Raw genomic sequence first — 57,671 nt, 5'->3', positions numbered from 1 at the left:
CTCATCCTTGGGAATACCGGGCCCCTGATCGGCAACGCGTATGCGAAGCTCGTTCTCATCGACATCGACCCTGACTTCCATTCGGCCCTTGGAAGGGGAGAAGCGCGCGGCATTTTCCAGCACGTTGACCAGAGCCTGCTCGATCAATGCCGCATGCACGTAAAGCAATGGCAACTCCTCGGGCACCTTAACGTCGACCTGCAGTGGCGCCAATACTGGTCGTAGGCGCTGCAATGCGCCGGCCACGATGTCCACTGGCGCCACCCAGTCGCGGGCAAGCTTCAGACCGCCATGACCGAGGCGAGTCATGTCGAGCAGATTCTGGATATAGCGATCAAGCCGTTCGGCCTCATCGCGCGTGCCTTCCAGCAGTTCGCGGCGGTCGGTCGGTGGGATCTGGTCTCCGAGCATCAACAGACTGTCGATTGAGCCTCGCATCGCGGTCAGTGGCGTACGCAGGTCGTGAGACACCGATGCCAACAGTGCGGAGCGCAACTCCTCGGTCCTACCATGTAGGCGCGCCGCCTCGAGCGCCTGTGCCAGTTGCGAACGCGTCAGGGCTTGCGCAACGGGTTGGCCGAGAGCAGCAATCAATCGGCGCATTTCCGGCGGCAGCGGACGCCCGTTCCGGGGTGTCACGCCGAGGAGTACTAGTGGCCCATCACCATTGGACAACGGCCACCACCACCAACGCCCGTGCGGCAGGGTTTCGGTGCCCAGCCCCGAAGGCTGATCGTGCTGCCACGACCAGTCGGCCGCAGCGCGCTCCTGCTCGGACAACGGTCGGTCCAGGCCGGCTTCGACTTGCCAGATGCCGTGAGCTCCGGGCGCCTGCAGGCTGACCTCGACATCTGGCCAGTGGGAGAAGTGCTGAGAGGTGACATCGAGCACTGCCTGGCGATCACTGGCAGCGGTGAGTTTGCGAGACAGGTCCAGCAGCGCCGCCGTTTCGGACTGTGTCTGACGCAAAGCCTGCAATTGTGTGCGCTGGCGACTCGCCAGATTTCCCGTGAGCGCAGCCATCAAGAGAAAGAACAATAGGGTCAGCACGTCTTGCTGGCGATGAATCTTGAGCGACATCAGCGGCTCGAGGAACAGCAGGTTGTACGCCAGGAACGATAAACCGGCACAAGCCAGGGCTGGTCCTAGGCTGCTGCGCACCGCCACGACCAGAACGGCGGCAAGGAAGATCAACGAGATATTCGGAAGTTCGAGCAGCCGGGACAATGCCAGCGCTATCGGTGCAGCCAAGGCCACCGCAATCGGTGCCAGCAGGTATTCGCGCCAGCGTATGGCCGTTGGCAGCTGGCGGGGGGATGCGGCACGCTCGGTGGGAGCATCCAGCACGCAGATTTCCAGCCCGGTGCCTGAGGCGAGCAGGCGCTGCGCAACGCTACGGCCCAGGTGCAAGCGTCGGCGTAGGCCGGTTCGGCTGCACCCGACCAGCAGCATGCTCGCCCGCCGCGCGTGTGCGTGCTCAATCAGGGTCTCGGCCACCGAACCGCCACGCAGTGAGACGACTTCGCCTCCGAGGCGCTCGGCAAGGCGTTGCGCGGCCTGCAACCTGCCTAGGCGCTCTTCGTCCCGCTCACTTCCTATATCTACATGCACCACAGACCAAGGCATGTTGCGCCTATCGGCTACTCGACAGGCATGCCTGACCAGGCGTTCGGCCTGGATATCACCATCAATACCCAGTACCAAGCGGCCACGCACCGTGGGAGCATCCATCCCCTGTTGGCGGTAGCGCTTGTTGAGATCTGCATCGATCTGCGCGGCGGCGGTTCGCATTGCCAGTTCGCGCAGTACGGTTAGATTGGTTGGGCTGAAAAACGCGTCGAATACGATGCCCGTGCGGTCCGGCACAAACGACATTGCGTCGCGGAGTCGCTCGGCCAACTCGCGCACCGGAAGATCGACCAACACGATTTCGTCGGACTCTTGCAGAATCCAATCCGGCACGGTGTCCCGTACCCGCACTCCGGTGATCTCACGGACCTGATCGTTCAAGCTTTCCAGGTGGTACACGTTGACCGTCGCGAAGACATCGATGCCGGCCGACAGCAATTCCTGCACATCCTGCCAGCGTTTGGCATGTCGGCTGCCCGGGGCATTTTCGTGTGCCAGATCATCCACGAGCACGAGACGCGGGGGGCGCTCCAGGATGCCACCCAGATCCATTTCAAAAAGCGTTGTGCCGGCGCTGTCGAATCGTTTGAGAGGCTGCTGGGCCAGGCCCACCAGAAGGGCGTCGGTCTGAGTGCGGTTATGGGTTTCCACGACGCCAACGCGCACGTCCAGGGCTTGCTGCAGTTGTGCGTGAGCGGCCTGCAGCATGGCGAAGGTTTTTCCCACCCCCGGCGCCGCCCCCAAGAAGATCCTCAGTTGACCGCGTTCCGCGGCGCGCGGCGCGTCTGCCAGCGGGACGCGGGTATGTGCACTCATGAATTGACTCAGCGTTGATAGTCGTAGCGATTGTCTGCCAGGACGTGGGGCACCGTCACTTGTGTCCTTTGCGTCATCGTGATGGTCCCAAGTGGGGCGCAGATCAGGCCAGGCGCTGGGCCTGGTCGGCAATGATCACCTTGGTGATCGCACGCAAACAGCGCAGCTCTCCGGCAAGCGTTGGTTTGAGCGCTGGCTGCTCGCTACCCAGTTGTTGGTGCGCTCGTTCGGTCGCTTCATAGAGACTCGACGCTTCCTTCATTACCGCGTTGCGAAGCCGATCGACCATGGCACTGGCCGTCGCGGCCTTGATTCCCATCGTCAGGCCTGCCTCCACCAGATGAGCACGTGTGATCTCCTGCAGTCGCGCTACCTGGCCGATCGGCCAGGCCAGCGCGCAGCCCTGGGGCCAGCCATCCCGATCGAATGCGCGTGTCTCGTAAACGGCCGTGCTGAGCAGGTCATAGAAGGGGGCCAGACGGATACCGCCATGGTCGACCAGGAAACTCAGGTTCTTGAGATGTGCGTCCGTGTTGCCGACCAGTACGTTGAAGACCAGCCACTGGAAAAGCTGCGCACGGGCGATCGCGGATGCGGTACACAGATTGGCCAGTCGAGCCAGTTGCTCGATGCTGCCGGCGCTGTACTTGTAGGTTCGATCCAGACCGAGCAGTTGGCAGGCGTCGATGCTGTGCAGGCGACGCCAGTCCTGGCCATCGTTGCGCCGGTCAAAGCGCTGGATCAGGTACACCGGTTGCGGAACGTAGCGGCACGCAACGGCGGGTACGTGCAGTTTTGCCCTCGCTGCCAAGGTCATCACGAACCATTCGTTTATCACGGAGTGGGCGTACGACAGGTCGGGATGATCGGGTTTTAGGATGTGCGTGGAGGCTGTACCGCCCTCGGGTTCCTGAAGCCCATCGGGTCCCAGGATGACGGCGAGCTTGTGTTGTGCACCGGCAAGCGACATCCGCTTCCTGGCTTCATGGGTCAGTGGAATGCTGGGCATCTGCCGGATCCGTCGCGACAACGCTTCGTCGGGCAGGGGATGCGTTGCGTGAAGTACCTGGGAGGCGCCTTGCGCCAGCAGCGTCACCGAGCCCGCAGACTCGGCACCGTAGTACGCCAGCAGCGCGAAGGCGTCATGGGCGTCGAGGCGAGCCGAACCGGCCAGCAGCGTTCGCTGGCCTTCCTCGGGCAGCAGGTTGTCGAAGTACCATTGCACCGGCCGGTTCGTGGCGCCGTCGCGTTGTAGCCCTTCGACCAGCGGAATGCCAGGGCACAGCGCATAGGCATCCGGATGAGCCAGCCATTGCGAGGAATACTCGAAGGCCCACAAGCCGTTCGCCTCGTGCAGAGTGCCGACACGCTGCTCGTTGATCCAGGCCTCAAGCACGCGCGTCATCAACGCTGCTCACTCTGGCGCGCCATAAGCTTCTTCATTTCGGCCTCGTGCAGGGCCATCGCTTCGTCCGGAATCTCGGCGGTGAGGCGAATGCCCAACTGGTCCAGGACCTGGAATAGCTTGCTCCATTGCACGGAGTCGTCACCACGCTCGACCTTGCCAAGGAAGTTTTCGCTGACACCTATGGTGCCTGCGGTGTCGTCCTGGCGCAGTCCAAGTGCCTTGCGTGTGGCGCGTACGAGCGGGCCCACCTCTGATGCAGCGTCCAGCATAACTTTCATCATTTAATCCTCATGATCGCGAGGATAATAGCTGAGTCGTCGGGATCCGCAATAAAATCCTCATGATCGTTAGGATAATGAGGGAAAGCTTGGACCTGCAGGCAAGGTCCTCATGATCGTGAGGTTTGAAGCGCACAAGCGTGGAATCGATTTCGGTTCCCGCCAGGTCGCGGGTTAAGCAAGTGCGAGTAGCCGTGAGCCGAATAGGTTACGTAATCGGCTCATTTAATGAGCCGATTGTTCCAGGGCTCGCCTGAAACACAAAGGCCTGCTGCAACGCTTTTCCAGCACGACTGCCGTGGTGACTTTTGCGGGAACCGGTGAGAAAGCGTTGGGCATCGTAGGGCGTTTGGTGCAGCAAGCGCCAAGAAAAAACGCTTTAAAATCAATTACATGTTTGCCAAATAACCCGCATGGGGTGCAAGGGGTCGAGTGTTCGAATCACTCCGTCCCGACCAAATAACTCCACGATCTAGGCCAGTTCAGACATGAACTGGCCTAGATCGTTTTGGGCATGGAATATTGCAGCGCCGTTGCTGCGATCTGATCTACGGACTTCGTTGGCGAAAGATCAGAGCGACCGCGGTATTGAGGAATAGCGGGCAGGAGCGAATATCAGAGGATGCGCCGGTTCAAAATGGATTTTCAGATTCAGACGCCAGACGCCAGACGACAATCGCCACTGGGCTGATGACGATATGCGGCTGCTGAACCCGCCTCGGCCGCATTCTACCGGGCCTTGATCGGTTCAATGATGAATTCGACCGAATTTTCCGCGCTGTAAGGGAAGAGCTCCAATCGGTAGTCCGTCCATGAACGGATCATGTTGATCGAGCGGATGCGATATGCGCGGGCGTGCGCTACTTGGGGTGCGATTCCGACAAGTTTCGGCCCGTACCACGCCGAAGGAATGACCGCGTTGTCTGCCTCGTTGCATCGCAGGGCAAGTGCTTCTACGCCATCCGCCTCAGCCATTCAAGCAATGCGGCCTGTGGGCTATCGTCACGCAAACGATGCGGCGAGAAGAGGCAGTAGTGTGAACCGTCCTCTACAAAGCCGAATGGTGCCGCCAGCAAGCCATTGTCAAGATCGTCGCGAACGAGGTGCCAAGGGCCGATTGCGATTCCAAGGCCTGCAACGCTTGCCTGCAAGCTGAAGTAGAAGTGCTCGAATGTTTGTTCAGTGCCGATGGTTAGGGTTTGGCCTGTCGCCGTTGCCCAGTCCTGCCATGCGCTCGGGCGCGTGCGCGTGAGCAACCGAGGTGCCTCGGGGCTTAATGTTGTCATCCCCTTTTGCATACACCAGGCCGCTACCTTGTCGGGGCGGCAGACCGGGCCAGTTTTCTCGGCGAAAAGTGGTTCGGCGTGATAGCTCGCAGGCCAAGTAAAGTCGTCCCGCCGTATGGCGAGGTCGATGCCGTCGCCGAATGAAAACGCTCCCCCTCCCGCAACGAGTTGGACGTCTATTGTGGGATGGCGTGATTGGAAATCCGGCCAGCGTGGAATGAGCCACCGCATTAGCAAGGTAGGCTCGCAAGAAAGCACCCAGCGTCTTCTGCGGCGTGCGCTGACGCGCAACTCGCTGACAGCTTCCCGCATGAGATCCAATCCACCGGAGACAGCTTGGGCGAGGGTTCGTCCAGCATCGGTCAAGTACACTCGTCGACTACGCCGTTCAAAAAGCGCAATGCCAAGCTCGTCCTCGAGCAGGCGTACAGCACGACTGACGGCTCCGTGGGTTAAATGCAGTTCATCGGCAGCACGGCTGAAATTCTCCAGACGCGCCGCGGCCTCAAAGCAGCGCAGTGCGAGTAGCGAAGGCAGGCGCCTATCCTTGTACTGTGATTCTTGCTCACCACTTATGTCAGAAAGCATCGTTATTCATCTGCAGCAAACGTCCATAGTATTGGTTGTACCTAAGCCTACGACTGTATTTCAATGACTGAACTGATAGCTGTCATCACAATAACTTTGCTTGCGGTAATCAGCCCCGGGCCGGATTTCGCGATCGTGTCGCGCAATAGTCTTATGCTCTCGCGGCGCGCTGGGGTGCTGACGGCATTAGGCATCGGGGCGGGTGTGCTTATACATGTCGCCTACACCCTGGTCGGTGTCGGGCTTTTGATCCAGTCATCTCTCTGGCTCTTCAATACGATCAAGCTGATCGGGGCTGTATATCTAATATACCTGGGCGTAAAAATGCTCCGTTCTAAGCCCGGTCGGATGCCAGCCGATCATCTGGTGGCATCGCTTTCTGATGCAGCTGCACTGCGCGCTGGGTTTCTGACCAACGCGCTGAACCCCAAGGCCACTATGTTCATCGTCAGCCTGTTCATGCAGGTGGTTCAACCTGAGACGCCAATGGCGGTGCAGCTTGGCTATGGAGCTTTTATCTCAGCGGCGCATATGGCGTGGTTCAGTCTTGTGGCGCTCTGCTTCACCACAGGGCCCGTGCGCTCTCGATTACTGGCTGTGCGTCATTGGATCGACCGGGGTTTTGGCGGGCTTTTGGTTGTATTCGGTATCCTGCTGGCGGCCGAAAACGGGCCGTCGCATCCGAGCGAATAGCATCGGATGAATTCATTCACTCATATAGCTTTTAGGTGGAAGCGCCCGAGGGCTGTCCGGTGCTGGCAAGGGCGTACTCAGCAATGATAGTCCGCGGTCGGTTACCAGCTTCTGATGCCGGTGGTACGGACGGTTGCTGACGCCGGGGATTGCACGGTGCCGGCAAGTGAGCGCGACGGCAAAAGCAGAAAAGGGACTTAGCCCCCCCCTTAGGCTAGGCGAGTCCGTACTCAATCATCGAGACCATCGCGCGGCCGAACACGACGACGTGGTCCATAGTACGCACGCCAATCAACGCTAGCGCCCGCTTCAGGCATTCTGGTCAATGCCTTGTCCGCTTCGCGCGGCTCCGGATGCTCGCTCGGGTGGTGGTGAGCGAATACGGTTGCCGAATGAGTCGCAGGGCTGCCGTGACTACTCCTCGCCGATTCACCGATGTGCTGTCGATGGTCCCGCGAAACAGCACGGCCAGCACGCCGTTGCAGATGAAGGGAAACAGCAAGATCGCCTCTTTATCCTTGGCACGTGGCATCGCACTAACAGGCGCTTATGCTTGGAGATACACAACCATCCTCAGGTGCCGATACTCATCCACGATCAGAGTTTCGTGATGAAACCTGTGCAGTGTGCCCCCTACGTCCACAAGGGAACTAAGGCCACGCTGCGCGACCGCCCCGCGGGGTTCGGCCCATTCGCGGCGAAAGCTCGGTGCCAGCGATTGAAGCGTTTCGATAAGCTCGAGCATCGTTGGATCTTCGGGCGCGGTGGCTACGTCATATTTGAACTGGGCCATGAGTCCTGGAGCGTCGCTTTCCCAGTCTGGCAATCGTCGACGCATGTCGGGGGCGGCAAAGGCCAGATACAGCAGGTTGCGATCCCGCAAATCTCTAGAACCGAACTGAAAAAGATCATCCGCGGCCGCGTTCCACGCAATGACATCCCATCGAAGGTTCTGCACATAGGCCGGCCTAGGCAGTTCGTCCAACAACTGCTGTATCCCCGTCGATACTGATGCGGGCTGGCGAGCTTCGGGTGATGGTGGTCTGCGGTGTGCAAGAAGAAACAAATGATTGCATTCGGCGTCGTCCAGTTTTAGGGCATAGGCAATGCCCAAGAGGAAATTCTCCGATACCTGGATCTCACGCCCCTGTTCAAACCACGTGTACCAAGACAAACCGACACCTGCGAGCGCCGCGACTTCCTCCCGGCGCAGTCCTGGCGTACGGCGGCGTCCGGTGGACGGTAGCCCGACGTCCGCTGGAGTCAGCTTCTGTCGATGGTGCAGGAGAAACGCTGATAGCTCCTTGCGTGTGCGCCTAAGGCTTCGATCAGACACGGCGGTTGTTCCTGACAATAGGATAACTAGCAAAATTGTAATGGGCTAATCGTGCCGCGATGATGTCGCTTCCGCAACTTGATACGTGAGGGCACGATGAGTATTTCCTTGGAATCCAGGTCTTCTGGAACTCGAACCGTTGTTTCCTCAGCCGTGGGCGGCAAACGAGCCGGGCCTCGGGCCTGGGCCGGGCTGGCATTGCTGTCGCTGCCTACGATCATGCTGGGTCTAGACTTGACGCTGTTGCATCTGGCACTACCGGCGCTTGCACTTGACCTCAAACCGACCAGCGTGCAGGCGCTTTGGATCATGGATGCGTACGGCTTCTTCATCGCGGGCTTCCTGATCACGATGGGAACGTTGGGTGATCGTATCGGACGGCGCAAGATGCTGTTGATCGGTTCGGTAGCCTTCGCCCTGGCTTCCGTGGTCGCCGCGTTTTCAACCAGTGCCAACATGCTGATAGTGGCGCGTGCTGCTCTCGGGATAGCAGGGGCAACGCTGATGCCCTCGACGCTTGCGCTGATCAGCAATCTGTTCTCGGATCCTCGTCAACGGGCGCTTGGCATAGGCATCTGGGCAACGATGTGGGGTGTTGGGTCAGCATTGGGACCGGTAGTCGGCGGGCTTATGCTCGAATGGTTCTGGTGGGGGGCTGCGTTTCTGCTGGTGGTACCCGCTGTGATATTGCTGGTGCTGCTCGGGCCGTTTGTCTTGCCTGAATATCGTTCGGCCGAGGCCGAGCGACTGGATTTTGTGAGCGTCCTGCTGTCCCTGGCTGCGACGTTGCCATTCGTCTATGGCGTCAAGCAGATCGCCAAGGAAGGCCTTGTTCTGGATGCCGGTTCGGCCATCATCGTCGGGTTACTGTTTGCGTGGCTCTTTGTGAGACGTCAGCACCTACTGTCAGACCCTCTGCTTGATCTGTCTCTGTTTTCCAATCGGGCGTTCTCCGTTGCGCTTGCTGTGCTGCTGTTCGGTCTGGTCGCGGTTGGCGGCACCATGCTGCTTGTTGCCCAGTATCTGCAGCTTGTCGCCGGATACTCGCCGTCGGATGCCGGACTGTGGATGGGACTGGCCGCACTGGCGATGATCTTCGGTGGCATCGGCGCTCCGCTATTGGCCAGGGTGATACGCCCAGGCTTTGTTGTTGCTGGAGCCTTGGCGTTGTCCGCGGCGGGTTATCTGCTGCTCGTGCAGGTAACGGACGTGAGCACGGGCGTTCTATTGGCTGTTGTTTCGCTTGCCTTGGCTTACTTGGGTAATGGAACGATCGCGGCGCTGGGCACCGATCTGGCGGTTGGTGCCGCACCAGCAGGGAAAGCTGGGTCGGCCTCGGCGATGACCGAGATGGTGCAGGACCTCGGAATATCGTTCGGCATCGCGTTGCTCGGCAGTATCGCCGGGGCCATTTATCAACGCACCATCACCCCTTTGCTTGCCGGCGATCTGTCGGCAGGTGCACGGGAGGCGGTGGCAGACAGCCTTTGGGCTGCTTCTGCGAGCGCCTCGGAGTTGCCGCCTGACCTGATTGCTCATGCGCAAGCTGCTTTCGTGGCCGGTCTTCAGGGCGCTGCCTTATTCAGTGCCGCGAGCGTTGGCGTGTTGGCGGTGATTTCAGCAGTTGCGCTGCGGCATCTGCGCTCAAATGGCGTAGATGTCGAGCGTTAGCCGTTCGGCGCTTGCGCCGCCGGTACGATCGGTACTCAAGGGAATATCGATACGACAATGTTGAGGTAGATGCCATGAATGACAAGGCTAGGCTTATTGAACGGTCGCCGGCTGCCTGGAGGAGCCTGTTAGCTGGTTACCAATGGGCTTTGCAGAAGCAGGGGTGTTCAGGCGCTGCGGTGTTTCGGCTCACCGCGTCCGGCCAGCCCTCACTGTTTGTAAAATCCGAGCCAAGTGATCCGCTCTGTGAGCTGCTGGGCGAAGCGGCGCGCCTACGCTGGTTGGAACGCACTGGTATCCCTTGTGCGCGCGTCATCGATGTACTTAGCGAGGGTGGAAGAGATTGGCTACTTATGGGTGAGGTACCAGGAGTGGATCTGCTGTCGTCATCACTCGACCCTGAAAAGAAGGTGGCGATTATGGCCGACGCCGTTCGCATGCTCCACGAGCTCGATTCGTCCACATGCCCATTCGATCATCGGGCAGAACTCCGGATCCACCGCGCGCAGGCCCGAATGGATGCCGGACTTGTGGATGACGACGATATCGATGATGACCATCGTGGCCTTTCTTCAAACGAATTGCTCGCCAGGCTTCATGAGCAAAGGCCAGCGGTCGAGGATCTGGTTGTCACCCATGGCGATGCATGTCTACCCAACATCATGGTTGAAGGGGGCCGTTTCTCGGGCTTGATCGACTGTGGCCGACTAGGTGTAGCTGACCGATACCAGGACCTGGCGCTGACCTGCCGCGATATCGGCGAGGAGCTGGGAGAGGAGTGGGTTCCGCCGTTTCTGGAGCGCTACGGGATCGAAGTCTTCGATTCGGCTCGTGCGCGGTTCTATCGGCTGCTGGATGAATTCTTCTAAGGGTGGTTCGGCGGTGCGCATCCAATCATGCTCGCGCCGCCGCTCAAACCAAAGGAAGTAGCGCAGGCAATCGGGAGAAGGGGATGCTCCTCGCTGAATACCCCATAAGCAGTCCGGCTTCACTGCACTTCCGCGAGAAACCTCTCAAGCACCTTTCGGCTTTGCATGAGCGTTTCGGTTTTCTGATCGATCAGTGCGATCTGCTCGACCAGCGTGGAGCGGAGCTCGTCGCACGGCTCCAACAGATGACCTTCGCCTCGGATGCACGGCAGAAAATGCTTGATCGTCGCGAGCGTCATGCCTGCGGAGCCGAGGAGTTTGATTCGCTCGACCGTTTGCTCTTCGCGAGGCCCATACTCCCGGAAGCCGCTTTGAGTGCGTCGCGGCTTGAGGAGTCCTTCCTCTTCGTAGTAGCGCAGCATGCGAATGCTCACCGCGCATCGCCTGGATAGTTCACCGATCTTCATGTTGAGGCTTGACTCTGACAGCGCTGTCATAATTTACATTCGATGCTCCCAATCGCAAACCGAGGAGCATCTCCTATGAAATCACATTCGGAAACCTACCCGATTCTGCTCAACGACGGACCTGCACGCGGGCGCGACCTGGCGCCGCTCGCGTTTGCAGGGTTTGCTCACTTCACTGCTTTGCAGGTGCGGGCGCGTCGGATCAAGGGTCTGGATTTGCATCTGGCACGCTTGCGCAATGCCTCGATCGACCTGTTCGGTCGGGCGCCATCCAACGATAGCGTGACGCGCAACATCCGACGGGCGATTGAAGATGGACCTCAGGACCAATCGCTCACCGTAACGGTGTTCTCTCCGGAGGGCGAATTCTCCGTGGGGAGCAGCGACACCGAGCCGAGCATCCTGGTTCGTACTGGGCCGCCGTCAGATGGTCCCAAGGGGCCGCTTCGGTTGAGTGTGGTCGAGCATGAGCGATACTTGCCGACCATCAAGCACGTTGGTGAGGGTGCAAAAACCCACTATCTACGGCAAGCCGCGGCGCAGGGCTTCGACGATGCGGCTTTTGTAGACCGGCACGGTCGCCTGAGCGAGGCGACCATCTGGAACTTTGCCTTTTGGGATGGACGTTCAGTGGTCTGGCCGCGAGCGCAGATACTGGCCGGAACGATGATGGGGATGATCCAGCGCCAGCTGAGCGGACTTGGTATCGCGCAACGGCATGAGGAGATCGTCCTCGACGACGTGGCGAACTTCGCTGGCGCGGTGGTCATGAATTCCTGGACGCCGGGTGTCGCGGTCACGGCTTTCGGGTCCGTCAGCGTTCCGCAAGCGCCAGCCTTCATCGACGTGCTGCAGGCCGCTTTCGAGTCCGAGCGCGCTTCGGAGATAGGGGCGAGTTGCGACGTGCGCTAACAGTTGCCGCACATGCTGCGTGGTTGTCTGTATGCAGGAATTGGGACGATCTGCCCACCGGCTGCTGCCCCGGCTAGGCCTATCGAAGCTGGACGCCAATTCAAACGCGAGCCCCTGCAGGCGAGAGGACTGCCTAACGAAACCAACTCTTTGTAAAATCCCTACAAAATCCAGTTACTTAACGGTAACTGGATTTTTTAGGTCTGATATTTTCGAGTGTCTTCGAGTTTTGCCTCGCTTTTGCCCAGCGGGTTCTACCCGTTAGCCTAGGTGGATGCGAATAAAATCCTCGGGCTGGCGAGCTAAAATGACGCCCTGGGCGAACTAACCTGTTGGGAGCTTATGAACATAGCCGCAGCACAGGGCAGCGTATTTCTAATCGACGATGATCCCTACATTCTTGATCTGCATGCTGCGCTGCTTCGATCCATACGCCTAAACGTCAACTGCTTCGCGTCGCCGGCGGCGTTCTTGGATGCAAGCGTTTCTTTAGGCGTTGCTTGTATCCTGTCCGATGTGCGCATGCCTGTGATGGGCGGACTTCAGCTTCAAGCCGAGCTGCTTGCGCGTGGTGTTGATACACCCATCATTTTTATTACCGGCCATGCCGATGTGGCGACCGCCGTGGAAGCTATGCGCAGGGGGGCGTTTGATTATGTCGAAAAGCCTGTGCATGGCCAGCACTTGCTGGATCGCGTCAACGCCGCTCTGGCAGTAAGCCTAGAGCGACACGATAAACGCTTGCAGCGGCAGACCCGCGAAGCGCGTTTGTCGCTGTTGTCCGCACAAGAGCGAAAAATCGCGCAATGGGTGGTGCAAGGCCTCTCCAGTCGCGAGATCGCCGAGTTGGCGAGCCTGAGCGTACGCACGGTCGAAAACCATCGCGCGCGCATCATGGACAAGTTGCACGTGGCATCGGTGGTGGAGCTGGTCCGCCTACTGCTCTGAGCTGCCCGCATGGGTAATTTCCCCTTGACCCGTTGAGTAGTTCTACTCATGGCAGTTCGCCGCTGCCCGACCACAATTCCCGCCTGTTGTGATGGGTTGGGGAATGAACGGGCATGCGACATCCGAAAGTGGTACAGGGCCTGGCGCTGGCCAATGTGATCCTCTGCGGAATCCTGGCTGAGCCCTGGTGGCTCGGCGTGGCGTGGGGCACCGTGGCGTTGTTGCTGCTGGGCGCAGCCATCGGCCGTCGCGATCAGGCTCAGCAAGCGCTGTTGCTCCAAGCCGAAACTCTCGGCCCGCACCTCGAGACGGACGAACAGCTGCAGTCCCTCATCGCCGGTGTACTGCCTCTGTGGGGCCGCCATCTGTTGCTCGCGCGTGGTCAGGTTGGCGAGGCGATCAATGGGCTGTCATCGGGTTTTGCCGAGTTGAGCCAGCGTCTGGTCTCAGACGCGCCGCAAAGCGGCCAGAGCGGCCGCGCGATCGAAACTATTCAAAAGGCCGAGCAGGGTCTGCACCAAATCACCGACGCCTTGCTGCAGACCCAACAGTACCGCGCACTGCTGCTGGCCGAAATCGACAGCATCGCCAGCCACACCCATGAACTCAGCCGCATGGCCGATCAGGTAGGGAAGATTGCCGATCAGACCAATCTGCTCGCGCTCAATGCCGCCATCGAGGCCGCGCGTGCAGGCGCAGCAGGGCGCGGGTTTTCTGTGGTTGCCGACGAGGTGCGCAAGCTTTCCAGCGAGTCAGGAGAGACCGGCAAGCTGATTCGCGAGACAGTGGCGACGGTGACTGCCGTCATCGAGAAGGCACAAGACCTTTCGGCTTCGTTCGCCGCGCGCGAACAGGGTGTCGTGCAGGAGTCGCAGCAGCTCGTCGAGCACATCGTGCATGACTTCAACGACACCGCCGCCATGTTGCAGGGCTCGCTCGAGCAGCTGCATCAGGAACGCACGGTGCTGGAAAGCGAGCTCAACCAGCTGGTGGTGCACTTGCAGTTCCAGGATCGCGTCGACCAGATCATGGGGCACGTCGGGGACGACATGCAGCGTCTCGAACAGGCGCTTGCGGCCCGGCAGGCCGGTAACGGCGAGCTGCCGGCGGCGGCCGAGTGGCTCGCTCGCCTTGGCAGCACCTACACCACGTTGGAGCAGCGCGCACTGCACGAAGGGCGCAGCGCCGAAGCCACCAACGCTTCTTCTTCCTCCATCACTTTCTTTTGAGTTGAAACGAGCATGAGCAAAACGATTCTGGTGATCGACGACTCGGCAAGCATGCGTCAAATGGTCAGCCTGACCCTGCGTGGTGGCGGCTACACCGTGGTAGAGGCGCAAGACGGCAAGGATGCGCTGAGCAAGCTGGACGGCCGTAAATACAACCTCATCGTTTCCGATGTGAACATGCCCAACATGGACGGCATCAGCTTCGTCAAGGCGGCCAAGCAGCTGCCGGCCTACAAGTTTACCCCAGTGATCATGCTCACCACCGAAGGCAGCGAGGACAAGAAGCAGCAGGGCAAGGCGGCGGGCGTACGTGCCTGGATCACCAAGCCGTTCCAGCCGCCGGTATTGCTAGATGCCGTTTCCAAGCTGGTGCTCTGACCGATGACCACGACGGATAACCAGGCCCAGCTGCTGCGTCTCGGTGGCGCCTTCACCATCGAACGTGCCATCGAACTGAAGGCGCTGCTGCTTGGGGAGATCGAGCAAGGTGCGCCGTCGGCCATCAGCCTGGAAGGCATCAGCGAAATCGATTGCGCGGGCCTGCAGCTGCTGTTGGCGCTCCGTCGCCAGCTGCCATCCGTACCCCTGACCGCGCCCAGCCCGGCCGTCGAGCAGCTGCTCGCCCGGGTACGACTCATGTCGCTGCTGGATAACTGAGGAAGTCTCATGGATATGCAAGCCGTTCGCAGCGTACTGCTGGACGAAGCACGCGAGCTGCTGGCCGAGATGGAGCAGGCACTACTGGCCATCGAGACACAAGGGGCCGACAGCGAGCGAATCAACGCGATCTTCCGCGCCGCCCATACGCTCAAGGGCTCCTCGGGCATGTTCAACCTCCATCTGGTGGTCGATTTCACCCATCTGATGGAAAACCTGCTCGCGCAGGTACGTACCGGCGAGCAGGCCATCGATGCGCGGTTGGTGTCGCTGCTGCTCAATTGCGGCGATTACCTGAGCCGACTGTTCGATAACGTCGCCGACGGACGCGAAGAGCAGGACCCCGATCCGGCGTTGCGCGCCGCGCTGTGCACCGAGCTGAGCGCCTATCTGGGCGACGCGCTGACGCCGCCCGCAGCTGCCGACGCTGGCTCATCCATGACCGGCGCCGGCCGCTGGCGCATCAGCCTGCGTCCGGAGCCACAAGTATTTGCGCATGGTCTGGACCCCATTCCGTTCGTTCAGTACCTCGCCGATATGGGCGAGGTGCTCGCCCTGGAGGTACTGCAGGACGAACTGCCGGCTCTGGAGTCACTGGACCCCGAGTGTTGCCATCTGGGATTCGTGCTCGAGCTCCAGGCGGATGTCGCGCGCAGCGCCATCGAACAGGCGCTGGAGTTCATCGAACAGGATTGCGAGATCCTGATCGAGGAGCTGCCGGCCAGTGAAGCGCCGGTGCTCGAGACGCCCGGCGCGCTGTTCGATGCACCGGAGCGCGGCCAGAGCGATGCGCCTGACAACATTCGGGTACGTGCCGCGGAGCAGGTGTTCATAAAGGTCGATGCACGCAAGCTCGACGAGCTGATCAACGCCGTCGGCGAACTGGTCATTCGCAACTCGGCCTGCAACAGCCATAGCGCCAGCCGCCATGATCCGGAGCTCGGCGAACTGCTGGAGGGCGTGGGGCAGCTGGTCGAGCAGATCCGTGATCGTGCGCTGAACCTGCGGATGGTGCCCATCGGCGAGGTGTTCCAGCGCTTTCCACGGGTGGTCCGCGACGTGTGCCGCGAACTGGGCAAGCGGATCGACCTTAAGGTCAGTGGCGCCGATACCGAGCTGGACAAGTCCATGGTCGAGAAGCTGACCGACCCGCTGTTGCACATCGTGCGCAATGCGATGGATCACGGCATCGAGTCGGTCGAGGCTCGCCGGGCTGCCGGCAAGCCGGAGCAGGGCACGCTGTCGCTCAACGCCTATCATCGCTCCGGTGCCGTGGTCATCGAGATCAGCGACGACGGCCGCGGCCTGGATACCGAGCGCATCCTGCACAAGGCCATCGAGCGCGGACTGGTGGAGGAAGACGCCCACCTGGCCGAGCGTGACATCCACAACCTGATCTTCGCGCCGGGGTTTTCCACTGCGGAAAAGGTGACCGATCTGTCCGGCCGAGGGGTGGGCATGGATGTGGTGCGCCAGAACATCGAGCAACTGCGTGGCAGCGTGGACATCGAGAGCAGTCCCGGCCAGGGCTCGACCTTCCGTATCCAGTTGCCGCTGACCCTGGCGATCATCGATGGCTTCCAGGTCGCGGTCGGCGACGCCGACTTCGTGCTGCCGCTGGACCTGGTCGTGGAATGCCTGGAGTTCAGCGAGCAGTCCGGCAGCGACGTATTCAATCTGCGCGGACAACCCTTGCCCTATCTGCGTCTGGCAGATCGCTTCGACATAGCACGTAAACCGAGCGCTCGCGAATGCCTGGTGGTGGTGCAGTGCGGCGAGCAACGCGCCGGCATCGTGGTGGATCGGTTCGTCGGCGAGATCCAGGCGGTCATCAAGCCACTGGGCAACTTGCTCAGCGGCATGCGCGGCTTCAGCGGCTCAACGATTCTCGGCGATGGCAGCGTCGCCCTGCTGCTCGATATTCCCGCGCTGGTCAGCAGCGCCGCGTGACGGGCGTTTCCGTCGTTCAACTTCTTTTCGATTCAAGCTCGAGGCGTAACGATGAATTGGTTCATGAAACTCAGTCTGGCTAAAAAGCTGCTCAGCGCATTCTTCACGCTGGCATTGATCGCCGCGGGAATGGGCCTCTATGGCCTGAGCAACATCATCTCGATCGGTCAATCGCTGAACGGGTTGTACCAGAACAACCTGGTCGCAACGGCCAAGGCACAGAACGCTTACAGCCAGTACCTGATCTACACCCGTACCGCACTGCGGCTCCTGACCCAGGAAGGCGCCGAACGTGAGGAAACCGTCAAGCGAGCCATCGCATATCGCCAAGTGTCCCAGGACGCGTTCGACGAGTACCGCAAGACGGTAATGAGCGACGCAGAAATCAAGATCGCCGAGAAGATCCAGCAGGGCCTGGATGCCTACATTGCCGGGGTTCAGAGCGCGCTGGCGCTGGCGCGCGAGGATCGGGCCGCTGAAGGCATGGCCATCATCAACGGGTCGCTGCGGCCGATCTCGCACGAGATCGAAAGCAACTTCGAAGCGCTGGTAGCCGAGATGCTGAAGCAGGGCGCCGCAGCGGATCGCGCCGCTACCGACACCGTCGCCTCGATGAAGGTGGTCATGGGGATTGTCATCGCCCTGGCCGTGCTGGCGGCCATTCTCTTCGGCATGTTCCTGACCCGTGTGGTCGTGCGCCAGCTGGGCGGTGAGCCGGATTACGCTCGGGATGTCGTGCAGCGTATCGCCCAGGGCGACCTGACCGTGAAGGTCAACCTGCGCAAGGGCGACGAGGACAGTCTGCTCGCCGCCATGAATGGCATGGTCGTGCGGCTGACCGATGTCATCGGCCAGGTGACCGCTTCGGCCAACTCGCTCGCTTCGGCTTCCGAGCAGGTTTCCGCCTCGTCCGGCACGCTCAGCCAGAACGCAACCGAACAGGCATCCAGTGTCGAGGAAATCAGCGCCTCCATCGAGGAGACCGCTGCGACTGTCACGCAGAACGCGGAAAATGCCGGCCTCACCGACAGCATGGCGACTCAGTCCGCAAGCTCGGCCAAGGAGGGTGGCGAGGCGGTACGCGAAACCGTCGACGCCATGAAGTCCATCGCCGACAAGATCAGCATCATCGATGACATCGCGTACCAGACCAACCTGCTGGCGCTGAATGCGGCCATCGAGGCAGCCCGTGCCGGCGATCACGGCAAGGGCTTCGCCGTGGTGGCCGCCGAGGTCCGCAAGCTGGCTGAGCGGTCCCAGGTGGCGGCGCAGGAGATCGGTGCACTGGCTGGCTCCAGCGTGAAGATGTCCGAGCGTGCCGGCACGCTGCTGGAAGAGATGCTGCCGTCCATCGGCAAGACTGCCGATCTGGTCAAGGAAATCGCTGCCGCGTCGCAGGAACAGCGCTCGGGGATCGACCAGATCAATGGCGCCATCGTCGAGCTGTCCAAGACGACCCAGGCCAACGCCTCGGCCTCCGAAGAGCTTTCCGCTACCGCCGATGAGATGAGCAGCCAGGCGCTGCAACTGCAGAGTGTCATGCAGTTCTTCAAGACCGAGCAGCGGGCGGAGCGAGCATCGAGCAATACGCGCAGCGTGCGTCCGGCGAGCCCTCGCGGTGCGTTGCAGAGTGTCGTCTCGACGGATGCCGTCGACGAAAAACTCTTCGTTAGCTTTTGAGGTGTTCCATGGCTGAGTCCGAGGAAAATCTCGAACTGGTACGTCAGTACCTGATGTTCAACCTGGGTGGCGAGACCTATGGCGTGGGAATCCACGCCATCCGCGAGATCATCGAGTACCCGGGGGTCACGGCGATACCGCTGGCGCCGCGTTTCCTGCATGGGGTGATCAACCTGCGCGGCGCCGTGGTGCCGGTGCTCGATCTGTCGGTACGCTTCGGCCAGGAGCCTACCGGCATCAACCGTCGAACCTGCATCGTGGTCGTCGAAGTCGCGCAGGGCGACAACCTGCACATGCTTGGTGTACTGGTCGACGGCGTGACCGAGGTGCGTGAGGTGGAGCCGGGTGAAGTGGAGCGCAAGCCGCAGTTCGGCACCGGGCTGCGCAATGACTTCGTCATCGGCATGCTGCGCCGCGAGCAGGGCTTCATCCCGATCCTCGATATCGCTGCGGTGCTGTCGCTGGTCGAGCTGGAAACGCTCATCGAGGCGGGCTCCGGTGCCGATGTCACTGCTGCGGCGGCGGGATAACGCCGATGAAGCCGCTCAGCTCCGCCAACTTTCAGCAGATCCAGCAATGGCTATACCAGACCGCAGGCATTCTCATCACGGGGCAGAAAAGCTCGATGGTGGTCAGCCGGCTCTGGCGCCGGGTCGATGAGCTGGGGCTGGGCGACTTCGACGCCTATCTCGCCCATGTTTTCAGCCCAGCAGGGCAGGCGGAACGCGCGGAGATGCTCGACCGCCTGACCACCAACGAAACCTACTTCTTCCGCGAGCCGGCACATTTCGCCCGGCTCAAGAACCAGATCATCCCCAGCAGCGACGAGCGGCCGATGAAGGTCTGGTGCGCGGCGGCGTCGACCGGCGAGGAGCCTTACAGCCTGGCGATGGTGCTGGCCGATCAGCTCGGTGGCAATGGCTGGCAGCTGGTGGCCAGCGACATCTGTGGCCGGGCTTTGCAGCAGGCGCGTAGCGGCCTGTATCGCCTGGACCGCCTGGAGCTGTTGCCGGTCGACTACCTCAAGCGCTTTTGCCGGCGCGGAACGGGTTCTTATCAAGGAATGATGATGATCGATGCGGCGCTGCGTGCGCGAGTGCGTTTCGAGCAGCACAATCTGCTGTGCCCCTGGCCGGAGGCGGGGGGATTCGACGTGATCTTTCTGCGTAACGTCTTGATCTATTTCGATCAGCCGACACGTCAGCGGGTGATCGACAACCTGTGCGCAGCCCTGCGCCCGGGCGGATGGCTGATCATCGGCCATTGCGAATCGCTGACCGGTGTCCGCTTACCGCTGCAGCAGCTGGCGCCATCGATTTACCGAGCGCCGGAAGCGGCGGCAGCGCGGAGGGTGTCGGCATGATCAAGGTGATGATCGTCGATGATTCGGCCGTGGTGCGCTCGATGCTGCGCGAACAGCTGGAGGCAGAGCCGGATATCGAGGTGATCGGTGTCGCGCCCGATCCGTTGTTTGCTTTCCAGAAGCTGCGTACCCTGCGCCCCGACGTACTGGTGGTCGACGTGGAAATGCCGCGGATGGACGGCGTGACATTCCTGCGTCAGCTGATGCAGGACGATCCCATTGCCACCATCGTGTTTTCCTCCCTGGCCGAACAGGGCTCGGCCATTGCACTGGATGCGATGGATGCCGGTGCGGTGGCGATCCTGTGCAAGCCCGGTGCTGGTGTTGGTCAGTTCATCCAGGAGCAGCGTATGCAGCTGGTGCAGACGGTGCGACAGGCGGCCGCCAGCCGCCTGCGGCGCGTGGCGTGTCCGACCAGGGTCGCACGCAGCGGAGTTTCGCCCTTGGCCAGCACGGCGCTGAGTCGCACCACTGATGCGATCGTCGCCATCGGCACCTCCACTGGCGGAACGCGGGCGTTGGAATATCTGCTCAAGCGGATGCCAAAGGACTGCACCGGACTGGTGATCGTCCAGCACATGCCGGCCAACTTCACCCGGCAGTTCGCGCAGCGGCTGGACGCGGCCTGTGCCATCGAGGTTCGCGAGGCGCAGGATGGCGACCGTGTTTTGCCGGGGCGGGCGTTGATTGCACCGGGCGGCCTGCACCTGAGTGTCCGACGCAATGGTGCGCAGTATCAGGTGATGGTGCAGGATGGCCCGCCCGTCTCACGCCACAAGCCTTCGGTCGACGTGCTGTTTCGTTCGCTGGCCAAAGCGGCGGGGCGCAACGCGCTCGGTGTCATCATGACGGGCATGGGAGATGATGGCGCCCGCGGACTGAAGGCAATGCGCGATGCCGGGGCGTCCACGCTGGCGCAGGACGAGGAGAGCTGCGTGGTGTTTGGCATGCCCAAGGAGGCGATTCGCCTGGGTGGCGTCGAGCAGATTTGCAACCTGGAAGATCTGCCCGAGCGGATCGCCCATTACGGACAGAAGATTTGACAGCTTTGGAACTATCTATAGCGGCGGGGTTGGCTGAGCTCCCGGAAGCAGTCCGCGCACGGCAGGTGCTGATCGTCGAGGACAGCCCCTTTCAGCGCGAGCTGCTTTGCGCGCTGCTGAGGGGGCTCGGACTCGAGCGCATCCAGCAGGTCGATGATGGTGGGGCTGCCCTGGCCATCCTGCGGCACTGCGACGACGAGCTGCCGCTGCTGCTGGTCGATCTGGAAATGCCGGGAATGAACGGCATCGAATTACTGCAGCGATTGGGTGAGGAACGGATCTTCTGCGAAGTGGTAGTCGTCAGCGCCCGCGAGGAAGCGCTGATCTGTACGGTGGAAAGCATGCTGCAGGCCGCAGGCGTTCCGCTGCTCGGCAGCCTGCGCAAGCCGATCGAGGGCCGTGATCTGCACCGACTGCTGTCTCAGACGGGGCAACAGCGAGACGATCAGGGGCGCGCCGAGCGTTTGCGGCCGCTACCCAACGAAGCTGAACTCGAGTCGGCGATTCAGCGCGGTTGCATACGGCCCTTCTACCAACCCAAGGTGCACCTGCGAAGTGGAAGGGTCACCGGCTACGAAGTGCTCGCGCGTTGGCTGGAACCGGACGGCGAGCTGATTCCACCTGCCGATTTCATACCTCTGGCCACCGGCAGTGGCCAGCTCTGTGAGCTGACCTTCAATCTCGTGCGGCAAGCCATGCAGCATTTGCTGAGCTTGCAGGATGAATCCATCAGCATCTCCCTGAACGTCGATATCAGCTTGTTGGCGAATCGTCATTTTGCTGACGACCTCATTCATCTGGCGGCGAGCGCACACTGTCGCCCGAGCCAAGTGATACTCGAAGTCACCGAAAGTGCACTAATGGACGATCCTCTGGTGACGCTGGCGTCGGTGGGGCGTCTGCGTCTCGCCGGTTTTGGCCTGTCGATTGACGACTACGGTACGGGGTTCTCTACCCTTCGCCAGCTCTCACGTTTGCCCTTCACGGAGCTCAAGATTGATCGTGCGTTCGTTTGCGAGGCACATCAGAACCGGCGCGCCCGGGCAATTCTGTACTCTGCGATCGAGACGGGGCACAAGCTCGGGTTGCCTTGCGTAGCTGAAGGGGTCGAATGCAAGGACGACCTGTTGCTGCTTGAGTTGCTGGGTTGTCATTCAGGACAGGGGTACCTGTTCGCGCGACCGATGCCAGCCGAACTGCTCGGCGACTGGCACGAGCGGCACAAGTCACGCACGTCCCTCAGCGAATGGTGCGATGAGTGAGGCGTAAGGCATGACGAGGTTACGCCGACTGCTCGCCCCGACCAGTGCTTGCCTGCTGTTGGTGTTGCTCACCATCGCGGCGTTACAAACCGTGCGTAGCAAGGTGGCAGCTAATAACGCCGCCCAGCTCGGCAAGCAGATGGTTGTGATAAAGGACCTGTTGCTGCACTGGCAACACCGTCACCTGATGGCCGTTCGCGGAATGGCGGAGCTGCATGACGTTCAGGCCTGGGCGGCTCAGCCGCGGGACACGGATGCCAGCATCGATACCTATCTGGCCGAACACCTGCGCGCGCTGTATCTGGCGCAGGGATATGTGGGGCACGTGCTGTTTGATGGCGACCTGCAGGTAATAAGTGACAGCAACCAGACCCAACGGCGCACCTTTATGCTGCCGGAGCCGGCCCGCGACACGCTGCTGCGCAGCCAACGCGAAGGTGGATCAATTTCGCGACCGTTCCCGGCACCGGTGCCGTTGCTGAATTCTGAGCGGATCCTGCCGGCAGGCACGCGCATGCAGATGGCGTGTGCTCGAATCGGGGCTGACCGTGCCGAGCAGATTCGCCCGCCCGTGCTATGCCTGCGCCTGGCGCCGGATAACGAACTGAGTGCATTGCTAGCGAGGTTGGAGGGGCCCCAGACCCGGGTGTTTGCAGTGGATGGCGAGGGTGCGCGACTCACATCGCTTTCGAGTCCTGGGGACGTCGAGCACTTATCGACCGGTCTCCCGATTGCCCCCGACCAAGGCTCGGTCAGCTATTCCGAGGGCTACCGTGATCGTGACGGCACCCAGGTTGCGGGCGCGGCGCTCTGGCTGGATGAACTCGATCTGGGACTGGTCATCGAACATGACCTGCTGCCGCTGTATGGCGCGTATCAACTTGGGCGCAATCTGATTCTGACCTTGTGCGCGACGGCCGTCGCTCTGGTGATCTGGCTGACGTTGCGAACCCGACGTGATCGACGCTACCTCGCCGAGCGCGAGTCGCTATATCGCCAGGTGCTTGACCACTTGCCACTTATGGTCCGCATACGTGATCCGGAAGGGTGTGTGAAGCTCGAGAACGCGGCTGTACGAGGTTCCGATGTCGAGGGCTGGGGCCGTCTCGATCTGTGCGGTGGCAACCTGAACCGCGAGCTGCCTCCGTTAAGCCAGCTGGTATGGGAAGCGCAGCTGGAAATCTTGCGCACGGGCATTTCGCAGGAGCGCCAGTTCGTGTCGAGGGGGGCGGACGAAAAACAGGCGGATTTTCGTGCCTACCGCCTCATCGCTTTCCCGATCCTCGACAACAAGGGTGCGCTTCGCGCATTAGGCAGCCTCGCCATCGAGGAAACCAATCAGGCTCGCGATCGGCTCGCCTTGCGCGAACTGGCGGCCAATCTGGAAAGACAGGTAAAGGAGCGCACGGCCGAGCTGAGGGCCGCTAAAGAGCAGGCCGAGTCGGCAGCTCAGGCCAAGGCAAATTTTCTTGCCAATATGAGTCACGAGATTCGTTCGCCGCTCAATGCCGTGGTCGGTCTTGCGCATCTGGCCCGGCGAAACAATCGCGAAGCAAAGACGAATGTTTACCTGGACAAGATTCTCAAGTCAGCGGAGCACCTGCAGGACGTTGTTGGCGACATCCTTGATTTCAGCAAGATCGAAGCTGGTGAGATGCAAGTCGAACGCGTGCCGTTTGCGTTACGCAGATTACTGGACAGCGTCGTAGATATCGTCTGGGAGCGGGCCAGCGGCAAGCCCATTCGGCTGATCGTAGATGTCGATCCGAAGTTGCCTGGCTGGTTCAAGGGTGATCCGCTGCGCATCGCCCAAGTCCTGATTAACTTCATGGACAACGCAATAAAATTCACGGACCGCGGCTGCATTTCCCTGCGGGTCTATCTAGAGGAGATTCGAGCCACAGAGTGCGGGCTGTGCTTCGAGGTGCAGGACACAGGCATAGGCATGCCCGCGGAGCGACTGGACGAAATGTTCAGGCCGTTCCAGCAGATGGATGACTCAATCACACGTCGCTACGGTGGAACCGGCCTGGGTTTGGCAATCTGTTCGCAACTGGCTGGACTGTTGGGTGGACAGGTCATCGCGCGAAGCGAGCCGAACATGGGCAGTTTGTTCGGGCTTCGGCTCGGGTTGGAAATCGTCCCCGATACCGTTGACGATGAGGAAGAGAACTTTCACTCAGGTGGCAGTTTTTCTCTTTCCGGCAGGCGGGTACTGCTCGTTGACGATGATCCGCTGAATAGAGACGTCGCCCACGAGCATCTCACCTCACTTGGGCTGGATGTCCTGATGGCGACAAATGGTGCGGAAGCCCTGCAGTGCCTTGCATTGGAGAAGGAGATCGATCTACTGCTTCTAGACGTCCACATGCCGGTCATGGATGGTTTGGAGACGGTGAAGAGGCTTCGGCCCGACTACCCCGGTTTGCCCGTCATTGCCCTGACAGCCAGCAATCTGGCCGTAGAGCGTGAACGATGCCTGGCAGCAGGTATGAGTGATTTTCTCGCCAAGCCAATTGATCCTAGACATTTGGAGGCAATGCTCGAACGCTGGCTGTGCCGCTCATTAGAGAGGCAAACCCCCAGGGGTAACTTGTTGTGCCATGCGTGCCTCCCCACCATCGAAGGATTGGATCAGCACGCTGCATTGGATCGTTTGCTAAACAACCACGAGCTTTACATCAGCTTGCTCAGGCGTTTCGTCGGTGATTACTCATCCGTAGCCAGCGACCTGGCTGGCGATCTGTCGTATGGCCGAAAAGAAGAGGCTCAGGAGAACCTTCATCGATTCAAATCGATCGCAGGAGCTATCGGTGCCGATAAACTTCAGATATTCAGCACGGAGCTGGAGAGCTGTCTGCGAGACGAACTTGATTACGACGTGGCTCTTGTCCGTTTCAATGACGAATTCGACCGACTTTTTCGTGCTGTAAGGGAAGGGCTCCAATCAGCAGCCCATCCGTGAACGAATCAAGTCATCGAACCGCTGCAATTTGAGCGGACATCCGCTCTTGGGGGATTCCGCCAAGTTCCCACCCCGCGCCGCGACGATCCATGAACCGCCCCGGTTTTCTCGCGGGCGGTGGGGGCGGGATTTAGCTGCCAGCACAGCCCAGCCGAACCCGTTGAGATTCCGTCCCGTCACAAAAAGCTGAGGAGCCTCACCGCCACCAGCCCGCCCGTCGTGAGAAGAACGAACAGACACAGCGCTAGAGCGAATGGTTTGATGCCCAGTGCGGCCAGCTTTTCGAGGCGTGTCTCGTACCCCAAAGCCGACATGGCCATGGTCAGAGCGACCTGCCCCGTCAACACGAGTCCACCGTGTAGCGAGGCCGGTAGGCGCACCGCGCTGTTGAAGCCGACCATGGCCAGAAAGCCGAGTGCGAACCAGGGAATCGTTAAGCTGCCACGCTCGGTGCGAACTGCATCGGTACGCCGTCGTATCCACCACTGACCGATCAGCAGCAGGAAGGGGACCAGTAGCATCACGCGCACCAGCTTGACGATCACGGCAGTGGCCAGCGCGTTCGGCCCGACCGCATCACCCGTGGCAACCACTTGTGCCACTTCGTGAATCGTGGCGCCTATGTACACTCCAAACTGGTCTTCGCTCATGCCCGTATGCGGGTAGAGCAACGGATAAACGAGCATGGCCAGTGAGCCGAATAGCACTACGGTTGCCACCGCCATGGACGTCGCAGCGGGGCGCGTACGAATCGCCGCTTCGGTCGCCAGGACTGCGGCCGCCCCGCAGATCGCGCTGCCGGCACAGGTGAGCAGCGTGGTCTCGCGATCGATTCCGAACACTCGGGTGCCTAGCTGATACCCAACCAGCACGACAGTCCCGATTACGAGGACGTCCAGCAATAGAATCGACGGCCCAAGCGCCGCGATCTGCTGCACGGTCAGCGAGAGGCCGAACAGCACGATGCCGCCTCGCAGCAGCCAGCGTGTCGCGAAACATACGCCCGGCCGTACCGCCGGCGCCATACGTTCGAAACCCGGCAGGTTACCGGCGATCAGCCCGAGCAAAAGCGCAAAGACCAAGGGGCTGAACCCGGTCTCGTGCAGAACTGGTATCGATTTCAGGCCATAGCCGGCTACCGTCAGAAACCCACAGAGCATTAGCCCTTGCCACATAGCCGCTCTCCTTTTGGCGCTTGTCGGTGGCCTAGGTTAGGTGCAAGGTAAGGGGGCTGTGAAAACGGTTATAACAATATAACTATTCGGAAAAGGCGCTATGCACCCGGGAATCAGCTTTCGCCAGCTACAAGTCTTCGTGGCTGTGACCCGCGCCGGCACGGTCGGCGCGGCTGCAAGGGGGCTGAGCCTGTCGCAGTCGGCCACCAGCCAGTCGCTGGCTGACCTTGAGAAGCATCTGGGCGTGCCACTTTTCGAACGGGTTGGCAAACGTCTGCAGCTGAACGAGCTGGGCAGTCGGCTGCTACCGAAGGCCGAACACTTGCTCCATGATCTGAACGCCTTCATCGACGCCGCACGCGAGCCGGATGGCGAACTGCAGGGAACGCTGACCGTTGCGGCCAGTGCGACCATCGGAACCTACCTGCTGCCGGAGTTGGCAGGGCGATTCAGCGAGCAGCATCCTGCGGTAGACCTGCAGGTACGGCTTCGCAATACCGGCGAGGTGATCGCCGACCTGTTGCGCCTCGAGGCTGACCTCGGTTTGATTGAAGGGCAGTGCTGCGACCCCAAGCTCAAGTCCGAATTCTGGCGGCATGACGAGATGGTAGTGGTCTGCAATCCGGCTCACCCCCTCGCGTCGCGAGGTCGGCTGTCTCACGCGGACATTCCGATGGAGAACTGGATCCTCCGTGAGCCCGGCTCCGGTTCGCGAGCGGTGTTCGAGGCGGCCGTCCGCCCGCTCGCTCAACGCATCAGGGTGCGAATGGAGCTGAGTCAGCATGAGGCGATCAAGCAAGCGGTGCGTGCCGGCTTCGGGCTGGGCTGCCTGTCGCGGCTGAGCGTCGCCGGTGAGCTGGGGCGTGGTGAACTGGTTGCACTGGCGACCGATCTGCCACTGAGCCGTACGTTCTCGCTTGTCTGGCACCCTGATCGCTATCGCAGCCCGCTTTGGCAGGCTTTCAAGTGTTTTTGCAGGAAGAGCGTTTGGGCGGCTCGCGTTCGGCTACGAACGCTAAAGTCGACGTTCGCAACGAGGGCTGAAGGCGGCGGCTCCGTATCGCCGAGCCCGTGGTTGGGCAGCTTGGCCGCTCCCCTGGCTGACCTTCACCGCTGCACCGGCTCGCGCCAGCGGTGCCTCGCTATTGGTGTGGGGAGCCCGCAGGTTCGAGCGACTAGCGGTCCGCCTGCCGCGGGCGGGCCGCGATGGCCTCGATCTCGAACAGCAGCCCCGGCAATGCCAGGGCGCTGACCTGTACGATGGAATCGGCCGGGTAGGGCGGGCGGAAGAAGCGCTTGCGCAGCGCGACGACGTCGGGAAAGCAGGCCATGTCGGTGACGAAGAGGGCGACCTTGAGCACGGCGCCATCGCCTTGCGGTCGACGTTGGCGAAGTATTTCTGGGTGGCCAGTTCGATCAGCACATCACGGGTCAGCTGGAACATGATTTCCTTCCTCTCTTGTTCTTGTTGTCAGCGGGTGAACGCGTGGTAGGCGGCGTCGTTGGGATTTTCCGGCGCCGGATAGGCCTTGCGGCTGGGCTTCAGGCCCAGGGTCAGCATCAGCTCGCAGACCATAGGGATCGGGATGATGATTTTTATACGATTCGTCATTGTGGCTCCTCGCTATTTCATTCAACGGTCCTCTGACCTGAACTAGCAAGGAGCCTGCCAACTATTAACTTATTGATTTTAAAGGCGAATTCTGAGTTCTTCGGATTTCAATTTGAAAGGAAACGGCGCAGGTTGAAATCGCAGCGTGACCGGTGCGTCAGGTTGCGAATCGCCTCGTGATCGTGGCGCCGATTCCGGGGGAGGGGTGGCCGATCGATTGATACCGACCTGTCTCTAGCGAAAAGTGCCCTCCGTGAGCGCCGGTCAGGGCGTTCAGATGTGGCAAAACATGAGAAATACTTCGCAATACCTCGCGCTTGTGGCGTGACGCTTCGCCTCACTAGAGTAGCGGGGTGACACCGGGCCCCTCTGGCGGTTTCTTACCGCGATGTCGGAGTCACAGTCGTTTTGACTATGACTGAAAGGAGGGGCTCGATGACTGCCCTAGAACCGTTTCTCCTTGCCGAATTTCTCGGCACGGCCACTTGGCTGTGGCTGGTCTTCATCGCCGTCGTGGTGTCGCTGCTCGCCTTTGATCTGGGAGTCCTTCACCGGGACAATCACGAAATCGGCGTGCGCGAGAGCCTGATGCTGTCGGCAGGCTACATCAGTGCCGGTCTGCTGTTCGGTCTGTGGGTGTATTTCCAGAAGGGCAGCGATGCCAGCATGGATTACCTGACCGGCTTCCTGATCGAGAAATCGCTGTCGATGGACAACGTCTTTCTCATGGCGACCATCTTCGGCTTCCTGGCGATCCCGCGGCAGTACCAGCATAAAGTGCTGTTTTGGGGAATCATGGGCGTGCTCGTGCTGCGGGCGCTGATGATTGGTCTGGGCGCGACCCTGATCCACGAATTCAGCTGGATTCTCTATGTGTTCGGGCTCTTCCTCGCCGCGACCGGTCTGAAGATGCTCTTCAGCAAGGTTGATGATCACCCAGATCTCGAACGCAATCTGCTGGTCAGGTTTCTGCGCAAGCACCTGCGGGTAACGAATACGCTGCACGAGCAGCGCTTCTTCGTGCGTCAGCTAGACGCGACGGGCAAGCCGGTGCTGTGGGCGACGCCGCTGTTCCTCGCGCTGATCCTGATCGAGTGTGCCGACCTGGTCTTCGCGGTCGACAGCGTCCCGGCGATTTTTGCCATTACCCAGGATCCGTTCATCGTCTATACGTCGAACATCTTCGCCGTCCTCGGGCTTCGGGCGCTCTACTTTGCGCTCGCCGCGATGATCCATCGCTTCGCGTACCTGAAGTACGCACTGGCGCTGGTACTGGTGTTCATCGGCGCGAAGATCTTCCTGGTGGGCATCATCGGCAAGATCCCGTCGGTCATCTCCTTGAGCGTGACCGTGGCGTTGCTGGCCGGGGGCGTCATCGTGTCGATGTACAAGACCCGGAACGTGCAGCCCGGTGGCACGGCGACTGACGAAGGAGAGCGCTGAACACGGCGGGCAACAACGCGTGGCGCGGGCGTGTACTAGCTTCTGGCCGGAACGCTTTCGCTGCCCGCGAAGTCTTCACTGCGAGAGTCGGCTCGCGGGGTTCTACAATCGAACCTACTGCCTCAACCGCCCCGCAGCGTCATATGACGAGGATGTGATGACAATCGCCAATCAGCAATTCGCCAGCGACAACTATTCCGGCATCTGCCCCGAAGCCTGGGAAGCCATGGCCCGTGCGAACCAAGGCCACGAAAAGGCCTACGGCGACGACCAGTGGACCACGCGCGCGGCCGATCACTTTCGCCAGCTGTTCGAAACCGACTGCGAGGTGTTCTTCGCCTTCAACGGCACGGCGGCCAATTCCCTGGCGTTGTCGTCGCTTTGCCAGAGCTACCACAGCGTGATCTGCGGTGACATCGCTCATATCGAAACCGACGAATGCGGTGCCCCGGAGTTCTTCTCGAACGGCTCCAAGCTGCTGCTGGCCCCGACGGAGCAGGGCAAGCTGACGCCGGCGGCGATTCGCGAGGTAGCGCTCAAGCGCAAGGACATCCATTACCCCAAGCCGCGCGTGGTGAGCCTGACCCAGGCCACCGAAGTCGGCACCGTCTACCAGCCCGACGAGCTGCGTGCGATCAGCGCGACCTGCCGGGAGCTCGGGCTGCACCTGCACATGGATGGCGCCCGCTTCGCCAACGCCTGCGCACACCTGGGCCTGTCGCCGGCGGAGCTCAGCTGGAAAGTCGGCGTCGACGTGCTCTGCTTCGGCGGCACCAAGAACGGCATGGCGGTAGGCGACGCCATTCTGTTTTTCAACCGCGAACTGGCGACCGATTTCGAGTACCGCTGTAAGCAGGCCGGTCAGCTCGCGTCCAAGATGCGTTTTCTTTCGGCGCCCTGGGTCGGCCTGCTGGAAAACGGCGCCTGGCTGAAATACGCCGCCCACGCCAACCGCTGTGCCCGGCTGCTGGCCGAGCTGATACAGGACCTGCCGGGCGTCGAGCTGATGTTTCCGGTGCAGGCCAACGGCGTCTTCGTCAGCCTGCCGCCAACCGCGCTGGACGCGCTGAGAAGCCGCGGCTGGATGTTCTACACCTTCATCGGGGTCGGCGGCGCGCGGTTCATGTGCTCGTGGGACACCAGCGAAGCCCGCGTGCGGCAGCTGGCCGATGACATTCGCGCGGCGGTAACCGGCGCCCTGTAGGCGCAGCGACCGGTGCATCGAGCGGGCAGCGCCTAGGGGCAGCGCCCGTTGCGCTGAGGATGTTCAGATACCGCCGAGCGTGGCTACCAGTACCGCCTTGATGGTGTGCATGCGGTTCTCGGCCTGGTCGAAGACGATGCTCGCCGGGGACTCGAACACCTCGTCGGTGACTTCGATTCCGCCGGCCAGCTCGGGATGATGCTCGGCGATCTCCTTGCCGACCTTAGTCTCGGCGTTGTGGAAGGCCGGCAGGCAGTGCATGAACTTCACCCGCGGATTGCCGGCGGCCTGCATCAGCGCCGCGTTGACCTGATAGGGCAGCAGCAGGGCGATGCGCTCGCCCCAGGCCGCGACCGGCTCGCCCATCGATACCCAGACATCGGTATGAATGAAGTCGACGTCGCGGACGGCTTCGCGCGGGTCTTCGGTCAGCGTCAGCCGCGCCCCGGACTGCGCGGCGAAGGCGCGACAGGCGGCCAGGTGTTCTTCATGCGGCCAGAGGGCCTTGGGTGCACCGATGCGCACGTCCATCCCCAGCTTGGCGCCGACCAGCAGCAGCGAGTTGCCCATGTTGTTGCGCGCATCGCCGACATAGGCGTAGCGGATCTGGTGCAGCGGCTTGTCGCTGTGCTCGCGCATGGTCAGCACGTCGGCAAGCATCTGGGTGGGGTGGTATTCATCGGTCAGGCCGTTGAACACCGGCACGCCGGAAAACTGCGCAAGTTCCTCGACCACGTGCTGGCTGAAACCACGGTACTCGATGGCGTCGTACATGCGCCCGAGCACCCGGGCGGTGTCCTTCATGGTCTCCTTGTGGCCGATCTGCGAGGACGTCGGGTCGATGTAGGTGACGTTGGCGCCCTGGTCGTAGGCGGCAACCTCGAAGGCGCAGCGGGTGCGGGTCGAGGTCTTCTCGAAGATCAGCGCGATGTTCTTGCCCTTGAGGTGCTGGTGCTCGGTGCCGCTGTACTTGGCGTGCTTGAGGTCGCGCGCCAGATCGAGCAGGTAGCGCAGCTCGCGCTCGCTGTGGTGGGTGAGGCTGAGCAGGTGTCGGTTGTGCAGGTTGAAGGCCATAGGGCTGCCTCCTCAATAGTCTCAATAGTCGACCGGATCGCGGATGATCGGGCAGGTCATGCAGTGGCCGCCGCCACGGCCGCGGCCCAGTTCGCTGGCGTCGATGGTGATGACCTCGACACCGGCCTTGCGCAGCAGGGTGTTGGTGTAGGTGTTGCGGTCGTAACCGATCACCACCCCTGGCTCGAGCGCGACCACGTTGTTGCCGTCGTCCCACTGCTCGCGTTCGGCCTCGTAGCTGTCGCCGCCGGTTGCCACGGTGCGCAGCTTCTGGATGCCGAGGGCTTCGGCAACCACGTCGAGAAAGCTCTTTTCCTCGCGACGTACGTCGATACCGCCGGGTCTGCTCTCGTCCGGGCGCAGGCTGAAGGGGGTGATCGCCTGCACGGCTTCGGGGTAGACCGTCACCAGATCGCGGTCGCAGAAGCTGAACACGGTATCCAGGTGCATGGCGGCACGGCTTACCGGCAGGCCGGCGACGATCACCCGCTCGGCGGCGCCCTGCTGGAACAGCGCTTGCGCCAGCTGGCCGATGGCCTGGCGCGAGGAGCGCTCGCCCATGCCGATCAGCACCACACCATTGCCCAGCGGCATCACGTCGCCGCCCTCGAGTGTGGCGAGGCCGTGATCCTGCTCCGGGTCGCCGTACCAGACCTGGAAATCGGCATGGGCGAAGGTCGGATGAAAGCGGTAAATGGCGGCGGCGAGCAGCGTTTCCTGCCGGCGCGCGGTCCAGTGCATCGGATTCAGCGTCACGCCGCCATAGATCCAGCACGTGGTGTCGCGGGTGAATAGCGTGTTCGGCAGCGGCGGCAGGATGAAGCTGGAGTGGCCCAGGTAGTCGCGAAACATCTGCACGATGTCGCCGCTCTGCGTTCCGCGCAGGTCGTCGGCACAGACGCCGCCGATCAGGTATTCGGCCAGCCGGCGTGGCTCCAGCTCTTCCATCCAGGCGCGCACCTCGTGATGCAGGCCGAGCCCGATCAGATTGGGCGTCAGCTTGCGATCGAGCAGCCAGCGCTTGGCGTCGGCGTTGTGCAGGGTTTCGGTGAGCAGGTTGTGCATTTCCAGCACCTCGACGCCGCGCTCGCGCATCTTGGTGACGAAGTCGAAATGGTCACGCTTGGCCTGGCTGACCCACAGCACATCGTCGAACAGCAGTTCGTCGCAGTTGGATGGCGTGAGACGTTGATGGGCCAGGCCCGGCGAGCAGACCAGCACCTGGCGCAGCTTGCCGACTTCCGAGTGCACGCCCAGGGGTGCGGTGGGAATAGCCATGAGGAAATCTCCTGTCATGCCCCTGGCCTTGCCCGACGGCAGGCCAGGCCGATCAAAGGGTCAGGAAGCCGTCATACAGGCCGTAGGCGGCGATCACTGCACCGATCAGCACGCCAGCGAAGATCAGCTTTTCCAGCAAGGTGAACACCGGCTGGCCGCACTCACGTCTGGCCCTGGCGAACAGCAACGCGCCAGGGGCATAGAGCAGGGCCGACAACAGCAGGTATTGAACGCCACCGGCATATAGCAGCCACGCGGCGTAGAGCAACGCAACCAGGGCAATCAGCAGGTCCTTGCGGCGCGCGCCCGGTTCGTTCTCGTAGGTTTCGCCGCGCCAGCTCACCAGCACCGCATAGGCGGCCGACCAGAAGTAGGGCACCAGGATCATCGACGTCGCCAGGTACAGCAGGTTGAGGTAGGTGGCGTCGTTGAACAGGGTGATCACCAGCATTAGCTGGATCAGCCCGTTGGACAGCCACAGCGCGTTGCTCGGGACTTGCCGGGCATTCTCCTTGCGCAGGAACGCCGGCATGGTGTGGTCCCGTGCGCCGGCGAAGAGAATTTCGGCGCAGAGCAGCGTCCAGGCCAGCAGGCCACCCAGCAACGAGACGACCAGGCCGACGCTCACCAGCAAGGCCCCCCAGCGCCCGACCACATGCTCCAGCACGCCGGCCATCGACGGGTTCTTCAACGCCGCCAGTTCCGGCTGGCTCAGGATGCCCATCGAAAGCACGTTCACCAGCACCAGCAGAAGCAGCACGCCGTAGAAGCCGATCACCGTCGCCTTGCCGATGTCCCGGCGATCCTGCGCCCGTGCCGAGTAGATGTTGGCGCCTTCGATGCCGATGAACACCCAGACGGTGACCAGCATCATCCCGCGCACCTGGTTCATGACGCTGCCCAGCTCCAGGTTGCCTTTGCCCCAGAAGTCGGCGACGAAGATGTCGAACCTGAAGGCCAGCGCAGCGAGCACGATGAACAGCACCAGCGGTACGACCTTGGCGATGGTGGTGATCAGGTTGAGGAAGGCGGCCTCGCGGATGCCGCGCAGCACCAGGAAGTGGATGGTCCAGAGCAGCACGGACGCACAGGCGATCGCCGGCCCGGTATTACCCTCGCCGAAGGCCGGGAAGAACAGCCCGAGGGTGCTGAACAACAGGACCATGTAACTGACGTTGCCGATCCAGGCGCTGATCCAGTAACCCCAGGCCGACGAAAAGCCCATGTAGTCGCCGAAGCCTGCCTTGGCGTAGGCATAGACGCCGGTATCCAGCTCGGGTTTGCGGTTCGCCAGCGTCTGGAACACCAGCGCCAGCGTGAGCATGCCGACCCCGGTGATGCCCCAGCCGATCAGCACGGCGCCGGCGCCGGCGCTGGCCGCCATGTTCTGCGGCAGCGAAAAGATGCCGCCGCCGATCATCGAGCCGACCACGAGTGCAACCAGAGCACTCAGGCGCAGCTTTTGCGCAGATTGAGACATTCGAAAACGCTCCCTATCGTCGATTCCCACCTATCAAGCGCTTGTATCGCGGCGTCAGGCATGACCTGAGTCAGCGTTTCGGCGGTTCGCTGAGTATTGACCACATAGTGCGTTTCATCCTGTTCGCCTCAGTGCGGGCGATGCTTTCCGCGAAGTGCTGAAGCAACCCTCACCGATTCGCGAACGGCGTGCCGTTGCTCCAGCCGCCGCCCAGGCTGCGGAACAGATCGACAAGGGCGATCTGTCGTCGTGTGCTGGTCTCGATGTAATCGGACTCATTGGTGAAGTGGCTACGCTGCGCATCGAGGTAGCGCAGGTGGCTATCCACGCCGCCCTCGTAGCGCGCCTTGGCGAGCTTCAGCGTCGCGCTGCTGGTGTTGGCCAGGTTCCGCCGTGCGGTTTCCTCGCGACGCAGGGTGTCGGTGGCGCTCAGTGCATCAGCCACTTCGCGGAAGGCGGTCTGGATGGTGCCTTCGTAAGCCGCGACGGCCGAGTCCTTGCGCACTTTGGCCAGATCCAGGTTGGCGCTGTTGCGCCCGGCATCGAAGATCGGCAGCGACAGCGTCGGTACGAAGCTCCAGGCGCGCGAACCGCCATCGAACAGCCCGGAGATTTCCGCGCTGGCCGTGCCGAAGCTGCCGGTCAGGCTGATGCGCGGAAAGAACGCCGCGCGGGCCGCGCCGATGTCGGCGTTGCGCGCCTTGAGCCGATGTTCGGCAGCGAGAATGTCCGGGCGGCGTTCGATCAGTTCGGACGGGGTGCCTGGCGCGATGTCCTGAATCAGCAGGGGCTTGTCCTGCGGTGCCTGCGGGACGTGCTGGGCTGCGTCCGCGGTGCCGAGCAGCAGCACCAGGGCGTTGAGCGCCTGCTGCTTCTGCCGCGCGTTGCTTTCCAGCTCGGCGCGGGCCTGCTCGACCAGCCCGAGCGCTTCCTGATAGTCCAGTGCGGTAGCCGCGCCGGCGGTGCGCCGCTGGCTGATCAGGCCCAGCGAGTTTTCGCGGCTGGCCAGGGTCTGCTCGGTGAGCAACAGGCGCCGCTGGGCGCCGTCGTAGGTGAGATACGCCTGGCTGACTTCGGCGATCAACGCGATGCGCGCGCTGCGGCCGGCTTCCTCGGTAGAGAGGTATTGCTCCAGCGCCGCGTCGGTCAGGTTCTTCACCCGGCCGAACAGGTCCAGCTCGTACTCGGGCAGCGACACGCCGACCTGATAGCTGCTGCTGACGCCCGAGCTGCCGCTGTTGGACAGGTCCGCCGGCAACCGCTGGCGATTGCCATTGGCGGAGCCATTCAGGCCGGGTACGCGGTCGGCCCGCTGGATGCGGTACTGGGCGCGCGCCTGCTCGATGTCCAGCAGGGTCTGGCGCAGCGAGCGATTGTTGTTCAGGGCAATGCTCACCAGCTGGCGCAAGTCAGGGTCGACGATGAAGCGCTGCCACTCCAGGCTGGCCGCCGCCGTACCCGTCTGGGAGGCGGCGCTCCAGCTCTGTGCCACCGGCGCTAGGGGGCGTTCGTAGGTGGGCGCCAGCGAGCAGCCGGACAGGGTGAGGGCCAGCAGCATGAGGGCAGGTTTGCGCAGGGCGGTCATTGCGCGGTCTCCGCGGGTTGATGCGCAGTTTTGGGCTGGCGACGCAGCAGCGACAGCAGCCAGACGAAGCAGACGGGCACGAAGATCACCCCCAGCAGGGTGGCGCTGAGCATGCCGCCGATGACTCCGGTGCCGATGGCGCGCTGGCTGGCCGCGCCGGCGCCGCTGGCGATCACCAGCGGTACCACGCCGAGAATGAACGCCATGGAAGTCATGATGATCGGGCGAAAGCGCAGGCGTGCGGCCTGGATGGCGGCGTCGCGCAGGCTGTGGCCCTGTTCCCAGAGCTCCTTGGCGAACTCGACGATGAGGATCGCATTCTTCGCCGCCAGGCCGATGATGGTGATCAGGCCGACCTTGAAGTACACGTCGTTGGGCAGTCCGGTGGCTGTCACCGCGAGCACCGCGCCGAGGGCGCCGATCGGCACGATGAGCATCACCGCCAGCGGGATTGCCCAGCTCTCGTAGAGCGCTACCAGCAGCAGGAACACCACCAGGATCGCCAGCGCGAACAGTTGGCTGGCCTGGCCGCTGGCCACCTTCTCCTGGTAGGAGAGGCCGGTCCATTCGTAGCCGATGCCGGTTGGCAGCTCGGCGGCCAGGCGCTGCATCTCGGCCATCGCTTCGCCGGTACTGACGCCGGGCGCGGCGTCGCCGGAAATGCGGATCGACGGGTAGCCGTTGTAGCGCGCCAGCTGCACCGGGCCTTCTTCCCAGCCGGTGCTGACGAAGGCGGACAGCGGCACCAGCTCGCCGGAACTGTTGGGTACGTAGAGCTTGAGCACGGCTTCGGGAGTCATCCGGTCGCCCTGTTCGGCCTGCACCACCACGCGTTGCTGGCGGCCGGCGTTGGCGAAGTCGTTGATCACCGAGGAGCCGAACGCGGTGGACAGCGCGCTGCTGATGGACTCGAAACTGACACCCAGCGTGCGCGCCTTTTCCCGGTCGATCTTGAGGCGCAGCTGCGGCGCCTCGGCGAGGCCTTCCATCATGGCGTAGAGAATCTTCGGGTTGCCGTTGGCCTGGCCGAGCAGCTGGTCGCGGGCCGCCAGCAACGCCTCGCGGCCGAGACCGGCGCGATCCTGCAGGCGCAGCGAGAAGCCGCCAGAGTTGCCCAGGCCGTCGATTGGTGGCGGCGTCACGGCCATGATCGCGCCATCGCTGATGCCGGCGAAGCGCTCATTCACTGCGGCTGTTTCCGCTTCGGCGGATTGCGATTGATCGCGCACCGACCAGTCTTTCAAGGTCGGAAAGGCCAGCGCGGCGTTCTCGCCCATGCCGGAAAAACTGAAGCCCATCACCAGGAAGGACGACGCCACCGCCTCGCGCGATTGCAGGAATTGCTCCAGCTGTTGGCCGGTGACATCGGTGCGCGCGCGGGTGGCGCCCGGCGGCAGCTGGATGTCGACGATCATGTAGCCCTGGTCCTCCACCGGCACGAAGGATTCCGGCAGGCGCAGGTAGCTGTAGCCGAGCAGCGCGACGATGCCGGCATAGATCAGCATGTAGCGTCCGGCGCGCCGCGCCAGCGCACCATTCAGCCGGGTATAGCGCTCGGTCAGGCGAGCGAAGCCCCGGTTGAAGGCACCGAAGAAGCCGCGTTTTTCGTGGTGTCCCTCGGGGATCGGCTTGAGCAGCGTGGCGCACAGGGCCGGGGTGAAGGTCAGGGCGAGAAAGCCCGAGAACAGGATCGACACCGCCAGCGACAGCGAGAACTGCTGGTAGATCACCCCGACGGAGCCGGCCATGAAAGCCAGCGGCAGGAACACCGCCGAGAGCACCAGCGTGATACCGATGATCGCGCCGGATACCTGGCCCATCGCCTTGACCGTGGCGGCAGGCGGGGAGAGGCCTTCCTCGGCCATGATCCGCTCGACGTTCTCCACCACCACGATGGCGTCGTCCACCAGGATGCCGATGGCCAGCACCATGCCGAACATGGTCATCATGTTCACCGAGAAGCCCAGCAGGTACATCATCGTCAGCGTGCCTAGCAGGCACACCGGCACCACGATCGCCGGGATCAGCGTGTAGCGCACGTTCTGCAGGAACAGGAACATCACCAGGAATACCAGCACCATGGCTTCGATCAGCGTGTGGATGACCTTCTCGATGGCCACGCCGACGAAGCGCGAAGTGTCGTAGGGCACCGAGTACTCGACGTCGTCGGGGAAGTTGGCTGACAGCTCGTCCAGCCGCTGTTTCACCAGCGCGGCGGTCTGCAGGGCGTTGGCGCCGGGCGAGAGCTGGATGGCGCCGGCCACGGTGGGCTTGCCATCCAGACGTGCGGTGAAGTTGTAGCTTTCGCTGCCCACCTCCAGGCGCGCGACGTCGGCCAGCTTCACGGCAGAACCGTCCGGATTGGCGCGCAGGACGATGCGGCCGAACTCGTCCGGGTCATCCAGGGTGCCTTTCACGGCGAGGGTGGCGGTCAGCTCCTGCTCGCTGCTGCCGGGAGAGGCGCCGAAGCTGCCGGCCGGCACCTGCACGTTCTGCCCGCGGATGGCGTTGCTCACGTCATCGATGGACAGGCCGTAGCCGACCAGCTTCTGCGGATCGATCCACACGCGCATGGCGGCTTCGGAGGAGAAGAACTGCAGCTTGCCGACGCCGGACACTCGGCGCAGCTCGTTGTTGATGTTGCGCGCCGCGTAGTCACCAAGGGCGGTGGTGTCGCTGCGCTGTGCGCCTTCCTTGTAGCTGAGCGCGTAGATCAGCAGGAAGCCGGCGCTGGTCTGCTCGACTTCCAGTCCCTGCGTGAGCACGGCCTGCGGCATGCGCGCCTCGGCCTTCTTCAGGCGGTTCTGCACGTCGACCTGGGCCAGTTCCGGGTTGGTGCCGGGCTGGAAGGTGACCACCACCTCGGCCATGCCGTTGGAGTTGCTGGTGGACTCAAAGTAGAGCAGGCCCTTGGCGCCGTTGAGCTCCTCCTCGATCACGCTGGTGACCGAATCGACCAACACCTGCGCCGAGGCGCCGGGGAAGGTGGCGGTGACGGTGATCTGCGGCGGCGCCACGCTGGGGTACTGGGAGACCGGCAGCAGGGGAATCGCCAGCAGACCGGCCAGGGTAATGAACAGCGCCACCACCCACGCGAAGTTGGGACGCTTGATGAAGAACGGTGACATGTGAAATTCCTCGCGGAGGCTTCGCTTACGATCTGCTGCGCGGCGGCGGCGCGGTGGGGCGTTCTCTCACCTGCATCCGCCTTGGTCTGGTTCGCAAGATCGTCGATGGGCTTACTGGCGCGATGCCTGCTGTGACTCCTGGGCGGTACGGGGCTCGACCTTGGCGCCGGGCTGCAGGCCGGTGAGGCCACCGACGATGACCTGCTCGCCACCGGACAGGCCCTGGCTGATCTGCCAGCGCGAGCCATGCATGGCGCCGGTCTGCACCTGGCGCGTCTCGACGCGGCTGTCGGCGCCGATCACCAGCACGTGGGCACTGCCATTGGTGGTGCGCTGCACCGCGCGTTGCGGCACGAGAATGGCGTTGGCGTCGGTACCCTGGGGGGCTGTAACGCGCACGTACATGCCCGGCAGCAGCAAGCCGTCGGCATTGTCGAACTTGCCACGCAGCGAGACTTGACCAGTGCCGCGGTCCACCGAGATGTCGGAGAACAGCAGCTCGCCCTCGCGTTCGTAAGGCGTGCCTTCGATGCGCAGGCGCAGGACCTGGCTCTGGCCGGCGGCGAGGTTGCCGCTCTGCAGGGCTTCACGCAGGCGCAGGGCGTCTGCCACCGGCTGGGTGAAGTCGGCGTAGATCGGGTCCAGCTGCTGGATGCGCGCCATCAGCGTGGCGTCGCCCTGGCCGACCAGCGCGCCCTCGGTCACCAGCGCACGGCCGATACGCCCGGAGATCGGCGCCTTGACCGAGGCATAGCCCAGGTTCAGCCGCGCGGTTTCCACGTCCGCCTGGGCCGAGCGCACCGAGGCCTGGGCGCTGCGCAGGTCGGCGGTGGCGCTATCGAAGTCCTGCTGGCTCACTGCTTCGATCTTTACCAGCGGTTCGTAGCGCCTCACCCGTGCCTGGGCCTCCTGCTGCGCCGCCTGCGCGCGCGCCAGTTCGCCTTCGGCGCGCGACACCGCGGCCTTGAGCGGCGCGGGGTCGATCTGGAAGAGCAGGTCGCCGGCCTTCACGTCGGCGCCTTCCTCGAAGCGCTTCTGCACCACGATGCCGGCCACCCGCGCGCGCACCTCGGCGACGCGCATCGGCTCGATGCGTCCCGGCAATTCCGACGTGAGCGTGAGCGGCTCGGTCGCTACCGTCACCATATCCACCGGACGGGCCGTCTCGGCGGCCGGCTCCGGCGCTTCGGATTGTTCGCAGCCCACCAGTACCGCTACCAGCGCACCGGCTATTCCCAATGCACGCAACCTGCCCATGTTTTCACCCGGGTCCGTTTGATCGAAAAGGCGCGCATGATCCTTGGTCGATCTATTTGAGTCAATAAAGTCTCAAGTGAATCATTTTAGGTGTAAAACGTATCGCGTCCTTCACAAAGCGCCGTTCGCTTCTTCACAATGAGGCGTGACCGCGACCTGACTGAGACCACGAATGACGCTATCTGCTCATGATGAACGACTCCTCAAAGCGCTGGCCGTGGCCATCGTCGATCGCCCGCGCGCGACGCTGAAGGAGCTGGCGGAAGCAGCCGGCGTGAGCAAGGCGACGCTGCATCGTTTTTGCGGCACGCGTGACAATCTGGTGGAGATGCTCATGAGCTACGGCGAGCGCGTGCTCAACCAGGTGATCAGCGATTGCGAGCTGCAAACCACCGAGCCGCTGATCGCGCTGCGCAGGCTCATCCACGAGCACCTGACGCATCGCGAGATTCTGGTCTTCCTGATGTTCCAGTATCGCCCGGACAGCCTTGACCCGGCTGTCGACGGCCGCTGGCAGCCCTACAGCGATGCGCTGGACGCCTTCTTTCTCCGCGGGCAGCAGGCCGGGGTGCTGCGTATCGACATCACTGCGGCGGTCTTCACCGAACTCTTTCTCGCACTGATCTACGGCATGGTCGATGCCGAGCGCCGCGGGCGTGCGGCCAGGTCCAGTTCCGCGGGCATGCTGGAGCGAATGTTCCTCGATGGCGCAGCCATAACCCGCTGAGCTGATCTGCACTGCCGGCGCAGGAGGCCAAGCGCCTATTCGCCCTCCTTGCGGCGGGCGCCACTTGGAATCGGGCAGGTTGGGCATGGCGGTAGCGCCATGCCCGGAGGGCACTCAGCGCACCTTGAACCGGTTGACGACAGCCGTGAGGCGCCCGTTGGTGTTCAGCAGCGATTCGGCGCTGCGGTCGACGCTCACGCCACTTTCCACCAGCTCATCGACGACGTGCCGCACGGCCACCATGTTGCGGTTGATCTCCTCGGCCACCGCGCTTTGTTCCTCGGCGGCCGTGGCGATCTGCGTGCTCAGGTCGTTGATGTGCACCACCGAGCCGGCCATCTCGTCCAGCCCGACGGTGACCTGGGCGGTCTTGTCCGCCGTGGCCTGGCAGCTGACCTTGGTCTGTTCCATGGCCTGCACGGCGGAACCGACTGCCTCCTGCAGACGCTGCAGCGTCTCGTTGATTTCCGAGGTGCTCTGCTGCGTACGCGCGGCGAGGGCGCGGACTTCATCGGCGACCACGGCGAAGCCGCGGCCTTGCTCGCCGGCACGCGCGGCTTCGATGGCTGCGTTCAGTGCCAGCAGGTTGGTCTGTCCGGCGATGTCACCGATGACGCCCAGCACGTCGTTGATGCGCTGCGCGTCGGCCTCCATCGCCTGCACCTTCGCCGTCGCGCTTTCAACTTCGCTGACCAGCGACCGAACGCTGCTGGAGGCATCGTCGACGACCCGCTTCGACGAGAGCGCGTTGTGATTGGCGGTCTGGGTGAAGGTGGCGGTATCGCTGGCGCTCTGCGCAACGGATTCGGCCGTCGAACTCATTTCGTTGATGGCGGTGACGGCCTGGTCCGTTTCCAGCGCATGCCGCGCCAGGGCCTCGTTGGTCGTGCGGGACAGTTGCTTGAGCTGGCCGATCTCGCTGTGGATCTGCGTGGTGGCGTCGCTCACATCGATCATCATCTTCTGCAGATAGCCGATGAAACCGTTGACCGAGCGTCCCACCTGATCGACTTCGTCATCGCCCTTGATGGCGATTCGCTTGGTCAGATCGGCGTCGCCGGCCGACAGCGCATCGATGTTCGAGCGCAGCACGCCGAGGCGCTTCATGAGCTGGTTGAGCGCGACGATCATCAGCGCCAGCAGCACGACGACCATGGGAATCTGCAGTGACGCCAGTGTCTTGAGCATGGCATCGCTGCGCGCTTCGAGCTGCGCGGTGGGCAACGCCGCCGCCAGCAGCCAAGGCGTGCCTTCGATCGGTGTCAGGAAGAAGCTGAATGCTTCACCGTCCTTGGCGCTGTAGGTCGTATGCTTCTGCTGCGGGCGGCCTGCGAGCGCCTGCTGGAGGGTGGCGATGAACGGCGACTGGCCGGCCAGCTCCGCGACGTTGCGCAGCACCATGTCGCCCGGCAGCTGCGGCTGGTTGCTGAGGATCTTGCCGTCGGCCTCGACGACCATCACCTCGCCGCCGATCTCATCCTGCTTCTCGGCGACCAGTCGATTGAAGAAGCCGAGCGTCAGGTCGATCGTCGAAACGCCCCAGGCGGTGCCGTTCTGGTAGATGGTCATCGCGCAGTTGGTGCGTGGCTCGGCGCTGGCGTCGTCCTTGTAGGCCGCGGCCCAGACGCATTTCCCTCGCGGAGCCTGCATGCCGCCACGGTGCCAGGGCTGCTCGAAGTAGTTCAGCGATTCGGCCGAATTCCAGTGCGTATTGACGATCAGTTTTCCCGCCGGATCGCGGTGATAGAAGGTGCTGTGTTTATCCTGTCCGGCGGTTCGCGCGCCCGGCATGGGCCAGATGCCGCCACCAAACACCTTCACGTCACCGTACTGATCGATCAGGCCAGGCAGGATACGGTCGATCTCATCGCTTTCCAGCATCGGCACGGTCTGGGTGATGCTGCGTGCCTGGGCTTCGACGCGCGCCAGCTCCATCGCGATGTGCTCACCGATTTCGGTGACCTGCGACATCACGATGGTTTCGCCCGCAGCCATGAGTTGTGGCGCGACAAAGCGCTGGATACCGAGCATCGTCAGCAGCATGACAAGCAGCACGAAGCCGATGAAGGTGATGGTGTAACGCGCCTTTATCGTGTTGAAAGCAAACATCTAATCCTCAGCATCAAGACAGCCGGCCCAGCGGATGGGCATGGCGATAGCGGTCTATCGGCGCGCAGGTGCGTTGCATGAGCTTCGGCTGACCAGCGGTCGGCGGTCCGGCGGCCCGGCTGGCGCGAAACAGGCCGAGCGGGCGCATGCGACTACCGCCGCCGTACGGTTGGTTCAGCTGATCGAACTCGACCCGAACGATTGCCGGGATTAATCCACAGATGCTGTGGATAACGGCGTTGATATCTCCAGAACAACTTGCGCGACGCCTTGCTGGCCGGGTGCTGGCTGCGAATTGAGTGTTTTCTGTTCGGTAATGTCTTTGAAATCAGTGCGATGCGCCGCCGGCGACGCTCATGGATGAGCTGATCCGTGCCCCGGTGTTTCAATGAAGGAAGCACCGGGCCGTGTGTGCTACGGAATCAACAAGGCCACCAGCGCTGTGGCGACGATCAACACGGCGATGACATGGCTTGAACTCAGGCCCCACGCGCGCTGGCGCGAATTGCGATCGAACCGGCCGCGCGCGTCGTGCAGCCCGTTGACCGGCTCGAACAGGTTGCCCGCCTGTTGCGCCAACTCCGTGTCGCCGCTCATCTGGCCGGACCAGGCACCGCGCGCCAGCAGTCGATCGAGCAGGCCCGGAAAGAACAGCGTGCCGATGATCGCCTTGATGGTCGGTGCTCCGAGCCATAGCTCGCGCGGTGGGGCATTCACCACGTTGAAGATGGCTCGCGCCGCGACGTAGGGATCGTGGATCGGTGGGACCGGTTGGACGCGCTTGCCGAGCTTGTTGCGCGCCCAGTCGAACTGGGGTGTGTTCATCGCCGGCAGCTGGACCATGCACAGCCTGATCTTGCTGGCGTGATGAATGAGTTCGCACCTCAGCGAGTCGGTAAAGCCACGCACCGCGAACTTCGCGCCGCAATAGGCCGATTGCAGCGGGATGGCCCGATAGGCCAGCGCCGAGCCGACCTGGATGATCAGGCCGCGGTTGCGCGGACGCATCAGTTCAAGCGCCGCCAGCGTGCCGTGCACGGTGCCCAGGTAGGTCACTTCGGTGACACGCCGTATCTCTTCCGGCAGCAATTGGTCGACCGGGGCGAATACCGTCACCATCGCCGAGTTGATCCAGACGTCCACCGGGCCGAGTTCGGCTTCGAATCGCTGCGCAGCGGTGTTCAGTTGTTCCGCGTCGGCCACGTCCGCACTGATCGCCAGCGTCGCGACCTCGTACGGCTGTAACTCTTCCAGCGTCAGCGCCAGCCCCTCGTCGCTGCGTGCCACCAGGCCGATGGAATAACCGGCAGCGGCGAAAACATGCGCAGTGGCGCGCCCGACGCCGGCGCTGGCACCGCAGATCACGACGACCGGACGGTCAGGGTTGTTCATTCGTTTCGCCTTGCAAAGGTTCGAGCAGTAGAGGCACGCGCAGGCACAGGGTTCCCTTCACCTGTGGCCAAATGCCCGCTATCCGGTGTTTCAAGGCCGGTCCGGCTTGCCGAACAGCGCATCGAGTTCCGCACCGGAGGCCGCATTGGCGAAGCCGTCGAAACGTCCCTGCTCGGCGATGGTGCGCGCCGCGCGCAGAAATCCGCCCCATGCCGCTCGTGCCAGCGCGCCACCGACACTGATACGCCGGACGCCGAGATCGGCGAGGTCCTGCACGGTCAGCTCGCTGTCCCAGCCGATCAGCACATTGACCGGCTTCGGCGCGACCGCGGCGACGACGGCGGCGATCTGCTCACGTGTGCGGATACCCGGTGCGTAGAGGCAGTCAGCGCCGGCAGCGGCATAGGCCTGCAGGCGCGAAATGGCGTCGTCGAGATCGGCACGACCGACGAAGAAGTTCTCCGCACGGCCGTTCAGCAAGGTATCGCCGCCGTGTGCGTCGATCGCCGCGCGGGCGGCAGCGATGCGCTCGACCGACTCGCAAATGTCGCGCAGCGGTGCCTGCGCGTCGCCGGTCGAGTCTTCGATGGAAATGCCCGCCACGCCGGTTTCGATCGCCAACCGCACGCTTTCGGCCACGCCTTCGGGGGTATCGGCGTAGCCGCTCTCGAAATCGGCGTTCACCGGCAGGTCGGTGGCCTGGGCCATGTAGCGCATATGCGCCAGCACCGCGTCGCGCGGCATCTGGCCGTCCGCACGGGCGCACGACCACGCGTAGCCCGAACTGGTCGTCGCCAGCGCCTTGAAGCCGAGTCCGGCGAGGACGCTGGCGCTGCCGGCATCCCACGGGTTGGGCAAAACGAAACAACCGGACTGGTGCAACGTGCGAAAGGCGGCGCGCTTTTGCGAAACACAGGAAGGGCTCATCGACGTTCTCCTTGGCGCCGCCGTCTTTCGCCTTCTGGGTTCGCCTGCAGCGCAACCAGGCTGCGCTGCAGGCGAGGGCAAGAACGAAGAGGCGAGCGACGTGGCATCGATTCAGACCAGCAAGCCTAGTCTCAACTCGCCAATTCGAGCACGGCGGGTGCTTCGCAAAGGGCGCCTGTCGTCGCAACAGCTCAGAAGCTGATGACGGTCTTCAAGCCGAACACGACGCTGTCCCGCTCATCCGCGTAGCCGCCGGGCTGGTGGAAGTACTGAATGTTCGGGCTCAGCGAAACGGCAGGCGTCAGCGCGACGCGGTAGTAGAGTTCGGCCGGATACTCCCTGTCTGGCACCGGCTCGCCTTGTTCGCGCAGACGGCGACGCGAGTCGTCGTTGATTTCCAGGCGCCCGAGGGCAAGGCCGACTTCGTCATCCGGGCGGCTGGCAAACGGTGCGGAGAGGATGCCGCCGACCTGCCAGACCCGCTCGATGTAGGTCACGTCCGGGTCGGACTGAATCAAGTGGGCGAACAGCTTGAAGCGTCGCGCGGACACCGCCGTGCTCTGCCAGAGCTGCTGTTCGGCCATCAGGTAGCCGCCGGTGGCCTGGTCGTGTTCGGCGGCAGGCGCACCGGAAAGCGCCATCGGCCGGCCCGCAGCGTCACGGTAGACGTCCTCGAAGTCGCCGGTATTGCGCCACAGGCCCAGCCGATAGGCGCCGGGCTGGCCAGAGAAGGTCGGCGTCCAGCCCAGTTCGGCAACCGCGTGGTAGCCAGTGGTGCCCGACGGGCTGCCGAAGTTCAGGCCCTGCTCGCGCTCGGTGAAACGCGGATTGACCTGATACAGGGCGGTCTGCAGCGACCATTCTTGATTGAACTGATAACGCGCAGTGGCGCCCCACTGGCTGATCGGCCAGGTGTACCAGTTGGGCGTGATGTAGCCGGGCACCGTGCCGCAGAAACCGAGGTTCTGGAACGGGCAGGCGAAGGGGAATATCTCGCCGCTCATGGGCAAACGCCCGAGTTTGATCAGCAGACGGTCATCGAGCAGCGCCTGCTGGTAATAGAACTGCACCAGCCGTGTGGTGCTGCCGTAGCCATAAATTTCCTGCGGTTGCAGCAGCACGCCGAGGTCAGCCTCGGCGTTGAGGTTTTCGCCGTTGCGGTTGACCACCGTGAAGCGGAATCCGGCGCCGGACCAGCCCAGCAGTTTGTCGAGGTCCAGCGCGGCATCGAACATCAGCTGATCGGAGTAGGTCCCGGTGTGGTCATCGCCGCCCTGGGTGTTCCAGGCCAGCTCGTTGACGTAGGTGATCTGCAGGTCGACGCCGGCCTCATGCAGGCGGGTGCGGCTGCCGTTCCAGTCGCCGAACAGGAACTGATCGGGTGAATACTCGGCCGCTTGGGCAGAAGTGAACAGGCAGGCGGCGAGAAGGCCGCTGCCGAAGCGCAGGCTGGTTGTCATTGTTTTGATCCTTTGGGATGTAACGGTGCGGCGTGCAGCGAATATCGTTAGTTGCAAGGCCTATGTAATGAACGATATTCGCGTGCACTTCTGCCCATTGGTAACGCCTGACTACATCGCTAGTAGGCGTTACCGGTTTGTTCAGTTGGCGTTTGAATTGCTGGCCTAATGTCCGCCGCCAGACTTCACTCCATCGTGCGCTTGCCTGCGAACGAAATGGCGAATGCTTTCAAGCTCTGCGTCTGTCAAATCCGGGAACTTAGGCATCCCGTTGGCAAGTAACGCACCGCCGCGCACAACACTCTCAAATGCCTTTTCATTGCCTGTGAGCAATATCGGCGACTCCCGCAGGTCGGGTGCTTTCATACCCGCAACAGCTCCGGCGCCATGACAACCAACGCAGAGGTTTTCCGCAAAAACACCCGCGCCAGCCTCTGCTTTCTTGGCATCGATCTCAAACTTCGCATCGATAATTGGCTTGGCAAGCTGCGGTGCCGGCTGTTTGGGAACAACCGCCTTTCCGTCCAGCGAGAAGGTCATGATGCGGCGCTCATGCGCACCATATTTCCAGCCATGGCTTTCAAAGCCCAGTTCACCGGAACCGCCGAAGTTAGAGGCCAATGCACCACCAGGACCGACCAGCAGGGAAACCATCTGCTTGCCATCCAGCTTGTAAGTAATCGGTGGCGCAGAGATACCGAGGCCTACGTCATAAGACCAAAGTTCGTCACCGGTGCGGGCATCGTAAGCCTTGAACATGCCGTCAGGCTGGCCCTGGAATACCAGATTGCCGGCGGTGGTCAGGGTTCCGCCACCCCATGGGCTTTTCTGGTTGACTTGCCAGACGCGCTCGTTCTTGACCGGGTCCCAGGCCTGCAAGGAACCGCGAGTTTCATGCGGGTCTTTGGTCAGTTCCCAACCGGTCAGCCCCAGGTAGAGCTTGTGGCTTGCCATCTTGTGGTCAGACTTCGTGTTCTTGCCATTGTCCTTGAAGGTGTTGCCCAAGTGGTTGGTGGGGATGAAGGCGAGATTCAACTCGGGGTTGTAAGACATCGCATGCCATGAGTGCGCACCGAATGCCGAGGGGTAAATATTCTTCTCGCCATCAGGATATCTCGCGCCTTCAGCAACAATATGGCGCTGTTCTTTCAGGTCATATTTGGTTGACCAGTTGGCGTCTGCGAATTTCTCTGCGGACAGTACCTTGCCGTTTGAGCGGTCGATCGTATAGAAGAAGCCGTTCTTCGGTGCATGCAGTACCGCATCAACATCCTTGCCATCGATTTTCAAATCGGCCAGCACGATGTCCATGTTCGAGTTGTAGTCCCAGGTGTCACCCGGTGCAGTCTGGACGTGCCATTTGTATTCGCCCGTATCCGCATCGACCGCCACGACCGAACACAGGAACAGGTTGTCGCCACCCTCCGGGCTACGCACCTTGATATTCCATGGCCCACCGTTACCTGTACCGAAGATGAGCTGGTTGTATTTGGCGTCGTAGGTCCAGCCGTGCCAGGCATTGCCGCCGCCGCCGTTTTCCCACCACCGGCCAGTCCAGGTTTTGGCCGCCATTTCCTGAGCGGCATCCTCGAATCCATCGGCAGGGTTGCCAGGGACGATATAGAAACGCCAGACCTGCTTACCCGTTTCGGCATCATAAGCGGTCACATACCCACGCATCGGACCAAGTTCCGTTCCGCCATTGCCGACGAATACTTTCCCATCGAAGGCCTTGGGATGACCGGTGATATTCAACGGCTGGTCGTGATCGAAGGTACGGGTCTGCCAGACTTCCTTGCCGTCTTTTCGGTTGATTGCAATCAGGCGGCCATCCCAGGTGGCAATGAATAACTTGTCGCCGTAGGTTGAAAGGCCGCGATTATGCTTCCAGAAGACCTTCTTCATGTTGTTGTTGAGGATCTCTTTGGAAACTTGCGGATCATATTCCCAAAGCATCTTGCCCGAGCGAGCGTCGAATGCACGGGTTCTGTTCATTTCACCCACGTAATACATGACGCCATCGACCACCAAGGGCGTCCCGACCATATCGGAACGGTCCGGCAGCGGTGCGTACCATTCAGGCTTGAGCTGGCTGACGTTATCTACATTGATGTCTTTGAGAGGGCTGAACCTCTGCTCGGAGTGCGTTCGCCCATAAGCCAGCCAATCAGCAGTATTTGATTCATCAGATAATTCCTTGTCGGTAATGACTCTGTCTGATGCATGCAGCGGCGTGATCGCAAAAAGCGAGGCAGCCATGATTAGGTGCACCCTTAGGTTTGACTGTTTGGATTTCATTTTTATTATTCCTTGTTTAGGATTTCAGGCGTGCGTGGGTACAACGAGCATTTATGGATAAAGGCTCTTGTGGTGTTTCTTTTGTTATTAAGTCGGCATCGGTATTGCGCCCCGTGATAGCGCGTAATGGCATGCGCATATCACGGCTTTTCAAATTATTTATTTAAACTTTTATATGGCCTGCTTCGCCGTTGTGACCCTCTGCGGTGATGAGCCACGGAAAAATGTCACCGCTTCGCCTGGACTGGGCAGGGCGAAGTGTTGGATACCCGCGCTGGCCGGGCAGGCTGCCTTTGGGCGGGGAGGGGGTGGGGTAGCTCATGGTGTTTCCTCCGATGTATGGCCGGATCGGTTGACGGCCGTGTTGTTGTTCAAAGCAAGGGGGAGGGTGGACCGGCGACCGTGCTTGCGACCGGGCACGGCAAGGGGCGGGCGCCGAGCTCCAGACCCTGCCAGGCCAGCACACGTTGATAGCGGTCGGACAGTGACTCGGCTTCGCTCCAGGCGCCTGGCAGCCGCTCACCGAGCGCCAGATGGCTGTCGGCCTGGCAGCGCAGGTCGCTGGCGCAGGCGTGATAGAAGCGGTTGACGACTTCGGCCATCGGCTCGCGCCAGTCGTCCATCAGCAGGGCCGCGTGCGCGAGCACTGCCGGGCGACCGTCGTGGCTGCGCCGCCAGCGCTGCGCGGTGCCGGCCAGCTTGCGGCCCTCCAGCGTCAGGTTGTAGCGGCCGTCGCAGAAGGCACCCGGCACCGCGCCGACTCCGGCCCGCAGGCCATGTTCGGCTAGCCACAGCGCCAGGGGATCGAGGAGACGCTCGTAGGCGACGACGATGCGCCTGTCGATCTCGTCGCTGGCCGGCAGGGCGCAGGCCAGGGCGACATTGAGCACGGCCGGTGATTGCGGCACCGGTTCGCCACCGGTATCGCGCAGCAGGATCGGCCAGCCCTGCGCTGCGCAGCGTTGGCTGGCCAGAGCGAAGCCGGGGCGGCGTTCGAAGCTGCCGGGCATCACCAGCGCCTGGCCGGTCGGACGCCAGAGCAGCAGCTGGCAGTCGAACAGGCCATCGCAGACGCGTTGCAGCAAGGCCCGCTCGGCATTCAGGCCGGCGCCCACGCTGAACCGGGCGATGCCGTTCATGCCGCGTGCTCCTCGATGCGCCGGCAGAGATCATCGAGAAACTCCGCCGCGGGTGAGCCGTTGACGGCGCGATGGTCGAAGGTCAGCGACAGGCCCATCCACTCGACTTCCATCAGCTCGCCGCTCGGCCCGAGTTCCAGCCGCCGCTGAATGCCACCGACACCCAGAATCGCTACCTGCGGCGGATTGAGGATCGGCGTGAAGTGATGCACCCGCGACAGCCCCAGGTTGGATACGGTGAAGGTGGCGCCGGTCAGCTCCTTGACCGACAGCTTGCCGGCCTGGGCCTTGTCCACCAGCGCTTTGCGCGCCAGGCACAGGTCTTCGCCGTCCAGCTGTTCGGCATTGAACAGCGCCGGGGCGACCAGCAGGTCGCCCGGCAGCGGGATGGCGAGGCCCAGATGCACCGCCGCGTGCTGGTGGATCACCTCGTCCTCCAGCGTGGCATTGAGGCCGGGATGGGCCTTGAGCGTCTCGATCACCTTGAGCAGCAACAGGTCCTGCACGGACACCGCGCTGCCCTTGGCCTTCAGCTCGGCGCGGCGGGTTTTCAGCGCATCCAGCCGGCATTCGCTGTGGTGAGTGAGCTGCGCGGTGGTCTGCAGGCTTTCGTGCATCTTCGCCGCGATCATCTTGCGCATGCCCTTGAGCGGCACCCGTTCGGGCGCGCGCTCGGGCAGGATTTCCAGTCGAGTCATGGCTATTCCACCTGGCCGATGACCGCGCCCTTGGCGATCACCGCGTCTTCTTCCTCGATGATCTTCAGCACGCCGGCAGCCGGCGCCTCGATCTCGAACTGGGCCTTTTCCGACATGACCTCGGCGACCAGGTCACCGGCGGCCACTTCGGCGCCGTCGCTGACCAGCCAGGAGGTGATCACCGCTTCGGCGTCGCCTTCCCAGAGGTCGTCTGCAATCACGATGGGGGTACTCATAAACGTCATTCCTTATGCATGGCGTGATAGGCGGCCACGATCTTGTCCGCGTTGGGCAGGGCCCATTGCTCCATGACCGGGGTGAAGGGGATGGGGATGTCGGGGAAGGCCACCCGTTGCGGGCGTGCCTTGAGCATGCCGATGTCGTGCTCGACGACGCTGGCGATGATTTCGCCGCTGACGCCGAAGCTGTGGTAGTCCTCGTCGATCACGATCAGTCGGCCGGTCTTGCGTACCGAGGCGATGACGTGCTCGCGGTCCAGCGGCACCAGGCTGCGCAGGTCGATGACCTCGGCGCTGACGCCATCCTTTTCCAGCAGCGCGGCGGCGCGCAGGGCGTGATGCACGCCGGCGCCGAGGCTGACCAGGCTGACGTCGCGGCCCTCGCGCACGGTTTTGGCCTTGCCGATCTCGACGATGTAGGGCTCCTCCGGCACCGGCACAGTGGCGCCTTTCTCGGTGCCCAGCCAGCCCATGCCCTGCAGCGCCTTGTGGAAGAGGTAGACGACCGGGTTGTCATCGCGAATCGCCGCGGTCATCAGGCCCTTGGCGTCGTAGGCATTGCTCGGCACCACCACCTTCATGCCCGGCAGGTGGGCGAAGGTGCCGTAGAGGCACTGCGAATGCTGGGCGGCGTCCGAGTAGCCGGCGCCGGTGGAGGCCATCAGCACCATCGGCACCGGCACCTTGCCGCCGGAGAAGTAGGTGTTCTTGGCCATCAGGTTGTAGATGGCGTCCATGCAGACGCCGAAGAAGTCGACGAACATCAGCTCGACGATCGGCCGCATGCCGTCCGAAGCGGCGCCCACCGCGGCACCGATGAAGGCCGTTTCGGAGATCGGCGTGTCGCGGATGCGCGTCTTGCCGAACTCTTCATAGAGGCCACGGGTGTTGCCGAACACACCGCCGAGCTGGCCGATGTCCTCGCCCATCACGAACACCTTCGGGTCCAGGCGCATCTCCTGCGCCACGGCTTCGGCCATGGCGCGGGCGACGGTGAGCTTTCTCTCTTTTACTGCTGTGGTCATGGTGGTCTCCTGCTCAGCCGGCCAGCGCACTGGGGCTGACGATGATCTTGACGTTGCGGTCCTTGTGGTTGGCCAGTTCCTCGAAGCCCTGCTCGAGGATGTTGTCCAGGCCGATGCGGCCGGTGATCAGCGGGGTGACGTCCATGCGGCCGTCGGCGATCAGGGCGATGACGTCGGCGAACTCCCCTGCATAGGCGAGCGAACCGATCACCTGTTTCTCGGTGGCGACGATCTCGAAGAAGTTGAATTCCGAGGGCTCCTCGAAGATGCCCACCATCACGCAGCGACCGGCCTTGCGGATCACGTCGAGGGCGAGCTTGGCGGTGGCCTTGTGGCCGATGCACTCGAAGGAGGTGTCGGCGCCGTAGCCGCCGGTGAGCGCCTTGATCTCGGCGATGGCGTCGCACTCGCTGGGGTCGATGACCCGCGTGGCGCCGACTTCCAGCGCCTTGGCCTTGCGCGCAGCGGACATTTCCAGGGCGATCACCTGGCCGGCGCCGGCGGCCTTGGCGCACATGATGGTGCAGAGGCCGATGGTGCCGGCGCCGACCACCACAACCGTTTCGCCGAGCAGGCTGCCGGCCTTCTTCACCGCGTGCATGCCGACCGCCAACGGTTCGATCAGCGCCCCGGCCTCCAGCGGAAAGCCTTTGGGCAGGCGGTAGAGCAGTTCGGCGGGTACGTTGACGAATTCGGCGAAGGCGCCGTTGTTCATCAGACCCGTGAAGGCCAGCTGCTCGCAAAGGTTGTACTGGCCGGTCTTGCAGAAGCGGCACTGACCGCAATGCTGGCAGGCGTCGGCGGCGACCTTGTCGCCCGGTGCGTAACCCTCGACGCCGTCACCGGTGGCGACGATCTCACCGCAGAACTCGTGGCCGAGGATGCACTGGCCCTTGATGCCGGTGAGCGGGTGGGGCGCGTCCACCGGGATGAACACCGGGCCGGCGAGGTATTCGTGCAGGTCGGAACCGCAGATGCCGCACCAGTGCACGCGAATCTGCACCCAGCCCGGTTGCGGCGCGCCAGGCAGCGGCACCTGCTCCAGGCGGATGTCCTTGCGACCGTGCCAGACGGCGGCGGTCATGGTGGCTTGGCTGTTCATGGGGTGTTCCTCGTGTTGTTGTCGGGCGGGCTCACACGAACACTTGCTCGAGCGCTTCTTCCGGCCGCGGGTACGGGCTTTCGCGGGCGAACTGCACGGCTTCATCGATGCGCCCGCGGGCACGCGCCGCGATGTCCTCGGCCTGCGTCTCGCTCATCACGCCTTCGTCGATCAGGCGCTGGCGGTAGCCGGGAATCGGGTCCTTTTTCATCAGGCCGTCCTTCTCGCCCTCGGGGCGGTAGGTTTCGCCGTCGCCCATGAAGTGGCCGGCCAGGCGGTAGGTCTCGATCTCGATCAGGGTCGGGCCGCCACCGGCACGGGCGCGCTCGATGGCTTCGCCGGCCGCGCGGAACACGCCGTCCGGGTCGTTGTTCTCGACGAACACCCCCGGCATGCCGTAGGCCGCGGCGCGCACGTGGTGCTGCTTGATGCAGGTGGCGCTGGCCTTGGCCACCGAGATGCCCCAGGCGTTGTCCTCGATGACGAACACCACCGGCAGCTTCCACAGCGCGGCGAGGTTCAGCGTTTCGTGGAAGGCGCCCTGGTTGGCCGCGCCCTCGCCGATGAAGGACACCGCCACCCCGGGCTTGCCCTGCATCTGCCGCGACAATGCGGCGCCGACGGCCGGGCCCATGCCCTCGGCGATGATTCCCGAGCAGGAGAAATTCACCCGGCCATCGAACAGGTGCATATGCCCGCCGCGCCCGCCGGAAAGCCCGGTGGCCTTGCCGAAGATTTCGGCCATCATCTCGTTGAGGTCGACGCCCTTGGCCACGGCGATGTGGTGCGGGCGGTGGGTGGCGGTGACGATGTCCTCGGCGTTCAGGTGGGCACAGACGCCCACCGCACAGGGCTCCTGGCCATTGGAAAGGTGCATCTCGCCGGGAATCGGCCCCTTGGCCATGTTGAACACCGGCGTCTTGCCTTCCATGTAGATGCGCTCGATGGATTCCTCCATGTAGCGGCTGGTCAGCATCTGTTCGTACATCCACAGGCGCTGCGAGTTGTTGGGCTGGGTCATGGTCGACTCCCTTGTGTTGGTGGTCAGATCGCGCGTTCGTTGAGCAGCCGGCCGATCTGCTCGGCCTGGCGCAGGGCCAACGCGACGATGGTGAGGGTGGGGTTCTGGCCGCCGCTGGTGGTGAACTGGCTGCCGTCGGAAACGAACAGGTTGGGGATGTCGTGGCTCTGGCCCCACTTGTTCACCACGCCGTCACGGGCCTTGGCGCTCATGCGGTTGGTGCCCATGTTGTGGCTGGCCGGGTAGGGCGGCAGCTCGATCACGTCGGTGGCGCCGGCGGCCTCGTAACACTTGGCGGTGGCGGCGACGCCGTGCTTGCGCATGGCGGCATCCATGGGGTGATCGCTCTTGGTCACCACCGGGATCGGCAGGCCGTACTGGTCCTTTTCGGTGGCGTGCAGGGTGATGCGGTTGCTTTCCAGCGGCAGGTCCTCGCCGCACAGCCAGACGCCAGACATGTGGTTGTACTTTTCCATCCGCGAGGCGAACTGGCGGCCCCAGCCCTTGGGCGTCGGGTCGAGGAAAGCGGAGAGGAAGGGCAGGCCGAGGGCGAGGATTTCCAGGCGGTAACCGCCGACGAAGCCGCGTGAGGGGTCGTTGTAGGACTCGTCGGAGATCACCCCGGCGCAGGTGGTGCCGCGGTGCATGTTCACCGGCTTGGGCATCACGGCGAAGATGCCGGCGGTGGTGTGGGTCATGTAGTTTCTGCCGACCTGGCCGGAGGAATTGGCCAGCCCGTCGGGGAACATCGAGGAAGCGGAGTTGAGCAACAGCCGTGGTGACTCGATGGAGTTGCCGGCCACGCAGACCACCCGGGCCTTCTGCCGCTGGATGGTGCCCTGGGCGTCGGCGTAGACCACGCCGTTCACCTTGCCCTTGGCGTCGTGCTCGATGCGCAGCACCATCGACTGCGGCCGTACCTCGCAGTAGCCGCTGGCTTCGGCGCGCGGGATGTCGGTGTAAAGCGTCGACCACTTTGCGCCCATCTTGCAGCCCTGCATGCAGAAGCCGATCTGCTGGCAGGCGGCGCGGTCGTCGTAGGGCTCGGTGTTGATCGCCATCGGCCCGGAGAGAATCTCCTTGTAGCCGACCCGCTTGGCGCCGGTGGCCAGCACCTTGAAGGAGTTGTGCCAGGGGTGATAGGCCATGCCGGTGCTCGGCCCGGTCACGCCCATGTGCTTCTCGGCCTTCTCGTACCAGGGCGCCATTTCTTCGAGCGTCACCGGCCAGTCGAGCAGGTTGGCGCCGGCGATATCGCCGTTGATGCTCTGCATCTTGAATTCGAAATCACGAAAGCGCAGGGCGATGCCGGCCCAGTGCACGGTGCTGCCGCCGACGCCCTTGACGATCCAGGCCGGCAGGTTGGGGTTGTTCTCGGCCAGGTGCCAGTCGCCGGCGGCGATGCGCTTGTCGAGCCAGGAGATCTTCTTGAACATCGCCCACTCGTCGTTCTCGATGTCCTCCAGCGTGTGCCGCTTGCCTGCCTCGAGCACTACGCTGCGAATCTTCTGTTTGGCCAGCGCGTTGGCCAGCGTGCCGCCGCCAGCGCCGGAGCCAATGATCACCACGACGCCATCGTCGTCCTGGGCAAACGTTGCCATGGGGTATTCCTCGTCTTGTTCTTGTTGTTGTGCTGTTTGGGCGGGCGTTCAGAGCCAGTTCAGATCGTCGAAGCCGCGGTTGACGTAGCCGCCGTATTCCCACGACGAGCCCTGGTAGCCGAACAGCGGGAACAGCGCCTTGTTGTCGTACAGGCCGAACATCAGGCTGCTGCGCACGGCCTTGAAGAACGGCGAGCGCTCGACCTCGGTCAGCAGGGCGACGCGCTGCGCTTCGTCGAGCGCCTCGAACGGGCGGTCATGGGCCTCGATGGCGCGCCGATTCAGGTCGGCCAGGCCGTCGGCGACCAGCTTCGGCTGCTCTTTGGCGAGTTCGGCCAGCGGGCGGGCGTAATGCGCATCGCCGATGGCGTCATGCGGGAACACGTCGCGGCCCACGCGCAGCAGGCCGGGCGGTAGTTCCGGCAGCGCTTCGTCGGCCAGCAGGCGCACGGGAATCAGCTGCGCCAGACTGAAGGCGAGGGCGGTCTGACCGGAGAGGGAAAGAAAGCGCCGTCGACTGATGGCGGTTTCATGGCAGTTGGGTTTTTGCATGGCTCAGCTCCTGACTTATTGCCGGAGCCTGAAAGAAAGTGCAGGCACGCGGCGCTCTTGTTATGCGGGGGCTTGTTCCGCAAATACTTCCGGAGCAGATGGCGTGCCAACTTTCTTAATTACGCTTTTAGTTCTTCAAGACATTGAAAATAAAGAACTAAATTTCTAGGTGCGGCGGCTTTCCAGTTGTGCTGTAAAGCTCATCGGCTTTACACCTGTAACGTCGTTGTAAAGTGCTTTACAACGTACGAACAATTTATCTGGGCCTTCATGTTCCAAAGTTGAACTTCCCTGCCGGAACATTTCATTTATTCTTGGCGCAGTCGCAGAACTGAAATGAAAACAACAAGAATCATCCGCCCCGAGCACCGCGCCTCGGGACGAGGAGGACGCATGACGCCGCTTGCAACCCCTGCTAGCCATATCGAGGCGGTGCTGTCACTGGCCAACGCATCGCAACTGCTCGGTGATCGCGATCCGATCATCGCCCGCTCCTGGCGGCGTTGCGTGCATGACTACGGATTGGACCCGGCGCGCCCGGCCGAGGCGCGTTTCGTGCCGCGCCAGGTGTTGCGCGAACACCAGGACCACGCCGATGAGCTGATCAACGTCGCCCGCGCTGGCGTCGAGCAGCTTTACCGGCATGTTGCTGAACTCGGCTACATCATCCTGCTCACCGACAGCCGTGGCATCGCCGTGCAGTTTCTCGGCGACCCAGCCGACGAGAAGGCGCACCGCAAGACCGGCCTCTACCTCGGCTCCGACTGGGGTGAGGACCACGCCGGCACCTGTGCGGTCGGCACCTGCATCAAGGAGCAGCAAGCGCTGACCTGCCACCAGCACGACCATTTCAGTGCCTGGCACACCAACCTCACCTGCACCGCGGTGCCGATGTTCAACCCGCAGGGCCAGCTGCTGGCCGTGCTCGATATCTCGGCGCTGTATTCCCCGCCCTCGAAAGACTCGCAGACTTTTGCCCTGCAACTGGTCAAGCAGTACGCGCGGATGATCGAAGACGCCTACTTCCTGCGCCTGTACCGCGACCGGCCGATCCTCTGCTTCGATGCCTCGCGCGAGTTCGTGCTGATCAACCGC

General features: G+C 62.6%; 47 protein-coding genes and 2 pseudogenes (1 of these 49 running past the window's edge). 20 read left to right on the top strand and 29 right to left on the bottom strand.

Going from position 1 to position 57,671, the window contains the following annotated elements:
• From U8L64_RS02165 to U8L64_RS02150, 4 genes are all read right to left on the bottom strand, one after another.
• Nucleotides 1–2,445, bottom strand: partial view of a sensor histidine kinase KdpD gene (locus U8L64_RS02165; protein ID WP_333393621.1) — the 5' portion only. The gene continues 210 nt to the left of window position 1, outside the view; the window shows 2,445 of its 2,655 coding nt (coding positions 1–2,445); its start codon is at nt 2,443–2,445; its stop codon lies beyond the left edge, outside the window.
• A gap of 103 nt (nt 2,446–2,548) precedes the next feature.
• Complete coding sequence (locus tag U8L64_RS02160) at nt 2,549–3,850, bottom strand: HipA domain-containing protein (RefSeq protein ID WP_138300005.1); 1,302 nt, start codon at nt 3,848–3,850, stop codon at nt 2,549–2,551.
• On the bottom strand, nt 3,850–4,131 hold the full coding sequence (locus U8L64_RS02155) for a helix-turn-helix domain-containing protein (RefSeq protein WP_043298336.1): 282 nt from the start codon (nt 4,129–4,131) through the stop codon (nt 3,850–3,852). Before U8L64_RS02155 ends, U8L64_RS02160 begins: the two co-directional genes overlap by 1 nt.
• Before the next feature lie 953 nt (nt 4,132–5,084).
• Nucleotides 5,085–6,005 (bottom strand): LysR family transcriptional regulator, encoded by a 921-nt coding sequence (locus U8L64_RS02150; RefSeq protein WP_333393616.1) that lies wholly within the window; start codon nt 6,003–6,005, stop codon nt 5,085–5,087.
• A gap of 63 nt (nt 6,006–6,068) precedes the next feature.
• On the opposite strand from U8L64_RS02150, the gene U8L64_RS02145 reads away from it, so the two are divergent.
• A complete protein-coding gene (locus tag U8L64_RS02145; protein ID WP_054093136.1) occupies nt 6,069–6,698 on the top strand; it encodes a LysE family translocator in 630 nt (209 codons plus the stop codon).
• Nucleotides 6,699–7,245: 547 nt separating this feature from the next.
• Here U8L64_RS02145 and U8L64_RS02140 read toward each other — a convergent pair.
• Nucleotides 7,246–8,034 (bottom strand): helix-turn-helix transcriptional regulator, encoded by a 789-nt coding sequence (locus U8L64_RS02140; protein ID WP_054093135.1) that lies wholly within the window; start codon nt 8,032–8,034, stop codon nt 7,246–7,248.
• Between the two features lie 96 nt (nt 8,035–8,130).
• Here U8L64_RS02140 and U8L64_RS02135 point away from each other — a divergent pair, with 96 nt between their 5' ends.
• Entirely contained in the window at nt 8,131–9,705 is a 1,575-nt protein-coding gene (locus U8L64_RS02135) for an MFS transporter (RefSeq protein ID WP_333393613.1), read from the top strand.
• 74 nt (nt 9,706–9,779) lie between these two features.
• Nucleotides 9,780–10,574 carry an APH(3')-II family aminoglycoside O-phosphotransferase gene (locus U8L64_RS02130; protein WP_333393611.1) on the top strand — a complete coding sequence of 265 codons (795 nt, stop codon included), beginning with the start codon at nt 9,780–9,782 and terminating at the stop codon, nt 10,572–10,574.
• A gap of 119 nt (nt 10,575–10,693) precedes the next feature.
• On the opposite strand, the gene U8L64_RS02125 is transcribed toward U8L64_RS02130, so the two are convergent.
• A complete protein-coding gene (locus tag U8L64_RS02125; protein WP_054093394.1) occupies nt 10,694–11,041 on the bottom strand; it encodes a MerR family transcriptional regulator in 348 nt (115 codons plus the stop codon).
• A gap of 75 nt (nt 11,042–11,116) precedes the next feature.
• Here U8L64_RS02125 and U8L64_RS02120 point away from each other — a divergent pair, with 75 nt between their 5' ends.
• The 12 genes from U8L64_RS02120 (at nt 11,117) to U8L64_RS02065 (ending at nt 25,050) form a co-directional block, all read left to right on the top strand.
• Nucleotides 11,117–11,953 (top strand): aminotransferase class IV family protein, encoded by an 837-nt coding sequence (locus tag U8L64_RS02120; RefSeq protein WP_333393608.1) that lies wholly within the window; start codon nt 11,117–11,119, stop codon nt 11,951–11,953.
• Between the two features lie 342 nt (nt 11,954–12,295).
• Nucleotides 12,296–12,901 carry a response regulator transcription factor gene (locus tag U8L64_RS02115; RefSeq protein ID WP_054093132.1) on the top strand — a complete coding sequence of 202 codons (606 nt, stop codon included), beginning with the start codon at nt 12,296–12,298 and terminating at the stop codon, nt 12,899–12,901.
• Between the two features lie 113 nt (nt 12,902–13,014).
• Nucleotides 13,015–14,130, top strand: a complete 1,116-nt coding sequence (locus tag U8L64_RS02110; protein ID WP_054093131.1) for a methyl-accepting chemotaxis protein — start codon at nt 13,015–13,017, stop codon at nt 14,128–14,130.
• Nucleotides 14,131–14,142: 12 nt separating this feature from the next.
• Entirely contained in the window at nt 14,143–14,508 is a 366-nt protein-coding gene (locus U8L64_RS02105) for a response regulator (RefSeq protein WP_054093130.1), read from the top strand.
• A gap of 3 nt (nt 14,509–14,511) precedes the next feature.
• Nucleotides 14,512–14,787 (top strand): STAS domain-containing protein, encoded by a 276-nt coding sequence (locus U8L64_RS02100; protein WP_054093129.1) that lies wholly within the window; start codon nt 14,512–14,514, stop codon nt 14,785–14,787.
• A gap of 9 nt (nt 14,788–14,796) precedes the next feature.
• The gene (locus tag U8L64_RS02095) at nt 14,797–16,737 is read left to right on the top strand and encodes a chemotaxis protein CheA (RefSeq protein WP_333393600.1); all 1,941 of its coding nucleotides are present in this window, start codon (nt 14,797–14,799) and stop codon (nt 16,735–16,737) included.
• Between the two features lie 63 nt (nt 16,738–16,800).
• Nucleotides 16,801–18,417 carry a methyl-accepting chemotaxis protein gene (locus tag U8L64_RS02090; protein ID WP_333393598.1) on the top strand — a complete coding sequence of 539 codons (1,617 nt, stop codon included), beginning with the start codon at nt 16,801–16,803 and terminating at the stop codon, nt 18,415–18,417.
• A gap of 8 nt (nt 18,418–18,425) precedes the next feature.
• Nucleotides 18,426–18,947, top strand: coding sequence for a chemotaxis protein CheW (locus U8L64_RS02085; RefSeq protein ID WP_054093126.1), 522 nt, complete (start codon nt 18,426–18,428; stop codon nt 18,945–18,947).
• A gap of 5 nt (nt 18,948–18,952) precedes the next feature.
• Nucleotides 18,953–19,780: a CheR family methyltransferase gene (locus U8L64_RS02080; RefSeq protein ID WP_333393595.1), complete on the top strand. Its 828-nt coding sequence runs from the start codon at nt 18,953–18,955 to the stop codon at nt 19,778–19,780.
• Nucleotides 19,777–20,823: a protein-glutamate methylesterase/protein-glutamine glutaminase gene (locus tag U8L64_RS02075; RefSeq protein ID WP_054093124.1), complete on the top strand. Its 1,047-nt coding sequence runs from the start codon at nt 19,777–19,779 to the stop codon at nt 20,821–20,823. Before U8L64_RS02080 ends, U8L64_RS02075 begins: the two co-directional genes overlap by 4 nt.
• 65 nt (nt 20,824–20,888) lie before the next feature.
• Nucleotides 20,889–22,085, top strand: a complete 1,197-nt coding sequence (locus U8L64_RS02070) for an EAL domain-containing response regulator (protein WP_333393592.1) — start codon at nt 20,889–20,891, stop codon at nt 22,083–22,085.
• Between the two features lie 10 nt (nt 22,086–22,095).
• The gene (locus U8L64_RS02065) at nt 22,096–25,050 is read left to right on the top strand and encodes a response regulator (RefSeq protein WP_333393590.1); all 2,955 of its coding nucleotides are present in this window, start codon (nt 22,096–22,098) and stop codon (nt 25,048–25,050) included.
• 176 nt (nt 25,051–25,226) lie between these two features.
• Here the strand turns inward: U8L64_RS02065 and U8L64_RS02060 are convergent, their stop codons facing one another.
• Complete coding sequence (locus tag U8L64_RS02060) at nt 25,227–26,225, bottom strand: YeiH family protein (protein ID WP_333393588.1); 999 nt, start codon at nt 26,223–26,225, stop codon at nt 25,227–25,229.
• 100 nt (nt 26,226–26,325) lie between these two features.
• On the opposite strand from U8L64_RS02060, the gene U8L64_RS02055 reads away from it, so the two are divergent.
• On the top strand, nt 26,326–27,477 hold the full coding sequence (locus U8L64_RS02055; protein WP_333393587.1) for a LysR family transcriptional regulator: 1,152 nt from the start codon (nt 26,326–26,328) through the stop codon (nt 27,475–27,477).
• Here U8L64_RS02055 and U8L64_RS02050 read toward each other — a convergent pair.
• Together U8L64_RS02050 and U8L64_RS02045 are read right to left on the bottom strand one after the other, a co-directional pair.
• Nucleotides 27,401–27,586, bottom strand: a complete 186-nt coding sequence (locus U8L64_RS02050) for a RidA family protein (protein ID WP_054093120.1) — start codon at nt 27,584–27,586, stop codon at nt 27,401–27,403. The genes U8L64_RS02055 and U8L64_RS02050 overlap by 77 nt on opposite strands.
• A gap of 110 nt (nt 27,587–27,696) precedes the next feature.
• Nucleotides 27,697–27,837: a hypothetical protein gene (locus U8L64_RS02045; protein ID WP_156113684.1), complete on the bottom strand. Its 141-nt coding sequence runs from the start codon at nt 27,835–27,837 to the stop codon at nt 27,697–27,699.
• A gap of 435 nt (nt 27,838–28,272) precedes the next feature.
• On the opposite strand from U8L64_RS02045, the gene U8L64_RS02040 reads away from it, so the two are divergent.
• A complete protein-coding gene (locus U8L64_RS02040; protein ID WP_333393586.1) occupies nt 28,273–29,280 on the top strand; it encodes a TerC family protein in 1,008 nt (335 codons plus the stop codon).
• A 157-nt stretch (nt 29,281–29,437) separates the two neighbouring features.
• Nucleotides 29,438–30,484 carry a threonine aldolase family protein gene (locus U8L64_RS02035; protein WP_138299997.1) on the top strand — a complete coding sequence of 349 codons (1,047 nt, stop codon included), beginning with the start codon at nt 29,438–29,440 and terminating at the stop codon, nt 30,482–30,484.
• A 63-nt stretch (nt 30,485–30,547) separates the two neighbouring features.
• Here U8L64_RS02035 and U8L64_RS02030 read toward each other — a convergent pair whose 3' ends face one another.
• The 6 genes from U8L64_RS02030 to U8L64_RS02005 form a co-directional block, all read right to left on the bottom strand.
• Nucleotides 30,548–31,558 carry an ornithine carbamoyltransferase gene (locus U8L64_RS02030; protein WP_273527458.1) on the bottom strand — a complete coding sequence of 337 codons (1,011 nt, stop codon included), beginning with the start codon at nt 31,556–31,558 and terminating at the stop codon, nt 30,548–30,550.
• A gap of 21 nt (nt 31,559–31,579) precedes the next feature.
• Nucleotides 31,580–32,836 carry an arginine deiminase gene (gene arcA / locus U8L64_RS02025; RefSeq protein ID WP_077683441.1) on the bottom strand — a complete coding sequence of 419 codons (1,257 nt, stop codon included), beginning with the start codon at nt 32,834–32,836 and terminating at the stop codon, nt 31,580–31,582.
• A 52-nt stretch (nt 32,837–32,888) separates the two neighbouring features.
• Nucleotides 32,889–34,316, bottom strand: coding sequence for an arginine-ornithine antiporter (arcD, locus tag U8L64_RS02020; RefSeq protein WP_333393583.1), 1,428 nt, complete (start codon nt 34,314–34,316; stop codon nt 32,889–32,891).
• Nucleotides 34,317–34,485: 169 nt separating this feature from the next.
• Nucleotides 34,486–35,892, bottom strand: a complete 1,407-nt coding sequence (locus U8L64_RS02015; protein WP_333393639.1) for an efflux transporter outer membrane subunit — start codon at nt 35,890–35,892, stop codon at nt 34,486–34,488.
• Nucleotides 35,893–35,897: 5 nt separating this feature from the next.
• Nucleotides 35,898–39,029 (bottom strand): efflux RND transporter permease subunit, encoded by a 3,132-nt coding sequence (locus U8L64_RS02010; RefSeq protein ID WP_333393581.1) that lies wholly within the window; start codon nt 39,027–39,029, stop codon nt 35,898–35,900.
• A gap of 111 nt (nt 39,030–39,140) precedes the next feature.
• The gene (locus tag U8L64_RS02005; RefSeq protein WP_333393579.1) at nt 39,141–40,286 is read right to left on the bottom strand and encodes a MexC family multidrug efflux RND transporter periplasmic adaptor subunit; all 1,146 of its coding nucleotides are present in this window, start codon (nt 40,284–40,286) and stop codon (nt 39,141–39,143) included.
• 172 nt (nt 40,287–40,458) lie between these two features.
• On the opposite strand from U8L64_RS02005, the gene U8L64_RS02000 reads away from it, so the two are divergent.
• Nucleotides 40,459–41,013 (top strand): TetR/AcrR family transcriptional regulator, encoded by a 555-nt coding sequence (locus U8L64_RS02000; protein WP_043298322.1) that lies wholly within the window; start codon nt 40,459–40,461, stop codon nt 41,011–41,013.
• A 114-nt stretch (nt 41,014–41,127) separates the two neighbouring features.
• Here U8L64_RS02000 and U8L64_RS20280 read toward each other — a convergent pair.
• From U8L64_RS20280 to U8L64_RS01935, 14 genes and pseudogenes are all read right to left on the bottom strand, one after another.
• Nucleotides 41,128–41,718 (bottom strand): annotated as a pseudogene (locus U8L64_RS20280) (methyl-accepting chemotaxis protein); the annotation flags it as partial.
• A 270-nt stretch (nt 41,719–41,988) separates the two neighbouring features.
• Nucleotides 41,989–42,894: pseudogene (locus tag U8L64_RS20275) on the bottom strand (cache domain-containing protein); the annotation flags it as partial.
• Between the two features lie 642 nt (nt 42,895–43,536).
• Complete coding sequence (locus U8L64_RS01990) at nt 43,537–44,514, bottom strand: SDR family oxidoreductase (RefSeq protein ID WP_234302431.1); 978 nt, start codon at nt 44,512–44,514, stop codon at nt 43,537–43,539.
• A gap of 90 nt (nt 44,515–44,604) precedes the next feature.
• Nucleotides 44,605–45,441, bottom strand: a complete 837-nt coding sequence (locus U8L64_RS01985) for an isocitrate lyase/PEP mutase family protein (RefSeq protein ID WP_333393570.1) — start codon at nt 45,439–45,441, stop codon at nt 44,605–44,607.
• Nucleotides 45,442–45,632: 191 nt separating this feature from the next.
• Nucleotides 45,633–46,901: a carbohydrate porin gene (locus U8L64_RS01980; RefSeq protein ID WP_333393568.1), complete on the bottom strand. Its 1,269-nt coding sequence runs from the start codon at nt 46,899–46,901 to the stop codon at nt 45,633–45,635.
• A gap of 165 nt (nt 46,902–47,066) precedes the next feature.
• The gene (locus U8L64_RS01975; protein ID WP_333393566.1) at nt 47,067–49,199 is read right to left on the bottom strand and encodes a PQQ-dependent dehydrogenase, methanol/ethanol family; all 2,133 of its coding nucleotides are present in this window, start codon (nt 49,197–49,199) and stop codon (nt 47,067–47,069) included.
• A 371-nt stretch (nt 49,200–49,570) separates the two neighbouring features.
• The gene (locus tag U8L64_RS01970) at nt 49,571–50,338 is read right to left on the bottom strand and encodes a lipoate--protein ligase family protein (protein ID WP_333393564.1); all 768 of its coding nucleotides are present in this window, start codon (nt 50,336–50,338) and stop codon (nt 49,571–49,573) included.
• On the bottom strand, nt 50,335–51,036 hold the full coding sequence (locus tag U8L64_RS01965) for a 2-oxo acid dehydrogenase subunit E2 (RefSeq protein ID WP_054093105.1): 702 nt from the start codon (nt 51,034–51,036) through the stop codon (nt 50,335–50,337). Before U8L64_RS01965 ends, U8L64_RS01970 begins: the two co-directional genes overlap by 4 nt.
• A gap of 2 nt (nt 51,037–51,038) precedes the next feature.
• A complete protein-coding gene (locus U8L64_RS01960) occupies nt 51,039–51,272 on the bottom strand; it encodes a lipoyl domain-containing protein (RefSeq protein ID WP_023444395.1) in 234 nt (77 codons plus the stop codon).
• 5 nt (nt 51,273–51,277) lie between these two features.
• Nucleotides 51,278–52,300: an alpha-ketoacid dehydrogenase subunit beta gene (locus U8L64_RS01955; RefSeq protein ID WP_081973305.1), complete on the bottom strand. Its 1,023-nt coding sequence runs from the start codon at nt 52,298–52,300 to the stop codon at nt 51,278–51,280.
• Nucleotides 52,301–52,313: 13 nt separating this feature from the next.
• The gene (locus tag U8L64_RS01950) at nt 52,314–53,384 is read right to left on the bottom strand and encodes a 2,3-butanediol dehydrogenase (RefSeq protein WP_333393637.1); all 1,071 of its coding nucleotides are present in this window, start codon (nt 53,382–53,384) and stop codon (nt 52,314–52,316) included.
• A 49-nt stretch (nt 53,385–53,433) separates the two neighbouring features.
• Nucleotides 53,434–54,423: a thiamine pyrophosphate-dependent dehydrogenase E1 component subunit alpha gene (locus U8L64_RS01945; protein ID WP_102828314.1), complete on the bottom strand. Its 990-nt coding sequence runs from the start codon at nt 54,421–54,423 to the stop codon at nt 53,434–53,436.
• 23 nt (nt 54,424–54,446) lie between these two features.
• Complete coding sequence (locus tag U8L64_RS01940) at nt 54,447–56,024, bottom strand: GMC family oxidoreductase (RefSeq protein ID WP_054093103.1); 1,578 nt, start codon at nt 56,022–56,024, stop codon at nt 54,447–54,449.
• 48 nt (nt 56,025–56,072) lie between these two features.
• Nucleotides 56,073–56,576 (bottom strand): gluconate 2-dehydrogenase subunit 3 family protein, encoded by a 504-nt coding sequence (locus tag U8L64_RS01935; protein ID WP_043295717.1) that lies wholly within the window; start codon nt 56,574–56,576, stop codon nt 56,073–56,075.
• 393 nt (nt 56,577–56,969) lie between these two features.
• Between U8L64_RS01935 and U8L64_RS01930 the strand changes: the two genes are divergently transcribed.
• The coding region (locus U8L64_RS01930) for a sigma-54-dependent Fis family transcriptional regulator (protein WP_333393546.1) at nt 56,970–57,671 on the top strand (702 nt) is incomplete at its 3' end.

Origin of the sequence: Pseudomonas sp. FIP_A4 (assembly GCF_036701605.1) — a bacterium.
Taxonomy (GTDB): domain Bacteria; phylum Pseudomonadota; class Gammaproteobacteria; order Pseudomonadales; family Pseudomonadaceae; genus Stutzerimonas; species Stutzerimonas phenolilytica.
This window is presented reverse-complemented; position numbering and strand designations above follow the sequence as displayed.

What these genes read in the sequence shown, in the direction of transcription:
- U8L64_RS02080 (WP_333393595.1), top strand. Translation starts at nt 18,953, where the DNA reads ATGAAGCCGCTCAGCTCCGCCAACTTTCAGCAGATCCAGCAATGGCTA.
- U8L64_RS02090 (WP_333393598.1), top strand. Translation starts at nt 16,801, where the DNA reads ATGAAACTCAGTCTGGCTAAAAAGCTGCTCAGCGCATTCTTCACGCTG.
- U8L64_RS02045 (WP_156113684.1), bottom strand. Translation starts at nt 27,837, where the DNA reads ATGACGAATCGTATAAAAATCATCATCCCGATCCCTATGGTCTGCGAG.
- U8L64_RS01955 (WP_081973305.1), bottom strand. Translation starts at nt 52,300, where the DNA reads ATGACCACAGCAGTAAAAGAGAGAAAGCTCACCGTCGCCCGCGCCATG.
- U8L64_RS02005 (WP_333393579.1), bottom strand. Translation starts at nt 40,286, where the DNA reads ATGGGCAGGTTGCGTGCATTGGGAATAGCCGGTGCGCTGGTAGCGGTA.
- U8L64_RS02135 (WP_333393613.1), top strand. Translation starts at nt 8,131, where the DNA reads ATGAGTATTTCCTTGGAATCCAGGTCTTCTGGAACTCGAACCGTTGTT.
- U8L64_RS01990 (WP_234302431.1), bottom strand. Translation starts at nt 44,514, where the DNA reads ATGAACAACCCTGACCGTCCGGTCGTCGTGATCTGCGGTGCCAGCGCC.
- U8L64_RS02125 (WP_054093394.1), bottom strand. Translation starts at nt 11,041, where the DNA reads ATGAAGATCGGTGAACTATCCAGGCGATGCGCGGTGAGCATTCGCATG.
- U8L64_RS02155 (WP_043298336.1), bottom strand. Translation starts at nt 4,131, where the DNA reads ATGAAAGTTATGCTGGACGCTGCATCAGAGGTGGGCCCGCTCGTACGC.
- arcD (WP_333393583.1), bottom strand. Translation starts at nt 34,316, where the DNA reads ATGTCTCAATCTGCGCAAAAGCTGCGCCTGAGTGCTCTGGTTGCACTC.
- U8L64_RS02055 (WP_333393587.1), top strand. Translation starts at nt 26,326, where the DNA reads ATGCACCCGGGAATCAGCTTTCGCCAGCTACAAGTCTTCGTGGCTGTG.
- U8L64_RS02065 (WP_333393590.1), top strand. Translation starts at nt 22,096, where the DNA reads ATGACGAGGTTACGCCGACTGCTCGCCCCGACCAGTGCTTGCCTGCTG.
- U8L64_RS01945 (WP_102828314.1), bottom strand. Translation starts at nt 54,423, where the DNA reads ATGACCCAGCCCAACAACTCGCAGCGCCTGTGGATGTACGAACAGATG.
- U8L64_RS01965 (WP_054093105.1), bottom strand. Translation starts at nt 51,036, where the DNA reads ATGACTCGACTGGAAATCCTGCCCGAGCGCGCGCCCGAACGGGTGCCG.
- U8L64_RS02040 (WP_333393586.1), top strand. Translation starts at nt 28,273, where the DNA reads ATGACTGCCCTAGAACCGTTTCTCCTTGCCGAATTTCTCGGCACGGCC.
- U8L64_RS02150 (WP_333393616.1), bottom strand. Translation starts at nt 6,005, where the DNA reads ATGCTTTCTGACATAAGTGGTGAGCAAGAATCACAGTACAAGGATAGG.
- U8L64_RS02110 (WP_054093131.1), top strand. Translation starts at nt 13,015, where the DNA reads ATGCGACATCCGAAAGTGGTACAGGGCCTGGCGCTGGCCAATGTGATC.
- U8L64_RS02130 (WP_333393611.1), top strand. Translation starts at nt 9,780, where the DNA reads ATGAATGACAAGGCTAGGCTTATTGAACGGTCGCCGGCTGCCTGGAGG.
- U8L64_RS02075 (WP_054093124.1), top strand. Translation starts at nt 19,777, where the DNA reads ATGATCAAGGTGATGATCGTCGATGATTCGGCCGTGGTGCGCTCGATG.
- U8L64_RS01970 (WP_333393564.1), bottom strand. Translation starts at nt 50,338, where the DNA reads ATGAACGGCATCGCCCGGTTCAGCGTGGGCGCCGGCCTGAATGCCGAG.
- U8L64_RS02160 (WP_138300005.1), bottom strand. Translation starts at nt 3,850, where the DNA reads ATGACGCGCGTGCTTGAGGCCTGGATCAACGAGCAGCGTGTCGGCACT.
- U8L64_RS02100 (WP_054093129.1), top strand. Translation starts at nt 14,512, where the DNA reads ATGACCACGACGGATAACCAGGCCCAGCTGCTGCGTCTCGGTGGCGCC.
- U8L64_RS02105 (WP_054093130.1), top strand. Translation starts at nt 14,143, where the DNA reads ATGAGCAAAACGATTCTGGTGATCGACGACTCGGCAAGCATGCGTCAA.
- U8L64_RS02095 (WP_333393600.1), top strand. Translation starts at nt 14,797, where the DNA reads ATGGATATGCAAGCCGTTCGCAGCGTACTGCTGGACGAAGCACGCGAG.
- U8L64_RS01960 (WP_023444395.1), bottom strand. Translation starts at nt 51,272, where the DNA reads ATGAGTACCCCCATCGTGATTGCAGACGACCTCTGGGAAGGCGACGCC.
- U8L64_RS02035 (WP_138299997.1), top strand. Translation starts at nt 29,438, where the DNA reads ATGACAATCGCCAATCAGCAATTCGCCAGCGACAACTATTCCGGCATC.
- U8L64_RS02060 (WP_333393588.1), bottom strand. Translation starts at nt 26,225, where the DNA reads ATGTGGCAAGGGCTAATGCTCTGTGGGTTTCTGACGGTAGCCGGCTAT.
- U8L64_RS01975 (WP_333393566.1), bottom strand. Translation starts at nt 49,199, where the DNA reads ATGAAATCCAAACAGTCAAACCTAAGGGTGCACCTAATCATGGCTGCC.
- U8L64_RS02120 (WP_333393608.1), top strand. Translation starts at nt 11,117, where the DNA reads ATGAAATCACATTCGGAAACCTACCCGATTCTGCTCAACGACGGACCT.
- U8L64_RS02145 (WP_054093136.1), top strand. Translation starts at nt 6,069, where the DNA reads ATGACTGAACTGATAGCTGTCATCACAATAACTTTGCTTGCGGTAATC.
- U8L64_RS01940 (WP_054093103.1), bottom strand. Translation starts at nt 56,024, where the DNA reads ATGGCAACGTTTGCCCAGGACGACGATGGCGTCGTGGTGATCATTGGC.
- U8L64_RS01985 (WP_333393570.1), bottom strand. Translation starts at nt 45,441, where the DNA reads ATGAGCCCTTCCTGTGTTTCGCAAAAGCGCGCCGCCTTTCGCACGTTG.
- arcA (WP_077683441.1), bottom strand. Translation starts at nt 32,836, where the DNA reads ATGGCTATTCCCACCGCACCCCTGGGCGTGCACTCGGAAGTCGGCAAG.
- U8L64_RS01950 (WP_333393637.1), bottom strand. Translation starts at nt 53,384, where the DNA reads ATGACCGCCGCCGTCTGGCACGGTCGCAAGGACATCCGCCTGGAGCAG.
- U8L64_RS02115 (WP_054093132.1), top strand. Translation starts at nt 12,296, where the DNA reads ATGAACATAGCCGCAGCACAGGGCAGCGTATTTCTAATCGACGATGAT.
- U8L64_RS02030 (WP_273527458.1), bottom strand. Translation starts at nt 31,558, where the DNA reads ATGGCCTTCAACCTGCACAACCGACACCTGCTCAGCCTCACCCACCAC.
- U8L64_RS01935 (WP_043295717.1), bottom strand. Translation starts at nt 56,576, where the DNA reads ATGCAAAAACCCAACTGCCATGAAACCGCCATCAGTCGACGGCGCTTT.
- U8L64_RS02000 (WP_043298322.1), top strand. Translation starts at nt 40,459, where the DNA reads ATGACGCTATCTGCTCATGATGAACGACTCCTCAAAGCGCTGGCCGTG.
- U8L64_RS01980 (WP_333393568.1), bottom strand. Translation starts at nt 46,901, where the DNA reads ATGACAACCAGCCTGCGCTTCGGCAGCGGCCTTCTCGCCGCCTGCCTG.
- U8L64_RS02085 (WP_054093126.1), top strand. Translation starts at nt 18,426, where the DNA reads ATGGCTGAGTCCGAGGAAAATCTCGAACTGGTACGTCAGTACCTGATG.
- U8L64_RS02010 (WP_333393581.1), bottom strand. Translation starts at nt 39,029, where the DNA reads ATGTCACCGTTCTTCATCAAGCGTCCCAACTTCGCGTGGGTGGTGGCG.